The sequence below is a fragment of the Actinomadura sp. DC4 genome (assembly GCF_030406325.1).
Lineage (GTDB): Bacteria > Actinomycetota > Actinomycetes > Streptosporangiales > Streptosporangiaceae > Actinoallomurus.
Window position 1 is genome coordinate 1 of the sequence record NZ_JAUEQY010000001.1, and the last position, 57671, is coordinate 57671.

The following is a 57671-nucleotide window of genomic DNA, read 5'->3' on the forward strand; positions in this document are numbered from 1 at the left end:
CCGTCCGCGCACTCCCGGGGCGCGTCCGGGGGCGGGCCGCGGGGCCGCGACCAAGCCCCCGCCGCCCCGGCGCCAGCCGCCGCGGCCGAAGACCACTCCGGCGCGGCGTCCTCCGGCGCGCCCGCGCGGGGTGATGATCCGCCGTGACCCGGTCAAGCGGCTCAACGTCGGGCTGCTCCTGGTCGCCTTCGTGCTGTCGCTGTTCGCCGGGCGCCTGGTCCAGCTGCAGGGCATCGAGTCCAAGGGGTACGCCGACCTGGCCGTGCGCCAGCGGCTCAACCGCATCGACCTTCCGGCGATCCGCGGGCCGATCACGTTCGCGCAGGGGCAGCCGCTCGCGATGACCGCCGACGCACGGGTGATCTACGCCGACCCGGTGATGGTCGAGCCGGCCCAGCGTGCCCGCATCGCCTCCTCTCTGGCGACGATGCTGGGTCTCAACCAGGCCGACCTGCTCAAGAAGCTGGTCCCGTCCTCGAAGACGAACCGCTACGTCGAGCTCGCCCACCACATCGAGCCGGACCGGGCCCGCATGATCATGGCGATGGACTTCAAGGGCATCGGCACGCTGCAGGAGTACCGCCGCGTCTATCCGGACGGCAACCTCGCGGCCAACGTCGCCGGGTTCGTCAACCTCGACGACGAGGGCGGCGGCGGCCTGGAGTCGAGCCTGAACACCATGCTCAAGGGCAAGAGCGGCTGGCAGAAGGTCGAGCTCAGCGAGACCGGCCAGCGCATCCCGATGGGCGAGGACGAGCAGAGCAAGCCCACGCCGGGCAAGGGGGTGCGGCTGACCCTCGACCGCGACATCCAGTGGAAGGCGCAGGACGCGATCGCCAAGCAGGTCAAGGCCACCGGCGCGCAGAGCGGCAGCGTCGTGGTCATGGACCCGCGCAACGGGCAGGTCCTCGCCATGGCCACCGCGCCGACCTTCGACCCGGCGACCTACTACAAGGCGAGCGACGCGAACCGCGGCAACCGGGTGGTGCAGGAGGGCTTCGAGCCCGGGAGCACCAGCAAGGTCGTCACCGCGGCGGCGGCGATGGAGGCCGGCGGCGTCACGCCGAGCACGCCCTTCACCGTGCCCGACCACATCACGTTCTTCGACCGGACGTTCAACGACTCCGAGCGCCACGCGCCCGAGCACCTCACGTTCGGCGGCGTGCTCGCCAAGTCGAGCAACGTCGGGACGATCATGGCCAGCGAGAAGGTCACGCCGACTGAGCTGTACCAGTACATGCGCGCCTTCGGCTACGGCGAGACGACCGGTATCGGCCTGCCCGGCGAGAGCCCGGGGCTCCTCAAGCCGGTCAACCAGTGGTGGGGCACCGACCGCTACTCCATCGCGTTCGGCCAGACGGTGTCGGTCAACGCCCTGCAGACCGCGAGCGTGTACGCCACGATCGCCAACGGCGGCGTCCGCGTGACGCCGAACGTCATCGCGGGCACCCTCGACGACAAGGGCGTCCTGACCCCCGCGGCCCGCCCGGCCTCCCGCCGTGTGATCAAGCAGACCACGGCGAGCGAGCTGACCCGTATGCTCGAGGGCGTCACCACCAAGGACGGCACGGCCCCGCTGGCCCAGATTCCGGGCTACCGGGTGGCGGGCAAGACCGGCACCGCGCAGAAGGTCAACCCTCGCTGCAAGTGCTACACCGGCGGCGGTTACACCTCGACGTTCGTGGGCTTCGCGCCCGCCGACTCTCCCCAGCTCGTCGTCGAGGTCGTGCTGCAGAAACCACAGAAGGGCTACTACGGAGGCCAGGTCGCCGCGCCGGTCTTCAAGAACGTCATGAGCTTCGCGCTGCAGAGCCGCCGGATCCCGCCGACCGGCAGCAAGTCTCCGAAGATCCGAATCTACGCAGACCACCGGTGACCGGCGGTACTCTCTCCGCCGTGTCCAACAGACCCGACCCCATGCGTCCCAAGTCCGTGCCCGCCCGTTCGCTGTCCGGGCTCGTGTCCCTTCTCGGCTTGAGCGAGCAGGGACAGCCGATGCGCGGCATGGTCACCGGGGTGACGCACGACTCGCGGAAGGTCCGGAAAGGCGACCTGTACGCCGCGCTCCCGGGCAGCCGCTTCCACGGCGCCGTCTTCGCCGAGCAGGCCGCCGCCGCCGGGGCCGCCGGGATCCTCACCGACCACGAGGGCCGGATCCGCGCCGAGCGCGCCGGGGTCCCGGTGCTCGTCGTCGACGACCCGCGCGCGGTGCTCGGCGAGGTGGCCTCCTGGGTGTACGGCCGGCCGGCCCGCGACGTGGCCCTGCTCGGCGTCACCGGCACCAGCGGCAAGTCCACGACGACGTTCCTGCTGGAGGCGGGCCTCCGGGCGGCGGGCCACGAGACCGGCCTCGTCGGCGGCATCGAGATCAGGGTGGCCGGCGAGACGCTGCCGAGCGCGCTGACCACGCCTGAGGCCACCGACCTGCACGCGCTGTTCGCGCTGATGCGCGAGCGCGGAGTGACCGCGGCGGCCATGGAGGTCTCCAGTCACGCGCTCGATCTCGGCCGGATCGGCGGGGCCTTCTACGAGGTCGCGCTGTTCACCAACCTGTCCCAGGAACACCTCGACTACCACGGCACCATGGAGGACTACTTCGCCGTCAAGGCGACGCTGTTCACCCCCGAGCGCAGCCGGCTCGGCGTGGTCAACGTCGACGACTCCTGGGGCCGGCGGCTCACCCACGTCGCGAAGGTCCCGGTGACCACGTTCTCCGCCGACGGCGACCCCGGCGCGGACTGGCGGGCGGCCGACGTACGCCTGGCCTCCTCCGGGAGCACCTTCCGCGTCGTCGGGCCCGGCGGCGTCGAGGCCGCGGCGAGCGTGCCGCTGCCCGGCCCGTTCAACGTCGCCAACGCCCTCGGCGCGATCGTCGCACTGGTCGAGGCGGGCATCGCCCTGCAGACGGCCGTGGAGGGGATCGCGCGCCTGCCGGGAGTGCCGGGCCGCCTCGAGAACATCGACGAGGGCCAGCACTTCGCCGCCCTGGTCGACTATGCGCACAAACCGGGCGCGGTGGAGGCGGTCCTGGCCACGCTCCGCCCGCTGACCGAGGACCGGCTCACCATCGTGCTGGGCTGCGGCGGCGACCGTGACAAGGGCAAACGCCCGGTCATGGGAGAGATCGCGGCACGCCGCGCCGACGTCGCGGTGTTCACCAACGACAACCCGCGCTCTGAGGACCCGTGGGCCGTTCTCACCGCTATGGTCGGGGGAGTACTCACCGTGCCGGAGGACGAACGCGCCCACGTCATCGTGGAGCCCGACCGGGAGGCGGCGATCGCGCTCGCGATCGGCCGTGCCCGCCGGGGCGACGTCGTCCTCGTCGCGGGCAAGGGACACGAACAGGGGCAGTACATCGCCGGTGAGGTCCTCCCGTTCGACGATCGCGAGGTCGTACGGCGCGCGCTGCGCGAGTGCCGGAGCGGGACGGCCGGCGACGTGAAGAACACGGACACAGCGGCTGGCAACGCAGCCGACGAGGAGCAGTCTTGATCCCACTAGTCCTCGCGAGGATCGCGGAGATCACCCGCGGCAGGCTGGACGGGGCGGCCCCCGAGACCGTGGTCGATGGCCCCGTCGTCATCGACTCGCGGCAGGCCGCGCCCGGCACGCTGTTCGCCGCACTGCGGGGCGAGCGCTCCGACGGCCACGACTTCGCCGCCCAGGCGGTCGCGGCGGGCGCCGCGGCGGTGCTGGCCGAGCGTGAGGTCGGCGCACCGGCGGTCGTCGTGGACGACGTCCTGGCCGCGATGGGCGCGCTGGCACGCGCGGTCGTGGACGGCCTCCCCGACGTCACCGTGGTCGGCCTCACCGGGTCGGCGGGCAAGACCTCCACCAAGGACCTGCTCGCCCACGTGCTGTCCCGGCTGGGCCCGACGATCGCGCCGCCCGGGTCGTTCAACAACGAGATCGGCCACCCGCTCACCGTGCTGCGGGCCGACGAGAAGACGCGCTACCTCGTCCTGGAGATGGGCGCGCGCGGCCTGGGGCACATCACGCACCTGGCCCGCGTCGCGCCGCCCGACGTCGGCATCGTCCTCAACGTCGGCAGCGCGCACATCGGCGAGTTCGGCGGCCGCGACGTCATCGCCAAGGCCAAGGGCGAGCTCGTCGAGGCGCTGTCCGCGGAGGGCACCGCGATCCTCAACGCCGACGACCCCCTCGTGGCCGCGATGGCCGCCCGTACAGCCGCGGAGGTCGTGACGTTCGGCCGGGCGCCGGACGCGACCGTACACGCCGCCGACGAGTCGCTGGACGCCGCCGGGCGGTCCCGGTTCACTCTGGTCACGCCCGAGGGCACGGCCCCGGTGCGGCTGCGGCTGTACGGCGCGCACGCGGTCGCCAACGCGCTCGCCACCGCCGCCGCGGCCCGCCGGCTGGGCATGCCGGTCGCCGACGTCGCGGCGGCGCTGTCAGAGGCCGAACCGGCCAGCCGCTGGCGGATGGAGGTCACCGAACGCCCCGATGGCGTCACGGTGGTCAACGACGCCTACAACGCCAACCCCGAGTCCGTACGTGCCGCCCTCGACACCGTCGTCCACATGGCGCGGGAAGGCCGGGCGTACGCCGTTCTGGGGGAAATGGCGGAGCTGGGCGCGTCGACGGTCGGCGAGCACGAGAAGATCGGTGCCTACGCCGCGCGTGGCGGTGTCGCCGGCCTCATCGCGGTCGGTGAGATCGCCGCGGCCGTGCTGAAGGGGGCCGAGCAGGTGGGGACATGGACAGGAGAACGAGTGCAGGTCGAGGATGTCGGCGCGGCGGTCGCCGCGCTGGGCGAGCGGCTGCGGCCGGGTGACGTCGTGCTGATCAAGGGGTCGCGCGTCGCCGGGCTCGAACGGGTCGCCCAGGCCGTACTTTCCGAGAGGAGCACCGACGCGTGAGGACCATCCTGGTCGCCTCGGCCCTCTCCCTGATCATCGCGCTGCTCGGCACGCCGGTATGGATCCGTCTCGTCCGCCGCCTCGGGTACGGGCAGATGATCCGTGAGGAGGGCCCGCAGGCCCACCTCGGCAAGCGGGGCACGCCCACGATGGGCGGCACCGTGTTCATCGTGGCCGCGCTCGTGGGCTACGCCATCGCGCACCTGGCCACGACCACGCGGCCGACCGTCTCCGGCGTGCTCGTGCTGCTGCTGATGACCGGCCTCGGCGTCGTCGGGTTCGTCGACGACTACATCAAGGTCTTCAAGCAGCGCAGCCTCGGCCTCCGCAGCGGCGCGAAGATGATCGGCATCATCATCATCGGCGTGGTGTTCGCGCTGCTGTCGCTGCGGTTCCCCAACGGCTACGACATCACGCCGGCCACGACGCACCTGTCCTTCCTGCGCGACTTCGGGCCCTCCATCGGCCCGTACCTGTTCGTCGCCTGGGCGCTCATCATGATCGCCGGGACGTCCAACGCGGTGAACCTCACCGACGGCCTCGACGGCCTGGCCGCCGGCGCGGTCGGCTCGGTCCTGGGCGCGTACGTGCTGATCGGCAACTGGCAGCTGCGCAACAGCTGCACCGAGGTCGCCCTCGCGCCCAACTGCTACACCGTCCGCGACCCGCTCGACCTCGCCGTCGTCGCCGCGGCCGTGCTCGGCGCCCTCGTCGGCTTCCTGTGGTGGAACGCCCCGCCCGCGCGGATCTTCATGGGCGACACCGGCTCGCTGGGTCTCGGCGGCGTCATCGTCGGCCTCGCCGTGATGACCCGCACCCAGATGCTGTTCGTCGTCCTCGGCGGGCTGCCCGTGATCATCACGCTGTCGGTGATCATCCAGGTCGGTTCGTTCAAACTCACCGGTAAACGGGTGTTCAAGATGGCGCCGCTCCAGCACCACTTCGAGCTGTCCGGGTGGGCGGAGACGACGATCGTGGTGCGGTTCTGGCTGATCTCCGCGCTCTGCGTGGCGGCCGGCCTGGCCCTCTTCTACATCGAATGGATGCCGGGCCATTGACGGAGGCGCACCCCTCCCCGGAACAGCCAGGATGGAACGGCCGCAGCGTGTGCGTGGCGGGCGCGGGCATCTCGGGCCAGGCGGCCGCGAGGGTGCTCGCGGCCCGCGGCGCCGTCGTCACGCTCGTCGACGCGCGTGACGACGAGGCGCTGCGCGCCAAGATCGCGCTGCCTGGTGTCACGGTGCGCCTCGGCGACGGCGACACGCTCCCGGCCGGGACGGACCTGGTCGTCACCTCGCCCGGCTGGCGCCCTGACGCCCCGCTGCTCGCGGCGGCGGCCGAGGCCGGCGTAGAGATCGTCGGCGAGGTCGAGCTGGCCTGGCGCCTGCGCGGCCCGCACGCGGCCCCGTGGCTGGCGATCACCGGCACCGACGGCAAGACCACGGTCGTGCGCATGCTGGCCTGCATGCTCGCCGCGGCGGGTCACCGCACGATCGCGGTCGGCAACGTCGGCACGCCCATCGTCGAGGCCGTGGCGGGAGACGGCACCGGTTCCGGCGAGGGCTACGACGTGCTGGCCGTCGAGCTGTCCAGCTTCCAGCTGCACTGGTCCTCGTCCGTACGGCCCTACGCCGCCACCATCCTCAACGTCGCGCCCGACCACATCGACTGGCACGGCTCCCTGGAGGCGTACGCCGCCGACAAGGCCAAGATCTTCGCGCCGGGCACCCTCGCCGTCGTCAACGTCGACGACGAGTGGTCCGTCCGCCTCGGCGAGCGCGCCGAGCGTTCGGTCGGCTTCACCCTCGGCTCGCCGCGCGCCGGGCAGCTCGGCCTGGTGGAGGACCTCCTCGTCGACCGCGCGTTCACCGCCGACCCCGTACGCGAGGCGGCCGAGCTGGCCGAGCTCACCGACGTCCGGCCCTACGCCCCGCACAACGTGGCCAACGCCCTCGCCGCGGCGGCGCTGGCCCGCGCCTTCGGCGTCTCCACCGACGCCGTACGCGACGGCCTGCGCGCGTTCACACCCGACCCGCACCGCATCGAGCTGATCGCCACCCACCGCGACGTCGCCTACGTCAACGACTCCAAGGCCACCAACCCGCACGCCGCCGCCGCGTCGCTGGCCGCGTACCGCTCGATCGTCTGGATCGCCGGCGGTCTTCTCAAGGGCGCCGACGTCGAGGAGCTCGTACGCTCCTGCGCCGACCGGCTGCGCGGCGTGGTCCTCATGGGCCGCGATCGCGTGCAGCTTGCAACGGCACTTGCGCGACACGCGCCGAATGTCCCAGTGGTCGATGTCGCCGACACCGACACTGGGGCGATGGACCGCATCGTCGGTGCCGCGGCCGCCATGGCACGGCCCGGCGACACGGTGCTGCTGGCGCCGGTGGGAGCCTCTTTCGACATGTTCGCCGGCTACCCGGCGCGCGGCGAGGCCTTCGCCGCCGCGGTGAGGCGCCTCACCGGGTCCTGAGGGCACGTTGGGGCAGGAGTCGCGACGAAGGTGGGCCGATGGTTTCGCGGGTGAGTGAGCGGGTCACGAGCGCAGGGCACGGCGACGAGGAGGAGCGGTCCGGCCCGCGCGGCTGGCTGTCCGGGCCGGGGAGCCTGCTGGACCGGCCGCTGACCTCCTACTATCTGATTCTCGGCTGCTCGATGCTGCTGCTCGCGCTCGGCATGGTGATGGTCCTGTCGGCCTCCAGCATCCGGCAGTACCAGGACACCGGCTCGGCCTTCACGCTCTTCGAGAAGCAGGCGCTGTGGGTGGCCATCGGCCTGCCCCTGATGTGGCTGGCGGCGCGCATGCCGACGCGGATCTTCCGCGTGCTGGCCTACCCCCTGATGCTGCTGTCCGCGCTCGCCCTGGCGGTGGCGCTGGTCCCCGGCCTCGGCCAGAGCGTGAACGGCGCGCAGCGCTGGATCAGCTTCGGCGGCCCGTTCCAGCTCCAGCCCTCCGAGCCGGCCAAGCTCGCGCTCATCCTGTGGGGCGCCGACCTGCTGGCCCGCAAGGACAAGCTCCGCCAGCTCACCGAGTGGCGGCAGCTGCTGATCCCGCTGCTGCCCGGCGCCGGCGTGCTCGTCATGCTCGTCATGCTCGGCAGCGACCTCGGCACCACGCTCGTGCTGCTCACGATCTTCCTGGCCCTGCTGTGGGTGGTGGGCGCGCCCGGGCGGCTCTTCGTCGGCATGGCCGGCGTGACCGGCGTGCTGGTCGCGATCCTGATCGTCGTCGAGCCGTACCGCCTCCAGCGCCTGACCGGCTTCCTCGACCAGTCCGGCAACCAGCTCACCCTCAACTACCAGGGCCTCCAGGGCCTGTACGCCATCGCCTCGGGCGGCTGGTTCGGCACCGGCCTGGGCGAGGGCCGGGCCAAGTGGAACTACCTGCCCCACCCTGAGACCGACTTCATCTTCGCCATCATCGGCGAGGAGCTCGGCCTGATCGGGACTCTCGTCGTCCTCGGTCTGTTCGGGCTGCTCGCCTACGCCGGGCTGCGGATCGCCCGGCGCGTCAAGGACCCGTTCATGCAGCTCGCGGCGGCCGGGGCGACCGCCTGGCTGGCCGTACAGGCCATCGTCAACATCGGCGCGGTGATCGGCGTCCTGCCCATTACGGGTATCCCTCTGCCATTGGTGTCGTACGGTGGGTCAGCATTGATCCCCACGTTGATCGTTTTGGGCATGTTGCTGTCGTTCGCCAAGCGCGAGCCCGGCGCGCGGCAGGCCCTGGCGGCACGTGGTCCGGGTCCGGCCGTGCTGGCTCTAAGCTGGCTGGGCCTGGCTAAGCGCTGAGGAAACGGAAATGAGCGAACCCACCGCGGCGAGCGAGGTGGACGGCCGAGACTGGCAGACCGTCCGCGGAGCGCGTGAGCAGGGTGAGCGACCCAATGGACATGGAGCGACCCCGCCGGAACGAGCGGAGCGGACGACCGGGCCGAACCCCCGTCCGCGGAGCGAGTGAGGACGGTTGAGCGACCGATGAGCAGGAGCACGAGCATGAGGGTTGTCCTGGCCGGCGGCGGCACCGCAGGACACATCGAACCCGCGCTGGCCCTCGCCGACGCGTTGCGGCGGGAGGACCCGGGAGTCCAGGTGACGTGCCTGGGAACCGAACGCGGGCTGGAGAACAGACTCGTCCCCCAGCGCGGGTACGAACTCGCGCTGATCCCGCCGGTCCCGCTACCCCGGACGCTCACGCCGCGCCTGCTGACCGTGCCCGGCCGTCTCGCCGGCGCGATCAACGCGGCGGCGAGCGTCCTGGACCGGACCGAGGCCGACGTGATGGTCGGTTTCGGCGGATACGTCGCGACCCCCGGTTACCTCGCCGCGCGGCGCCGCAAGGTGCCGATCATCGTGCACGAGGCGAACCCGCGGCCCGGCCTGGCCAACCGCCTGGGCGCGCGGTTCACCGAGCACGTCGCGGTGGCCACGGCCGACACCCCGCTGCCGCACGCCGAGGTGGTGGGCATCCCGCTGCGCCGGGAGATCTCCACCCTCGACCGGCTCGGCATGGGCGACAAGGCGCGCGCGCACTTCGGGCTGCGCTCGGACCTGCCGACGCTGCTGGTCTTCGGCGGCTCGCAGGGCGCGCGCTCCCTCAACCGCGCACTCAGCGACGCGGTGCCCTCGCTGCGCGCCGCCGGCATCCAGATCCTGCACATCGTCGGCCCCAAGAACGCCAGCGAGCCCGAGGTCACCGCCGACGACCCGGCCTACGTCATGCTCCCGTACTGCGACCGGATGGACCTCGCGTACGCCGCGGCCGACTTCGCGATGTGCCGGGCGGGCGCGATCACCTGCGCCGAGCTGACCGCGGTGGGACTGCCCGCCGCGTACGTCCCGCTACCGATCGGCAACGGCGAGCAGCGGCTCAACGCCGAGCCGATCGTCGCCGGCCACGGCGGCCTGCTCGTGGAGGACGCCGAGCTGAGCGCCGACTGGATCCGCGGCAACGTGCTGCCGGTGCTGTCCGACGCCGAGCGGGTCGCCCAGATGTCGGAGGCCGCGGCGCGCATGGGCCGCCGTGACGCCGACGTCGCCCTGGCCAAGATGGTCGCCCGGGTCGTGGCGGCGGGCGCGTGAGCGTGCCGGGGGAGCGGTCATGAGCCTGGTGACGCCGGTCGAGGTCGTTCCGGCCGACCGCCTGGGGCGGGTGCACTTCGTCGGCATCGGCGGAGCCGGCATGTCGGGCATCGCCCGCATCATGCTGGAGCGCGGCATCCCCGTCTCCGGCAGCGACGCGAAGGACTCCGACCTGCTCGCCGAGCTGCGCGAGATGGGCGCGACGACGCATGTGGGCCACGCCGCCGAGCACCTCGGCGACGCGGCCACGGTCGTCGTCTCCACCGCGATCCGCGAGACCAACCCGGAGCTGGCCACCGCCCGCGAGCGCGGCCTGTTCGTGCTCCACCGCTCCGCCGCGCTCGCCTCCCTGATGGCGGGCCGCCGGTCCGTCGCGGTGGCCGGCACACACGGCAAGACGACGACCACCTCGATGCTGACGGTGGCGCTGCAGCACGCGGGCGCCGACCCGTCCTACTGCATCGGCGGCCAGCTCGTCACCACCGGTCTCGGCGCCGCGGACGGCTCCGGCGACCTGTTCGTCGCCGAGGCCGACGAGAGCGACGGCTCGTTCCTGAACTTCCGCCCGACGGCGGCCATCGTGACCAACGTGGAGGCCGACCACCTCGACAACTACGCCAGCTTCGAGAAGGTCACCGAGACCTTCGCCCGCTTCGTGGAGCGGATCGAGCCGGGCGGCCTGCTCGTGGTGTGCGCCGACGACCAGGCCGCGCGCGCACTGGGTGAGCAGGGTGCGGCGCGGGGCCTGACCGTCCGCACCTACGGCGAGGCCGAGGACGCCGGCTACCGTACGGAGGGCTTCGCGCCACGCGGGCTCGGCTCACGGTTCACCGTGGGCGGGCGGGCGATGGAGCTGTCGGTGCCCGGGCGCCACAACGCGCTCAACGCCACCGCCGTCTACGCCACCGCCGTCGAGCTCGGCGTGGCCGCCGGCGCGATCGCCGAGGGGCTGGCCGGGTTCACCGGGGCCCGGCGCCGCCTGGAGCCCAAGGGCGAGGTGGGCGGCGTCAGGGTCTTCGACAGCTACGCCCACCACCCCACGGAGCTGGCCGCCGACCTGCGGGCCACCCGCGACTACGTCGGTGAGCTGGGCGGGGGCCGCATCGTGGCGGTGTTCCAGCCGCACCTGTTCAGCCGGACCCAGTTCTTCGCGGCCGAGTTCGGCGCCGCGCTCGGCCTGGCCGACGAGGTCGTCGTCCTCGACGTCTTCCCGGCCCGCGAGGACCCGATCCCGGGGGTGACCGGCGAGCTCGTCGCCAAGGCCGTCCCGCACGGCCGGGTCGTCTACGAGGCGGACGGAAACGCGGTGGCCGGGCGTGTCGCGGCGATGGCCGCGCCCGGGGACGTCATCATCACCATGGGCGCCGGGGACGTGACAAGGCTCGGACCGAAGATCCTCGGGCTGCTCGGCGCCTGACCCGCCGCCTGGGCGGCCGGCCGTCAGGCGGGGAGGAGGCCCAGGTGAGCAGTGGTACGGACACTCCGGAACACGTGGAGGAAGCGGCGCCGCCACGGCGCCGGTCCAGCCGCTGGAAGGTGCTGTTCGTCACGCTGCTCGTCGTCGGGGTCCTGGGCACGGCCGCGTGGGTCCTGCTGGGCTCGCGGCTGCTCGTGGCCCGGCACATCGACGTCGTGGGGGAGCGGCTGGTGCCCCGCGACCGGGTGCTCGCCGTCGCCCGCGTACGCCTCGGGGAGCCCCTCATCAGGCTCGACACCGGTGCCGTACGCGACCGGGTCGAGGCGGTCCAGGAGGTCGAGACCGTCCGCGTCGAGCGCCGCTGGCCGGCCACGGTCCGCATCGTCATACGCGAGCGCACCCCGATCGCCGCCGTGCAGCGCGACAACCGGTTCCTCCAGGTCGACCGTTACGGGGTGACGGTCCTCACATCGGCGGCGCGCCCGCGCGGCCTGCCGTCGCTCAGCGTGGCCGATCCCACGCCGACCGACCCGGCGCTGCGGTCCGGTCTGGCGGTGATCCGGGCCCTGCCGCCGTGGATCTCCAACCGTGTCGCGAGCGTCGACGCGCGCTCGCCCGAGGCCGTCACACTGCGCCTCAAGGAGGGGGTCACGATCGTGTGGGGCGCACCGGAACGCACGCCCGACAAGCTACGGTTGCTACGCGGTCTGCTGAGCACGACTCCGCAGCGCGGCATCAAGTCCATTGACGTGAGTTCGCCCGAGGTCGTCACCACCGAGTAGCGGTGAACCCCCCGGGCACGCCACACTGGGTCGGCCGCGTGACGGGGCCGGTTCGGCGCGCGGCGGGGGCGAAGTCAGAATTAGTGGGATGTCGCGCGACACGCCGATCGGCTCGGGGCCGGGTTAGTTGACCCTGCAGTGGTGCGCCCCTACTGTCCGTATCAGCCTTAGGTTGACATAACTCTAAGTCTCAACTTGAGGGTGAGGGTTCCGGCCCGGCAAGAGAAACGTGACGGTCGTCCGTATGGGCGGCTGCGAATATAACGACAGAGCGAGCGGAAGGGCCCCTCGTTGTGGCAGCACCGCAGAATTACCTAGCGGTCATCAAGGTCGTCGGCATCGGCGGCGGCGGTGTCAATGCCGTCAACCGAATGATCGAAGAGGGACTCAAGGGCGTCGAGTTCATCGCGATCAACACCGACGCCCAGGCGCTGCTCATGAGTGACGCCGACGTCAAGCTCGACGTCGGCCGCGAGCTCACCCGCGGTCTCGGCGCGGGAGCCAACCCCGATGTCGGCCGCAAGGCCGCCGAGGACCACCGGGAAGAGATCGAAGAGGTGCTCAAGGGCGCCGACATGGTCTTCGTCACAGCGGGTGAGGGCGGCGGCACCGGCACCGGCGGAGCGCCCGTGGTGGCCAACATCGCCCGGTCGCTCGGCGCGCTCACGATCGGCGTGGTGACCCGCCCCTTCAGCTTCGAGGGCAAGCGGCGCGCGATGCAGGCCGAGGCCGGCATAGAGACACTGCGCGACGAGGTCGACACCCTCATCGTCATCCCGAACGACCGGCTGCTGTCGATCTCCGACCGCCAGGTCAGCGTGCTCGACGCCTTCAAGGCCGCCGACCAGGTGCTCCTCTCCGGTGTCCAGGGCATCACCGACCTGATCACCACGCCCGGCCTGATCAACCTCGACTTCGCCGATGTCAAGTCGGTCATGTCCGGAGCCGGCTCCGCCCTCATGGGCATCGGCTCCGCGCGCGGCGACGACCGCTCGGTGGCCGCAGCCGAGATGGCGATCTCCAGCCCGCTGCTGGAGGCCAGCATCGACGGCGCCCACGGCGTGCTGCTGTCCATCTCCGGCGGGTCCGACCTCGGTCTCTTCGAGATCAACGAGGCGGCGCAGCTCGTGTCCAACGCGGCGGCGCCCGACGCGAACATCATCTTCGGCGCGGTCATCGACGACGCCCTCGGCGACGAGGTCCGCGTGACGGTCATCGCGGCCGGCTTCGACGAGGTCCAGTCCGAGGGCAGATCGGGGCCCCTACCGGAGTCCAAGCGGGCCACCCCGCCCCGGCCGGCCGTCGCGACGCCGCCTGTGGCGACGCCTCCGGTGGCCGCTCCGCGCCCGGTGGTCCCGCCGCAGGCGCCGGCCCCGCCGCGGGTCACGCCGATGCCCGCCCCGCAGCGCGGTGCCGAGCCGGCCGAGGAGGAGCGCAAGCCCGCGCCGCCCAAGCCGGAGCAGTCCAAGCCGCAGGAGACCAAATCCGAGGCGTCGCGCACCGACAAGCCCGACTCCGGAGGAACGGCTCCGCCACGCCCGGCCTCGAGTGAGGCCGTCGCGGGCCCTAAGGTGCCGCGGCCGGCGACCGAGCCGACCGCGGCGCGCCTCAACTCCGACTCGGCACGCCGCCGTCCCGTCGTGTTCGACGAGGACGACGACCTCGACGTGCCCGACTTTCTCAAGTAGCCACGCGCCGGCCCCGTGACCGTGACCGGGACCGGCCGCCGTGGCGTCCCGCGGAATCGTGGGAGACTCTTCACGATCATCAGCCGACGCCACGCGCGTCCCGCGGGAGTGAAGAGGGCATGAGCCGCAAAGACGACCTGGCCGCCAACCTGAGGGCCGTGCGTGAGCGCATCGCCAAGGCGTGCGAGGCGGCCGGCCGCTCTCCCGGCGAGGTCACGCTCATCGCCGTCACCAAGACCTTCCCCGCCTCGGACGTACGGCTGCTCGCCGAACTCGGTGTGACGGATGTCGCGGAGAACCGCGACCAGGAGGCGGCGCCCAAGGCGGCCGAGTGCCACGATCTCGGCGTGACCTGGCACTTCGTCGGTCAGCTCCAGACCAACAAGGCCCGCTCGGTGGTCTCTTACAGTGACGTAATCCACTCCGTGGACCGGGCCCGGCTGGCGACGGCGCTCTCGCGCGCCGCCGTGGGCGCGGAGCGCCCGCTGCGCTGCCTGATCCAGGTCTCTCTCGACGAGGCGGAGGGGCGTGGCGGCGCCGACCCGGAAGAAGTGCGCCCGCTCGCCGACGCGATCTCCGCCGCGGACGGACTCGAACTCGGCGGTGTGATGGCGGTCGCTCCGCTCGGCGCGGATCCGGTGCCGGCATTCGAGCGGCTGGCGCAGATCTCCCATTCTCTGTGCGCCTCCTATCCCTCCGCCAAAACGGTCTCGGCGGGCATGAGCGCGGATATGGAACAGGCAATCGCGGCCGGCGCGACACACGTCCGTGTCGGTACGGCGTTGCTCGGAGGCCGACGGGCAATCGTCAGGTAATGTCCCCACAGTGGACCTTGGCGTCCGCGTCTAAACGCAGGCGATCGATCAGCGGAAGCTTCCCGCAAGGACCCAGTCGGCAGACGACGGAGGGGGCGTATGGCCAGCGCGATGCGCAAGATGGCGGTCTACCTCGGCCTTGTGGAGGACGATCGCTACGATGATGACTACGACGAGTACGACATCTACGACGACGAGGCCGCGGACCGTCGCCGGGGTGACCGTGCCGACGACGAGTCGTCCGCACCGGCCCTGAGCGCTCCGGAGCAGGCCGAAGGCGAGCAGAAGCCCTTCGTCGGCGAACGACGGACCTCACTTGCCGAGTCCACGGTGTCAGACCTTGCGCGAATCACTACGCTTCACCCCAGGACCTACAACGAGGCCCGTACGATCGGAGAGCACTTCCGGGAGGGGACCCCGGTGATCATGAATCTCACCGAGATGGTCGACAGTGACGCCAAGCGTCTCGTCGACTTTGCGGCTGGTCTCATATTCGGCCTGCACGGGAGCATCGAGCGTGTTACGAACAAGGTGTTCCTGTTGTCCCCCGCCAATGTCGAGGTGACGGCCGAAGACAAGGCCCGTATGGCAGAACGAGGGTTCTTCAATCAGAGCTGACAGCCACATGCGAGAGTGTTCGTGAACCTTGGAAACTACCTGAGCATCCCGCTCTACCTGTTCCTGCTGTTCCTCATCGGCAGACTGGTACTCGAGACGCTTCAGGCGTTCGCCCGGTCTTGGAGGCCTACGGGGGTGGTGCTGGTACTAGCGGAGACGACGTACACGATCACCGATCCACCCCTTAGACTGCTACGTCGTTTCATCCCTTCGGTTCGGCTGGGTAACGTTGCGTTCGACCTGAGCTTCACGGTCCTCTTCTTCGTGGTCTGGTTCTTGATCATCGTCGTCCAGCCGCTCTGATCGGGTACCGTCCGTTCGGGGACAGACTCCAAGCGCGCCAAGGAGACCAGATGCCGCTGACACCCGCGGATGTGCGTAACAAGCAGTTCAGTACCACCCGGCTTCGGCCGGGATACGACGAAGAGGAGGTCGACGCTTTCCTCGATGAGGTCGAGGCCGAGCTCGACCGGCTCATCCAGGAGAACGAGGAGCTGCGCGCCAAGCTCGCGGAGTGCCTCCGTGGCAAGGTGCCGGCGATGGCCGCCCCCATCGTCGAGCCCAAGCCCGAGATGACCCACATGCCTGAGCCGCCCAAGCCTCCGGAGCCCAAGGAGCCGGAGCCCGTGCTCGGCGGTCTCGGCATGCCCCAGCAGGCCCCCCCGCCGCCTCCCGTTCAGGTGAGCAGCCCGGGTGAGGACAACATGGACACGGCCGCCCGCGTGCTCGCGCTCGCGCAGCAGACGGCCGACCAGGCGATCGCCGACGCCCGCCGCGAGGCCGACGAGACCCTGGGCCGCGCACGCCGCGAGGCCGAGGAGATCCTCGGAAAGGCCCGCCGCCAGTCCGAGCAGATCGTCAGCGAGGCCCGCGCCCGCGCCGAGTCCCTCGAGCGCGACGCGCAGGACCGTCACCGCCAGGCGATGGGCTCCCTCGTGCAGCAGCGCGAAGAGCTCGAGCGCATGGTCGACGACCTCAACGCCTTCGAGCGTGAGTACCGCAGCCGCCTGAAGGCCTACCTCGAGGGCCAGCTGCGCGAGCTCGAGGCCGGCAGCCACGGCGGCCCGTTCGGCGGCCCCACCGGCACCGGTCCGCAACCTGCTCAGCAGCAGCAGCAGCCCGTGCCGCAGCACGCCGAGGTCCGCAACGGCCAGCCCGCGGTGGGTCCGGGTAACACCGGGCAGAACCCGTTCCCGCAGCAGCAGCCCGAGCCGGTCCAGCACGCCCAGCACGCGACCGGGGGTTTTCACACCGCCGACAACCCGCCGCACGACCGCCGGTGACCACGCCAGCGTCATGAGAGGGCGAATGTCTCTCTTAGAACAAAGTGGTAGCGGGTTGGAGGCGGCCGAATCGGTCGAAGTTGCGCTAGCGTTGCTGCGCATCTCCGTACGACGGTCGGTAGAGGGAGACCTTGCGTGATCATCCTGAGTGGTGTGCTCGTCGTGGTGGCGATCGCCCTTCTTGTCACGGGCATAGTCACCGGCAACACCGGGCACGAGGTAGCGGGGCTTGACGGGCTGAAGCTGATCTATGTCTCCATCGGAGTCAGCATCATCTCCGCCCTGTGCCTGGCCATCGGGGTGTTCCTGCGACGCAAGGAGCTCTTCGGCAGCGCCGAGTCCGCGAGCACCAAGCGGTCCGCGGCGAGCCGGTCCGGCAAGGCCGCCAGGCCGGCCAAGGCCAAGGCGCGCGTGGGAGCGGGAGACGACGCCCCGACGGTCCCCGCGACCTCCGCGACGGCGCTGGACGTGCCCGCCGAGACGAGCGTCTTCGTGGTCCCCGGCCGCAAGCGCTACCACCTGGAGACCTGCCGTCAGCTGGCGGGCCGCGACAAGGAGGAGCTCACCTTCGTCGAGGCGCGTGAGGAGGGCTTCACGGCGTGCACGGCATGCCTGCCCGACACGGCCCTGGCGGTACGAGCGGCCTTCACCGAGAACGACTCCGAGGAGTCGGATGACGCCCGGTCCACCGAGTCCCTGGACACCGCCGACCTCGGCGGCCGAGGCGACGACCCGGCACAGGTGACCCGGACCGACCTGCCGGTCACCCGGCTGGACGACGACGACATCCCCAGCACTACCACTTCCTCCTCCTCTGACTCGGGCACCGCAGAGATCGAGCCCGCCGCCGCGTCCCCAGCGGCCGCCGAGCTCCGCGACGAGCCCGAGACGAGCACCCGTCCCGAGAGGGAGGGTGCCGCCGAGACGACCCAGTTCGACCAGGTCGGCGACATCCCGGAGGCGGCACCCGAGCCGGCCGCGGAACGACCCTCAGCGGCGCGCAAGCGGTCGTTCTTCGAGCCCCTCGAACGCCCCGACGGCTCGGAGCAGGACTCGGCCGACGATGAGCCGGCCGAGGACACGAGCCCGCCGGAGACGACCGACGAGGGCCCGGCCGAGGAGACTGCGAGCCACGAGGACGCGTTGGTGGAGCCGGAGGCACCTGAGCCGCCGGAGGACGACGCCGAGGCCGAGGAGCCCGTGGTCGAGGAACCGGTGGTCGAGGAAGCTCAGGCCGAGGAGCCGCTCGCCGGGAGCACCGACGACCTGGTGGCGGACGAGCCGGAGCCGGAACCCGCCGTCGAGGAGCCGGAGCCGGCCCCCGAGCCCGAAGCGGCCGAGGAAACGCCCCCCGCCGAGGAGCAGGACGAGCCCGCGGCCCACTCGGACCTGCCGTTCGTCCGCATCCTGAGCGGCACGAAGCGCTACCACCGCCCGGACTGCGCCCTCATCGAGGACATCGCCGACGACGCGGACGACCTGGAGACCCTGTCCCCGGCGGCGGCAAAGGAGCGGGGCTGCACCCCGTGCCTGGTCTGCCAGCCGGACAAGGACCCGTCAGACGACTCGTTCTGACCTGAGGCGACGGGGTCGCTCGCCGAACGAGGCGCTAGAGGCGACGAGCAGCCCTCCGCCGAGGAAGTCGTGGGTGAACTCGCGATCGCCGCCCGAACCCGCCGAGGTCCGCGCGAAGCCCCCGAGTTTCGCTGCCGGACGCGGCACCCGTTCCCTTGGGTGGGCGGCTGGGGACGACATGGGTGGTGGGACAGTTGGCCGGGTGCGTGACTGCCCGCCTGAACAGCCTTTTGCCGAGGTGGTCGTGAGTGATCCTGCGGCGCCGATCCTGCGGTTCGTTCGCGTTCTGAGCGGCGCGAAGCCCCCGGGTTCCCTTGCCGGAGGCGGCACCCGGTCCTCCTTAGGCGGTAGTGAACAACCGGGCGTGGCCGCTCGCCCTGAGCCGACCTCTGCCGAGGAGGTCGTGGCGAGCCGGCCGACCGCCGGAACCCGCCGTTTGGTCCGCACCCCGAGTGGAGCTAAGCCTCGGTTCAGTGGGTGGCGACGGTATCTGGTCCGCGCCGTCCTTGTCCGTGCCGAAGGCCACGGTTACCTCAATTCCTTCGCCGCCAGCCGTGTCGCGACCGATCACGAGCCGGAGGCGGGCGAGCAGGAGCCGTTCTTCCGCCGTCAGCCCTGCGTCCGCCGCCGGTCAGCGCCGCCGCCGCGTCGACGTGCGTAAGGCGGGTTGCGGGGGATGGCACGGGTAGCGGACCAGTTGGCCGAGCGCGTGTTCAGGACGCGATCGGTGTCCGGGCAGCGGTGATCGGCCGGGACCGCGTGCGGTCGCTCACCAGGCCGGTCGCGCCTGCCGAACGCGCGCCGGATCCCGATGTGGTGAGTGGCGTCGTGGCTGCGACCGGCATCACTGCTGAGTGCGCGCTCGCGGTGCCGCCGACAGCGGCGCCGGCTGGCCCTGCTGGGCCGCTTGGATCCGGAGGCGGACGAGGAGCCGGAGGCGCGCCGGATTCCGGTGCGGGGAGCGGTGCTGTCGGTGCGGCCGGTGGCGAGCCGGTGCCGGTTTCCGGGGCAGGATCGCGGCCGGCGGGGATGGCTGCGGAGTCGCTGGACCGCCCGCCGTCTCGCCGAGTGCGAGTGGGGCCACCCCCCGACCGTCCCTCATCAAAGACATCGCCGGCCGGCCTGAGAACAACCCTTCCCGGCAGGGCCGCGGGCTGTTCGGGTGACGCCTGCCCGCAGGCCCCTCGCCATCTCCTCCGCGGCGGGCGGCGCGCGTCAGGGGTCAGCCGCGGTGGCGGCGGCGGAGTTCGCGTTGCTGGTCGCGGAACTCGCGCTGGACCTCGCGCTGCTTGTCACGGAACTCGCGGTGGATGCGCCGCTGCTCCTCGTGCAGCCGCCCGTGGCCACGAGCCCTCGAGGACTCGTCCGCGCCACGGCGTTCCACACTCACGCCGCCGAACAGCGCGAAGCCCGTCAGCCGGATCACCGGCGCCTCCGGGTCGAGCGTGTCGTCCGACGGCAACGACGTGCCGCCGAAGATGGCCGAGATCGAGTTGGTCACCCGTACGCCCGGGGGCAGGATCATGTTGACGCCGCCCATCACCGCGACGATGTTGATCGTGACCTCCCGTCGCGAGAGGACCGCCTGCCGGAGGTCGAGTTCGACCCCGCCGCACACGGCGACCACGTTGGTCTCCGGTTCGATCAGCCAGCGTCCGCGGCGTTCGGCGCCGCTGAAGACGGCCACGATGTTCGGCGCGCCGGACTCCGGCGGGGGCAGGTCGTCGCGTACGGGCGGCGCGGTGGCCGGTGCCGGGGTGCCGCCCGTCGCGGGCAGGTCGTGCACGATCGGGGCGAGTTCGGCGTACGTCTTCGCCTGGTAGGCGGCGTCGAGGCGCTCGGCGTGCTCGTCGGCGGTCAGCCGCCCCTCGGCCAGGGCCTCGCGTAGTTGGTCGGCCACCCGATCGCGGTCGGCGTCGGAGGCGCGCATACGCGCGGGGTCGGGCTCGGCCGGCCTCTCTGAAAGGTCCACACACGCATCATTCCGTACGGAACAGGCACAGCCAACGTTCCGTACGGACGATCCCGGCGAGGCGACGACGGCCCCGCCGGGATCGCGCGTTCACGACGACCGGCGCAGCCAGAAGGTCAGCCGCAGGTCCTCGTCGCGGTTGGCGGGCAGGTCCTCCTCCGGCTCCTCGTCGTGCCAGGTGTCGGCGAGCACCTCGCCCGCCACCTCGGCGCCGTGCTCGGCCAGCGCCTCGTCCAGGTCGGCGTCGGTGGTGTGCCACCACAGCTCGATCCGGTCGGTGATGTCCAGGCCGGTGTTCTTGCGGGCGTCCTGCACCAGGCGGATCACCTCGCGCACCAGCCCGGCGCGGCGCAACGACGGCGTCACGGTCAGGTCCAGCCCGACCGTCTCGCCTGCGGCGCTCTCCACCGCCCAGCCGCTGCGCGGCCGCTCGGTGACGATCACGTCACCCGGGGCCAGCTCGACCTTGCCGACCTCGGCCGCCTCGACCGTCGCCGTACCGCCGTCGCGCAGGGCGTGGGTGAGCGCGGACGGCTCGGCGGAGGTGATCGCCTGGGCGACCTTCGGGGTCTGCTTGCCGAAGCGCTTGCCGAGCTCGCGGAAGTTCGGCTTCACGACGTACTCGACGAGGTCTCCGCCGATCGAGGCGAGCGTGTCGAACCCCTGGACGTTCAGCTCGTCGGCGATCTGGTCGCGCAGCTCGTCAGGCAGCGACCCCCATCCGGCCGCGCCGACCAGGGCCCGGCCGAGCGGCTGCCGCGTGCGTACGCCCGAGGAGGCCCGCGCGGCGCGGCCCAGCTCGACCAGCCGCCGTACGAGCGCCATCTGCTCGGTGAGAGAAGGGTCGAGCAGCGCCTCGTCCACCGACGGCCACGCCGCGAGGTGCACCGAGTCCGGCGCGTCCGGGAGCCGCAGGACGTCCCACACGTAGTCGGTGAGGAACGGCGCGATCGGCGCCATGAGCCGGGTCAGCGTCTCCAGGCACTCGTACAGGGTCGCGAAGGCCGAGGCGTTCGCGGCCCCGCCCTCCGGGCCCTCCCAGAAGCGGCGGCGGGAGCGGCGGACGTACCAGTTGGACAGGTCGTCGATGAACTCGGCGAGCCGCCGCCCGGCGGCCGTCGTGTCGAAACCCTCCAGCGCGGTGTCCACCTCGCGTACGGTCCGGTGCAGCTCGGCGAGCACCCACCGGTCCAGCAGCGGCCGCTCCGCGGGAGCCGCCGTACCCGGCGTCCAGCCCGACGCGTTGGCGTACAGGACGAAGAACGACACGGTGTTCCAGTACGTCAGCAGGATCTTGCGGACGATCTCCTCCAGCGCCGCGTCGCCGACGCGGCGGGCCGCCCACGGCTGCCCGGCCGCCGCCATGTACCAGCGCAGCGCGTCGGCGCCGTGCTTGTCCATCAGCGGGATCGGCTCCAGGACGTTGCCGAGGTGCTTGCTCATCTTGCGGCCGTCCTCGGCGAGGAGCAGCCCGAGGCACAGGACGTTCTCGTACGAGGAGCGGTCGAAGACGAGCGTGCCCACGGCCATGAGGGAGTAGAACCAGCCGCGGGTCTGGTCGATCGCCTCGCAGATGTACTGCGCGGGGTAGGAGCTCTCGAACGTGTCGTTCCGCCGGTGCGGCGCGCCCCACTGGGCGAACGGCATCGAGCCGGAGTCGTACCAGGCGTCGATCACGTCGGGCACGCGCCGCGCCTCGCCCTCGCACTGCGGGCAGGGGAAGGTGACGTCGTCGACGAAGGGCCGGTGCGGGTCGAGCGCGCTCAGGTCCTGGCCGGCCAGCTCACCGAGCTCCTTGAGCGACCCGACGCAGGTGGCGTGATCCTCCTCGCACAGCCACAGCGGCAGGGGAGTGCCCCAGTAGCGGCTGCGCGACAGCGACCAGTCGACGTTGTTCCGCAGCCACTCGCCGTACCGGCCCTCCTTGATCGTCTCGGGGAACCAGCTGGTGCGGTCGTTCTCCGCGAGGAGCTGGTCCTTGATCGCGGTCGTCTTGATGTACCAGGCGGGCAGCGCGTAGTAGAGGAGCGGCGTGTGGCACCGCCAGCAGTGCGGGTAGCTGTGCTCGTACGCCTCGGAGCGGAACAGCAGGTCCCGCTCCTTCAGGTCGTCGATGAGCGGCGGGTTGGCGTCGCGGAAGAACATCCCGCCGACGAGCGGCACCGGCAGGTCGAACCGGCCGTCGGGCTTGATGGGGTTCACGACCGGCATCCCGGCGGCCCGGGTGGCGGCGAAGTCGTCGGCGCCGAACGCGGGCGCCAGGTGGACCAGGCCCGTGCCGTCCTCGGTGGTGACGAAGTCCGCGGTCAGCACGCGGTGGGCGTCCGGGATCTCCACGAGGTCGAACGGGCGCCGGTAGGCGGTGCCGGCCAGCTCGGACCCGGCGTGCCGGGAGACGATGTGCCAGCCCTCGCCGAGGACGCGGGCGAACAGCGGCTCGGCGACGACGACGCGGCCGGGCTCGCCCGAGCGCGCCGCGACGACGTACGTGACGTCGGGGTGCACCGCGATGGCGGTGTTGGAGACGAGGGTCCACGGGGTGGTGGTCCACACGAGCAGGTCGGTGCCCTCGAGCGGGCCCTCGGCGAGGGGGAACCGTACGGTCACCGACGGGTCCGTCACGGTCTCGTAGCCGCCCGGCTGGCCGAGCTCGTGGTCGGACAGCGGGGTGCCGCAGCGCGGGCAGTACGGGCTGATGCGGTGGTCGCGTACGAGCAGGCCCTTGTCGAAGATGACCTTGAGCGACCACCAGACGGACTCGACGTACTCCGGGTCCATGGTGCGGTACGCCTGGTCAAGGTCGACCCAGTAGCCCATGCGCTCGGTCATCGCCTCGAAGGCGTCGACGTGGCGGAGCACCGACTCGCGGCAGCGCCGGTTGAACTCCGCGACGCCGTACGCCTCGATGTCCTTCTTGCCGGACAGGCCGAGCTCCCGCTCGACGGCCACCTCGACGGGCAGGCCGTGGCAGTCCCAGCCGGCCTTGCGGCGGACGCTGAGGCCCTTCATGGTCTTGAACCGCGGGAAGAGGTCCTTGAACACGCGGGCCTCGACGTGGTGGACGCCGGGCATGCCGTTCGCGGTCGGCGGCCCCTCGTAGAACACCCACGGGTCGCCGTCGGCGGTCTGCTCGAGGGAGCGTTCGAAGACCTTGCCCTCATCCCAGCGGCGCAGCACCTCGCGTTCGAGGCCGGGCAGGTCGACCTGGGCGGGCAGGGCACGCATCCTGCGCGGCTGCGGCTCGGCGGGCATCTCGTCGGGCATACGGCACCTCCGGCGTCACGGAATTCGACGTGGACCGGAGGGACGAGGCGGTCAGCCCCGCGGTACCACCCTCCTTGGCCGTCCCCCAGGAGGAGACGACCCGCTCATTGCGCTCGGCTGCCGGGTCTACTGGGCCGTTACGGCCGTTCTGCCGGCGGCTATGGGGTGATCGGACCGCCGGGCACGCCCCCGGACTCACACCGTCTCCGGGTCGCTCAAGGCTGCGTACGGCGGCAGGTGTCCCCATCAACGCCTTGCCGATAGCGACGATAACGTACGGCGGCCCATGAGTTCTTCCCGATTCCGATGCCGGGTCACGACCGGAAGGGTCGGATGATCTGTCCGAAACCGGGGTGTTTCAACTTCGTTCGCGGTGGTTTGGGCGGCGGCCCAGGGTCAAGTTTGGGTAAGCCGGCGGCCACGGCCAGGTTGCTAACCAGGTGTATTAGGACATATGCGGCGTGTTACAAGACCTGGTCATTTGCCGTCTCGCGGAACCGCGACCTATGCTTCCCGCACTGCCAGAGATGATCGGCGCAAGGGGGGCCCGACTATGGACGGCACTGCCGGCCCGAAGGATAGGAATCCCACGGCTGAGGCGCCGCGTGCGACCCGCTCCGGAACACGGCGCGCGTCCACGACGGGGCGAAAGATCTCCCCGGCGACCGCGAAGCGGTTGCCGGTCCGCCAGGGGGAAGGTCACTGGACGGCCGGCGAGCTCGCCGACGTACGCGACCGGCTCGAACTCGAGATGGTCGACCTGCGAAACGAGATCGCGGCGGCGGAGTCCCAGATCGCCGAGAGGATGAACGACGCGGCCGAAGGCGCGGGAGACGACCAGGCCGACGCGGGGGCCAAGACGTTCGAGCGCGAGCAGGAGATGGCGCTCACCTACAACGCGCGTGACCTGCTCGCTCAGAACGAGCGCGCGGTCGACCGGATCGGCCAGGGCACATATGGTGTGTGCGAGTCGTGCGGTCAGCCGATCGGGAAGGCGCGCCTGCAGGCCTTTCCACGTGCGACCCTATGCGTGATATGCAAACAGAGAGAGGAGCGTCGCTAAGCGACGCCATGAACTCAGGGCAAGACGGCGGCCTACGCCCGCGGCGGATCGGCGTGCTCGTCGCGATCGCGACGGCGGCTCTGGCGCTCGACGTGGTCACCAAGATGATCGTGGTGGCCACGTTGCCGGACCGGACCGTCGATCTGCTCGGCGGCCTGCTCACACTGACGGAGCTCCGCAACAGCGGCGCCGCCTTCAACATCGGCACCGGCGCCGGCGTGACGCTGGTCTTCACGGTCATCGCGGCGGGCGTGGTGGTGGCGATCCTCCGCTACGCCCGTAAGCTGCGCAGCCTGCCATGGGCGGTCTCGCTCGGCCTGCTGCTCGGCGGCGCCTTGGGCAACCTCGCCGACCGGATGTTCCGCGCGCCCGGCGTGTTCCGCGGGCACGTGGTCGACTGGATCGAGCTGCCGCACTGGCCGGTGTTCAACCTGGCCGACGCCTCGATCGTCTGCGGCGGCATCCTGGCCGTCCTGCTGGCCTCACGCGGGCTGCAGGTGGACGGCACGGTGCAGCGCGACGGCGAGCAGCCTGAGCCTGCCGCCGACGAGGACCAGAGCGACGGCTCCAGGCCGGACGCCAAACGCTGATGGCCGAGCATCGCAGTCTGCCCGTACCCGACGGGCTCGAAGGCGAGCGCCTCGACGCCGCGCTCGCACGCCTTTTCGGTCTCTCGCGCACCCGCGCGGCCGAGGTCATCGCCGCCGGCGACGTGCTCGTCGACGGCCAGGCCGGCGCCAAGTCCGACCGCATGCAGGCGGGGTCCTGGCTCGAGGTGACCCTGCCCGCCCCGCCGTCGGCCCCGGTGGCCCGCCCGGAGCCGGTACCCGGCATGTCGATCCTGTACGAGGACGACGACATCGTCGTGATCGACAAACCGATCGGCGTCGCCGCCCACCCGACCCCCGGCTGGACCGGCCCCACCGTGCTGGAAGGGCTGCTCGGCGCCGGCCACACGCTCGCCACCAGCGGCGCCGCCGAGCGCCAGGGCATCGTCCACCGTCTCGACGCCAACACCACCGGCGCGATGGTCGTGGCCAAGAGCGAGGCCGCCTACTCCCTGCTCAAGCGCGCCTTCAAGGAACGCACCGTCGACAAGCGCTACCACGCCCTCGTCCAGGGCCTGCCGGACCCGCTGCGGGGCACGATCGACGCCCCGATCGACCGGCACCCCTCCGGCGACGGGCGCTGGGCGGTCGTCGCGGGCGGCCGTCCGTCGGTGACCCACTACGACGCCATCGAGGCGTTCCGCGCGGTCAGCCTGCTCGACATCAAGCTGGAGACCGGCCGTACGCACCAGATCCGGGTGCACATGTCCGCCGTGCACCATCCGTGCGCGGGCGACCTCGCGTACGGGGCCGACCCGACGCTTGCGGCACGGCTCGGGCTGAAGCGGCAGTGGCTGCACGCCGTACGTCTCGGGTTCGAGCATCCCGGCGACGGGCGATGGGTGGAGTTCGAGAGCCCGTACCCGGACGATCTGGCGCACGCTCTCGAGGTCGCGGCCGACGAGTCGTAGGCAGGCCGCCGGTTCGTCCGGCCTCGGCGCGGCGGGCGAGCGTACACCCACGCGGCGCAGGCCGGCTGACCGGCGCCATCCACCCATGACGCCGTCACCCGGACGGCGAGGCCGCTCAGGGGGCGCAGGACTCCGCGGGGCGCGCTCACCTCGTTCGCCGTGGACGGAGTACAGAGTGTGAGAGGTTCACTACGATCTGACGTGATGTCACCGAGAAGAGCGTCCGTCCTGCGCGGCGGCGACCTGAGTCTGCGTGATCATCTGATCGCCTCCGCCGAGGCCCTCATGGCGCGGCGGGGGACCGCCGGGCTCACCGTGTGCGACATCGCCCGTGAGGCGCGGGTCGCCGACGGGGTGCTCTACAACCACTTCGCGGACAAGGAGGACCTCCTCGCCCAGGCGCTGCACGCCCACGTACGCTCCGTCGAGCGCTCGCTGGGCGACCTGCCCGAACAGGCGGGCACGGGCGGCGTGGAGGACAACCTGCGCGCGTACATCGCCCACGGGCTGGCGCTGCACACCGGCATCCTGCCCGCCTCGCGGCCTACCTCCGCGCCGAACGCGACCTCGCCCCGCACGCCGACCCCGACATGGCCGCCACGTTGATCATCGGTGCCTGCCACGAGGTCGTCCTGCCGCCCCTGCTCCGCGGCGGCGCCGCGACCGGGATCGAGGTCCCGGACGGCTTCGCCGACGATCTCGTCGCCGCGGTCATGCCCGGCATCGGCCCTGAGACGCGACGCCCCTAGAACGTGCGGCCCGCGCTGGCCGGCGGGCGGCGGGGCCGGTATTCTCCCGGCAGGCGTTGATCCACCGCCCAACCTCCTTCGGCCCTCCCCGGCAGGGCCGCCCGGCGGAGGCAAAGGGGACTGGTCTTCCCGGATCGCTGGTCATCCGCCCGCCACGGGCTCCTCGCCGGGGGCCGAGTTCCGTGGTTTCCGAGGGCCTGATGACAGCGAACAGACACTTCAAGCGTCGCGTACGCGACCGCGCTCGCCGTACGGGCGAGTCCTACACCGCTGCCCTCAGGCACCTCAGGGAAGCGAAGGAGCAGCCCGTGAAGTGGCAGCGCATCGAGAAACCCGACTTCGGCTACGCCGTCCACGTCCCGCACGACTGGGACGAGCGGCCGCCGAACCTGAAGAACTCCCCCTGGGAGACGGCCCGGTTCGGTGACCAGGCCGACCGCCGGCGCAGCGTCGTCGTGTTCCGGGGGCCGACGAGGCCCGGGCGTACGGCCGAGGAGCTCATCGAGCAGGTGACCACCTCGCTCGGCAACGCCGGCTTCACGGACTTCGAGAGCACCGGCGTCCGGCTCGGCGGGCGGGCCGGGATGCGCCTGGACTGCGCCCGGCACGACGCCGGCCGGATGTGGGCCGTACGGGAGTACTTCGTCGCCGGGAACGGCGTGTACTTCTGCCTGGCCCTGGGCTCGGCCGTACCCGGGGAGGACGAGGCCCTCTTCGACGCGATGGCCGAGCGTTTTGAGATCTTCGAGGTGAGCTGACGGGGGAGGAGGGGCGGCCCCGGGGCCGCCCCTCCGAACCGGCCTCAGGCGCTCACGAGGAGCGTGGACTCCGTCGACCCTTCGACGAGCACCTCTTCGGGGAGGTAGTGCCGCGGCGCCACGGCGAAGACCGCTATGGCGACAGTCCCGTCGTACTCCGCCGTGTAGCAGAGCACGTCCTCGTCCCAGGTCTCCCGCAGCCCCGACCTCAGGGCGCCGCTGACCTGCCGGTACGCCGGGCTGACCAGAAGCTGCTGGAGGGTGGACTCCAGGGCGTCTCGAACGACCGGTCGGGGAGCGGGTGCGTTGGTGACGTAGAAGACGTGGCCGCAGGTCCGGCGGGAGAGGCTCTCGCCGCACTGGCCGGGCCGGGTTACGTTGAAGCGGTCGTCCGAGGTGTTCGGCTTCGGCCATGGTCGTGACCGGTTCTGTCAGGGGTCTCTCAGAGCCCGGACAGGCGGAGCCCGGCCGTCACGACCGCCGCGGCGAGCAGGATGACGAGAAAGGGTGCACGGAGAAGAAGCGCGATGACGGCTGCGGCCATTCCGGCGAGGCGGGGCGCGTCGAGTTCGAGGGCACGGCCGTTCGCCAGGGCCTGCACGGCGATGAGCGCGGTGAGGAGCGCGACCGGCACGAGTTCGCTGAACCGCCGGACCCGGGGGTCGCCGAGCACCCGCTGGGGCACGACGAGCCCGGCGAGCTTGAGCCCGTAACAGCCGATCCCGGTCGCGACGACGGCGATCCAGACGGTCATACGTCCCTGCCTCCTTGATCACGGATGGTCCGCGGGTCGGTCGTGCGGAAGCCGCGGCGAATCACGGCCGGTCCTCGGCGGACGGGCCGGCGCCCTTCCCGGGAGCCGGGCCGGGCGGCGCCCCGGGCGGTACGGCGGCCGTACGGGCGCGGCGGGTCATGGGTGAGGCGAGGCGGGTCCGGGCGCGGGTCGAGGCCGGCGCCTGGAGAGGCCGGGCCGGAGGATCCGGCCCGCGTGGGACCCGTCATGAGCGGTTCTCTGGGGCGGTGAGGGCGGGTTCGGGGGCCGGTTCGCCGGGGTCCTGCGGCGTATCGGCGGGGCGCCGGATGAGGCCGGCGAGCGCGGCCAGGGCGGTGAGCATCACGGGGAGGCCGGGCGGGAGCAGGGGCGTGGTCGCGATCGCCACGACGGCGGCGAGGACGGCGACCCGCCGCTCGGCGGCGCCCGCCAGCCGGGGCCACAGCAGGCCGAGGAACGCCGCCGGCCCGACCACGTCCAGCCCGTACGTCCGCGGGTCGCCCAGTCGTGAGGCGCCGATCGCGCCGCCGAGGGTCGAGAGGTTCCAGACGGTGAAGAGGCTGATCGCGGTGGCCCAGAACCCCGCCCGCGCCTGCGGAGGGCCGGGCTGGGCGGTCGCCACGGCCGTGGTCTCGTCGATGACGAGGTGCGCGGTGAGCAGCCGCCGCAGGCCGCGTACGCGCAGCGTCTCGGCCAGGCGCAGCCCGTACAGCCCGTTGCGCCCGCCGAGCAGGACCGCCCCGACGGCGCCGGCGATGAGGTCGCCCCCGCCCGCGACCACGCCGATCAGCGCGAACTGCGAGGCCCCGGAGAACGCCAGCAGGCTGAGCGCGCACGCCTGCGGCACCCCGAGCCCGGCCGCGACCGCGGCGGCCCCGAACGCCACCCCGGACAGCCCGACCGCGAACCCGACTCCCAGCCCGTCCCGCACCGCCGATCGTGTCAGCGTCGAATCCATACCCCGACCCTAGGAACGCCCGGCCAGGGGTGTCTTGCACGAAATTGCACCGAACGGCCCGCCTCCGCGGGGCTGCCGGAGGTCCTCTCAGGCGGTGCGGCCGAGGAGGTAGGCGCCCGGGGGTACGCCGACGACGCGTTTGAAATGGCGGGTCAGGTGCGGCTGGTCGGTGAAGCCGGTCCGGGCCGCGACCTCGGCCGGGCGCAGGCCCGCGTCCAGGAGCTCGCGGGCCCGCTGGACGCGGAGGTTCGTCAGGTACGCGTGCGGCGGCAGGCCGTACGCCGCGCGGAAGGCCCGCAGCAGTGCGAACGGGCCGGCGCCGACCGCCTCGGCGAGCTCCTCCAGCGACGGCGGCGCGGTCAGCCGCTCGTGCAGCAGGTCGCGGGCCGCGCGCACCGCCGGGGGAGCGATGCCGCCGGCCCCCGTACGGCCCGGCGGAGCACCGTGCCGGCCCAGGATCGCGGCCAGCGCCGTTCGCAGCGCCGACGACGACGCCAGGGCGTCGCCCCGCGCCACGCTCGCGTGCACCGTCCGCAGCAGCCGCGCCGCCGCGGGGTCGTCCACGATGGTGGAGGGGAAGTACGGCGTCCCGCGCGGCGCGCCCAGTTCGTCCGCGACCTCCCGTACGACGTCCACCGCCGGGTAGAGGACGCGGTACCGCCAGCCCTCCGGCACGCCCGCGTGCCCTGTGTGCACGACCTCCGGGTTCAGGATCACGACCTGGCCGCGCGCCGCCCGAAGCAGGCTCCCGGCGTGCTCGAACTCCTCGACGCCGGACTCGATCAGCCCGATCGTGTACGTCGCGTGCGCGTGCCGCGAGTAGCGGTGGGTGACGTAGCGGGCGCTCAGCAGGTCGACCCCGGGCTCCGTCGGATGCCTGCGGTAGTGCGCCACTTCCCCGTCCACCCCAGTGAGCCTATAACCCGCAAAACAGACATGCCGTCCGCGATGTGAGACGCCGCATTCCGGAAGTTGGCACGCCGCCCGTCGCGGCGGCTACCATCGAACGCATGGATCGTCGCTATTTCGCGTTTACGACGCCGGCTCCGGGCGAGCCGGTCGCCGCGCGCTGACGACGACCACCACCCGAGCCGGCAGAGGCAGAGCCCCCCACGGGCTCTGCCTTTCGCGTTCTCCACGAACGAATGTGGGCGGCTCCCGGAGGGCACCGCCCGGAGGGAGCACCCCGATGGACCTGACCGACCAGGACACCGCCGTGATCGTCGCCGGTCCCGGCGCGGCGCCCGACGTGGCCATGACGAGCCTGCGCCACCGGCACGGCCGCGTGGACGCCGCCACCGAGCTGACGAGGCTGCGCGCGGCGTACGACGGCCCGCTGCTGGTCGAGCCGTTCTCCGCCCTGGACCTGCCGGCCATCGCGGCGCACGCCGACGGCGTCGTGGTCGGCGCCGCCTGGATGCAGGACTACCAGCTCCTGCGCGCCGTCGCCCGTACGGGCCGGCCCGTCGTCGTCCAGCGCGCTCCGGCCGCGACCCTGGAGGAGTGGCTGTCGGCGGCGGAGTACTGCGTCGCGGAGGGCAACCACGAGGTCGTCCTGTGCGAGACCGGCAGCCGTACCCACCTGCCGCACCCCACGATCGACCTGTCCCTCGTACGGGAGGCCGGCCGCCGGTGGCCGGTCCTCGTGGACGTCTCGGCCGAGCCCGCGCTCGCCCTGGCCGCCCTCACCGCCGGCGCGCGCGGCCTGCTGCTGGGGGAGGACGCCGCACCGGAAGAGGTCGCCGAGGTACGCGCCAAGGCCGCCATGCTCGCGCCGCTCCTGCGCGACGAGACGCCCGAGACGATCGAGGACGCGCGGGCCGCGATCGACCGGGTCGACGCGGCGCTCGCCACCCTCCTCGAACGCCGGGCGGGCCTGGCCGGGGTCGTCCAGCGGCTGAAGCCGGTCGGCGGGTTCGCCGGGCGCGACCTCGGCCGCGAGCGCCGGATCGTCGAGGCGATGGCCGCCCGCGCGCCCCGGCTCGGCCCCGACCGCATCGCCCGCATCATGGGCGCCGTCATCGAGGCGGGCCTGCAGGCGTCGGAGGAGCACGACCTGTCACGCGCGTGAGGAAGGGCTCAGGCGAGCCGCCGCCGTACGGCCCGCCAGCCCGCGAACAGCACCACGAGCACCACGGGCAGGGACCAGAACGCGATCTGGTTGGCGTCGTCGGAGAAGGCCATCAGGCCGACGACGACGGCGAGGAAGCCGAGAGTGACCCAGTTCGTGACCGGGGCGCCGGGCATGCGGAAGGAGGGCCGGGTCATCTCGCCCCGGCGGGCGGCCGCGCGGAGCCGGAGCTGGCAGTAGACGAGCGTCGCCCACACCGCGACGACGCCGAGCGAGGAGACCGACGTGGCGATGTCGAAGGCCATCTTCGGCACCGCGTAGTTGAGCGCGACGCCCAGCATCAGCACGACCGCGGTGAACAGGATCCCGCCGTACGGGACGTGCCGGTCGTTCATCCGCCCGACGAACTCCGGCGCCTCGCGCCGCAGGGACAGGGCGCGCATCACGCGGCCGGTGGCGTACAGGCCGGAGTTGCAGGAGGAGAGGGCCGCGGTGAGCACGACGGCGTTCATGATGTCGCCGGCGCCGGGCACGCCGAGCCGGGAGAAGACCGTCACGAACGGGCTCTCCCCGCCGTTGTAGGCGGTCCACGGCAGCACCATGACCAGCAGCACCACCGAGCCGACGTAGAACACCCCGATCCGCCAGACCACGCCGTTGATCGCCCGGGGCAGCACGCGGCGCGGGTGCTGGGTCTCGCCGGCCGCGATGCCGACCATCTCGATGCCGGAGTAGGCGAAGACCACGGCCTGCAGGCTCATCAGCACCACCGGCAGCCCGTGCGGCAGCAGGCCGCCGTGGGAGGTCAGGTTGTGCGGTCCGGCGTGCGCGTGGCCGACGCCCGCGCCGGTCAGCACGAGGCCGATCCCGACGAACAGGAACGTCACGATGGCGAGCACCTTGATCACCGAGAACCAGAACTCCAGCTCACCGAAGAGCCGTACGGACAGGAGGTTCACGGCGAGCAGGACGACGAGCGCGGTCAGGGCGGTCACCCACTGCGGCACGCCGGGCAGCCAGCGGTGCACGTAGATGCCGATCGCGGTCGTCTCCGCCACGCCGGTCATGGCCCAGTTGAGCCAGTAGAGCCAGCCGCTGGTGAAGCCCGCCCAGGGGCCGATGAACTCCCGCGCGTACGAGACGAAGCTGCCCGCGGTGGGGCGGTGCAGTACGAGTTCGCCGAGCGCCCGCATCACGAAGAAGGCCGCGACGCCGCAGACGGCGTAGGAGAAGATCAGTCCGGGACCGTCCGCGGCGAGCTTTCCGCCGGCGCCGAGGAACAGGCCGACGCCGATGGCGCCGCCGATCGCGATCATCTTGACCTGGCGGCCGCTCAGGGACGTGGCGTAGCCCTCATCGCCCTCATCGCCCTCGCCCGCGAGCGTGCCCGGCGGATCCAACGTCCTCGACACGCCCGCCCTCCGGTCGCCTGCCTTCATCGGACTGTCTTGATGCCCGAGTACCGGCCTGACCATACAAGACGCCGGAGTGTGTACGGGTCGTCACACGTGCGATCATGCCTGGGAGCGGGGTCTTTCGGACATCTTGAGTGTCGGGCCCCGAACTGTCAGCAGGGACCCGTTAGGCTCATGGGGCCGCCGTGCGACCGGTAGCCAAAAGAGACGAAAAAACCTTCGACGCCGACGCGTGCCCCCGGCACGTGTGGGTGCCGCATGCCTGAAGGAGGCGCACGCGCATGGGTGACTCGTTCGTGCATCTACACGTGCACACCGAGTACTCGATGCTCGACGGGGCGGCCCGTCTCAAAGAGATGTTCGCCGAGGTCGGCAAACAGGGCATGCCCGCGGTGGCCATGACCGACCACGGCAACACGCACGGCGCGTACGACTTCTACCGGCAGGCGACCGCCGCCGAGGTCACCCCGATCATCGGCATCGAGGCCTACGTCGCGCCCACCTCGCGCTACGTCAAGCAGCCCGTCCGCTGGGGCGAGCCCAGCCAGAAGAGCGACGACGTCTCCGGTGGCGGCCACTACACCCACAAGACGATCTGGGCCCGCGACAAGGTCGGCCTGCACAACCTCTTCAAGCTGACCAGCCGCGCCTACACCGAGGGCTTCGTGCGCAAGTGGGCGCGCATGGACTTCGAGCTCCTCGAGGAGCACTCGGCCGGCCTGATGGCCACCACCGGCTGCCCGTCCGGTGAGGTGCAGACCCGGCTGCGGCTCGGCCAGTTCGACGAGGCGCTCAAGGCGGCCGCCAAATACCAGGACGTCTTCGGCAAGGAGAACTACTTCCTCGAGCTGATGTACCACGACCTCGACATCGAGCGCCGCGTACGCGACGGGCTCGTCGAGATCAGCAAGAAGCTCGCCATCCCCCCGGTCGTCACCAACGACTCGCACTACACGCGCGAGGCCGAGTCCGCCGCGCACGACGCGCTGCTGTGCATCCAGACCGGCAAGCAGCTCGCCGACCCCAACCGCTTCAAGTTCGGCGGCTCGGGCTACTACCTCAAGACCGCCGACGAGATGCGGGCGATCGACAGCTCCGACATCTGGGCCGAGGGCTGCCGCAACACGCTGCTGGTGGCCGAGAAGGTCGACCCGTCCGGCATGTTCGAGTTCCGCAACCTCATGCCGCGTTTCCCGGTCCCCGAGGGCGAGACCGAAGAGTCGTGGTTCCGCAAAGAGGTCTGGCTCGGCATGGACCGGCGCTTCCGTGACGGCTTCGACGACGAGCACCGCAAGCAGGCCGAGTACGAGATGGACGTCATCTGCCAGATGGGGTTCCCCTCCTACTTCCTCGTGGTCGCCGATTTCATCATGTGGGCCAAGAACAACGGCGTCGCGGTGGGCCCGGGCCGTGGCTCGGCGGCCGGCTCCCTCGTCGCGTACGCGATGGGCATCACCGACCTCGACCCGCTGCCCCACGGGCTGATCTTCGAGCGGTTCCTCAATCCCGACCGCGTGTCCATGCCCGACATCGACGTGGACTTCGACGAACGCGGGCGGGCCGACGCCATCCGCTACGTCACCGAGAAGTGGGGCGCCGACAAGGTCTCCATGATCGCCACCTTCGGCACCATCAAGGCGAAGGCCGCGATCAAGGACGCCGGTCGCGTCCTCGGCTTCCCGTACGCCCTCGGCGACAAGATCTCCAAGGCATTCCCGCCCGCGGTGATGGGCAAGGACATCCCGCTGTCGGGCATCTTCGACAGCAAGCACCCGCGCTACGGCGAGGCCGGTGAGCTGCGGAAACTGTACGACGAAGAGACCGACGTCAAGCAGATCATGGACCTGGCGCGGGGCCTGGAGGGCCTGATCCGCCAGACCGGCGTGCACGCCGCCGGCGTGATCATGTCCGCCGAGCCACTGACCGACCACATACCGATCATGCGCCGCGACAGCGACGGCGTGATCATCACGCAGTTCGACTACCCGACCTGCGAGACGCTCGGCCTGCTGAAGATGGACTTCCTGGGCCTGCGCAACCTCACGATCATGCAGGACTGCCTCAAGGCCATCAAGCTCAACAAGGGCGAGGACATCGACCTCCTCGAACTCCCGCTGGACAACCGCAAGGCGTACGAACTGCTGGCGCGCGGCGACACGCTCGGCATCTTCCAGCTCGACGGCGGCGGCATGCGCTCGCTGCTGCGGCTGATGCGCCCGGACAACTTCGAGGACATCTCCGCCGCCCTCGCGCTGTACCGGCCCGGCCCGATGGGCGCCAACTCCCACACCAACTACGCGCTGCGCAAGAACGGCCAGCAGCCGATCACGCCGATCCACAAGGAGCTCGAAGAGCCCCTCAAGGAGATCCTCGGCACGACCCACGGCCTGATCGTCTATCAGGAGCAGGTCATGGCGATCGCGCAGAAGGTCGCGGGCTACAGCCTCGGCCAGGCCGACCTGCTGCGCCGCGCGATGGGCAAGAAGAAGAAGTCGGAGCTGGACAAGCAGTACGCCACGTTCGAGTCCGGCATGCAGGAGAACGGCTATCCCGCCGACGCGATCAAGGCGCTGTGGGACATCCTGCTGCCCTTCTCCGACTACGCCTTCAACAAGGCGCACACCGCCGGATACGGCCTGGTCTCCTACTGGACCGCCTACCTCAAGTCCAACTACGCCGCCGAGTACATGGCGGCGCTGCTCACCTCGGTCAAGGACGACAAGGACAAGAGCGCGCTCTACCTCAACGAGTGCCGCCGCATGGGCATCAAGGTGCTGCCGCCGGACGTCAACGAGTCCGACGCGGACTTCACCCCGAAGGGCGACACCGAGATCCTGTTCGGCCTGACCGCGATCCGCAACGTCGGCGGCAACGTCGTCGAGGCGATCATCGCGGCGCGGCGCGAGAAGGAGCGCTTCACCGACTTCCAGGACTTCCTGCGCAAGGTGCCGCCCCAGGTCTGCAACAAGCGCGTGGTCGAGTCGCTGGTCAAGGCGGGCGCCTTCGACGACCTCGGCCACGAGCGCAAGAGCCTCGTGATGGTGCACGAGGCCGCCATCGACGCGATCATCGACATCAAGCGCAACGAGGCGATCGGGCAGGACTCCCTGTTCGGCGGCGCCGAGGACGTGGTCGACACGAGCTTCGACGTCGCCATCCCGGAGGGGGAGTGGGACAAGACGACCCTGCTGGCCTTCGAGCGCGAGATGCTCGGCCTGTACGTCTCGGACCACCCGCTGCTGGGCATCGAACACATCCTGTCGGCCAACGTCGACTGCTCCATCGCCGCCCTGACCGCCGACGAACGCCCGGACGGCCAGATCGTCACCGTCGGCGGCCTGGTCTCGGGCCTGCAGCGCAAGGTCACCAAGAAGGGCGACTCCTGGGCCCTCACCGTCCTGGAGGACCTCGAGGGCGCGATCGAGCTGATGATCTTCCCGTCGGCGTACCAGCTGTGCTCGACCCTGCTGGCCGAGGACGCGATCCTGGTCGTCAAGGCCCGCCTCGACAAGCGCGAGGACACCGCGAAACTGATCGCGATGGAGGTCACCCAGCCGGACCTGACGGTCGCCGACACCGGCCGCCCGCTGACGGTGTCCCTCCCGGTCACCCGCGTGACCCCGCCGATCGTCGAGCGGCTGAAGGAGGTCCTCGGCACCCACCCGGGCCAGACCGAGGTCCACCTGCAGTTGCAGAACGGCCCCCGCACGACGGTCGTCCGCCTGGACGACCGCCTCCGCGTGACCGCCTCCCCGGCACTGATGGGCGACCTGAAACAACTCCTCGGCCCCGCCTGCCTGGTCTGACCCACACGCGGCCCGCCGCCGGAGTCCGGCTTTTCACCCGGCGGCCATCGCGCCCCGGCCCAGCCGGGACGCGGGCCTGACGCGCCGGAGACGGCTCGACGCGGACGCGGGCGGGTAGTAAGTAGCCCCTCGGCCCGGGGCCGGCCGGCCCGGTGCCACGGACAGCCGTGCCGTGCGGCCTGGTCGGCGGCCCGGCCGAGGACGAGGCGGCCGATCCCGCGCCCACACGGCGGCGGGCGACGATCATCTCGTGGGCGTACAGCGCCGGTCCGTCCTCCCGGTGCCACAGGTCCTCGTCCGGGCGGCCGAGCGAGGCGGCGTCGGCCGTCTTCCCGCCCACCTCGGCGATCCAGGCGCGACCCTGGCGTACGCAACGCCGGCAAGCTTCCGTCGCCGGCCCTCTCCCACCTGCACGTCCACCGCTCGACTTCGCAGGCGGCGAGCCACGTCCCGATAAGGCGATCATGGCGCGCCTCGGTCGCGCGGTGGATGACGGGGTGCGCCATCCCCATGTCCGCGGCCGGGTCAGGCGGTGCGGCCGAAGGTTCGGCGGTAGGTCGTCGGGGAGACGCCCACGGCGGTGTGCAGGTGCTGTCGCATCGAGGTGGCCGTGCCGAAGCCCGCTCGCTCGGCCACGCGGTCGATCGGCAGGTCCGTCGTCTCCAGCAGGCGGCGGGCCTCCTCGATCCGCTGGCGCAGCAGCCACTGTGCCGGGCTGACCCCCGTCTCCTCCCGGAACCTTCGCGTGAACGTCCGTACGCTCATCCCCGCCTCCCTCGCCAGCCGCGGCAGGCCCAGGGGCTCGTGCAGGTTGGCCAGCACCCAGGCGCGCGTCGGCGCGGTCGAGGTGCCCGTCGGCTCGGGCAGGGGGCGTTCGATGAACTGCGACTGGCCCCCGTCGCGCCATGGCGGGACCACCGAGCGGCGTGCCGCGCGGTTGGCCACCTCGCTGCCGTGGTCGCGGCGGATCACGTGCAGGCACAGGTCGATCCCCGCGCCCACGCCCGCCGACGTCAGCACGTCGCCGTCGTCCACGAACAGCACGTCGGCGTCGAGCCGTACGCGAGGGTAGAGCGCGCGGAACCGGTCCGCGTGCAGCCAGTGCGTCGCCGCCCGGCGGCCCTCCAGCGCGCCCGCGGCGGCCAGGACGAACGCGCCCGTGCAGATCGACATCAGCCGCGCGTCCGGTCGCCGTGCGGCCAGGGCCGCGGCCACGGAGGGCTCCAGCGTGCCCGAGGTCATCGCCGCGCCGTCGTGGACGCCTGCCACGACCACCGTGTCGGCCTCGGCGAGTGCCGAGGGCCCGTAGCCGGGCATCGCCTGGAAGCCGCCCGACGTCCGTACGGGCCCGCCGTCCGGGGTGCACGTGCGCACCCGATAGAGCCGGCGGCCCTCCCCGTCGCGCGCCGCGCCGAAGATCTGCGCGGGTACGCCCAGGTCGAACGCCACGACGTCGTTCAGCGCGAGGACGACGATCTCATGAGCCATGGCCCGATTATTTCAGATGATGGCTTTCCGGCCACTCGTACCGTACGACGGGAATGTCCGAGGATCGGTGTTTGTGACAGCGACACTCCCCGACGCCCCGCGCAAGACCCCGGTGCGCCCGCACCGCGCCTGGATCGTGGCGGCCGTCGCCCTCGTGGCCCTGGTGGGCGCCGCCGGGTTCCGCGCCACCCCCGGCGTCCTGATCGACCCGCTCCGCGACGAGTTCGGCTGGCCGCGCGGCACGATCTCCTCCGCCGTCTCGGTCAACCTCGTCCTGTACGGCCTGACCTCGCCGTTCGCGGCGGCGCTCATGGACCGCTTCGGCATGCGGAAGGTCGTCGCCGGCGCGCTCGTCCTCGTGGCGATCGGCAGCGGGCTGACCGTCTTCATGACCGCGCCGTGGCAGCTCATCGCCTGCTGGGGCGTGCTGATCGGCCTGGGCACCGGGTCGATGGCGATGGTGTTCGTGGCCACGGTGACCAGCCGCTGGTTCGTCGCGCGCCGGGGGATCGTCACCGGCGTGCTGACCGCGGGGGGCGCCGCCGGCCAGCTCGTCTTCCTGCCGGTGCTGGCCGGCCTGACCGAGATGTACGGCTGGCGGTCCGCGGCGGTCACGGTCTGCGTCTCCGCGCTCGCCGTCGTCCCGCTCGTCGTGATCCTCCTGCGCGACCACCCCGAGGACGTCGGGCTCCTTCCGTACGGTGCCACCGAGCCGGTGCCCCGCGTCACGGGCACCGGCGCGGCCCGGCGGGCGGTCGGCTCGCTCGCCACGGCGGCCAGGACGCGCGTGTTCTGGCTGCTCGCCGGCGGCTTCGCGATCTGCGGGGCGTCGACGAACGGGCTGGTCGGCACGCACTTCATCCCCGCCGCGCACGACCACGGAATGCCCGAGACGACCGCGGCGAGCCTGCTGGCCCTCGTCGGTGTCTTCGACGTGGTCGGCACGATCTTCTCCGGCTGGCTCACCGACCGGATGGACTCTCGCGTCCTGCTCGGCGTCTACTACGCGCTGCGCGGCTGTTCGCTGCTCATCCTGCCGAGCCTGTTCGCGCGCACGGCCCACCCGAGCATGCTGGTGTTCATCATCTTCTACGGCCTGGACTGGGTGGCGACCGTGCCGCCGACGGTCACGCTCTGCCGGGAGAACTTCGGGATGTCCGGCCCGATCGTCTTCGGCTGGGTGTTCGCCTCGCACCAGATCGGCGCGGCGATCGCGGCCGTCGCCGCCGGAGTCGTACGCGACCATCTGGGCGACTACGCCGCCGCCTGGTACGGCGCGGGCGCGCTCTGCCTGGTCGCGGCCCTGCTCTCCGCGCGGATCCGCCGGGGGCCCGTCCCCGAGCCCGCCTGACGCACTTTGCCCTTTGTTCACCGACAGGACGTACGGCCCGTTTAGCGTCTCCAATGTGTCAGAGACGCTGGCGGAGGAGCTGCTGCTCCTCGCACACGACATCCGTGGCAAGTGCCGAATCGTCCCCACCGCGATGGACTGCGGTGTCACCGGAGCGTTGCTGTCCGAGCTCGGCCTGGCCGGCCATGTCACCGTGGAGGACTCCGTCCTGGTGGCGACCGGCGACCGGCCGGCCGGCGACCCGATCCTCGACGAACTGCTCGCCGGGATCGTGGCCTCCTCCCGTACACCGCGGGAGTGGGTCACGCGCCTGCGCGGGTCCGGCCTGACCGAACGCCTGCTCACCCGCATGGTGCAGGACGGCCGGGTCGAGGTCGACCATCACCGCAATTACGGCCTGTTCGCCGAGACCTGGTACCCCGTACGCGACATCGTCGCGCTCTGGGAGGCCCACCAGCGCGTGGTCGTCGCCGCGACGGCGCCCGTGGCCCCCGACGAGCGGACGCCGGCCCTCGGCGCGCTCGCCGAGGCGGCCGGGCTCGGCAAGGTGTTGTTCGCCACCTCGGGCGACTGGCGCGCGCTGTGCGAGCGGGTACGGGAGGCGACGGCGGGCGACTGGGCCGCCGAGGCCGTACGCCGCACCATCGGCGCCGAGCGCAGGAGCGCCTCGGTCTGACCGTACGCTTCGCGAGAACGAGGCCGCGTGATCCGCTCACGCGGCCTCCGGCGGGCTATCTTTCCGGGGAGGGACTGCTTCGGCCGGAGAGGCGCGGGTGATCATGGGCAGCGAGGACGGGCGGCGACCGCTCGACGCCGAGGCGGTGCTCGCCGAGGCGGTGAAGGCGTTCTGGGTGATGGTCGGCGTGCTGGCGGTCATCTGGATCGTGCAGGTGGTCAACTGGATGGACGACTACCGGCTCAGCGTGCACTACGGCATCCACTCGCGTGACCTCGCCGACGTCACCGGCATCATCACGGCGCCGTTCCTGCATCTGAGCTGGGGCCACATCGAGGGCAACTCGGGGCCGCTGTTCATCTTCGGTTTCCTCGCCGCGTTCCGCGGCGTCAAGCGCTTCCTGAGCCTGACCGCCCTGATCGTCGTGGTGAGCGGCGCGGGCGCGTGGCTGTTCTCCGGCCAGGGCACGGTGACGGCGGGAGCCAGCGGCGTGGTCTTCGGCTACTTCGGCTACGTCATCGTGCGCGGCTTCTTCGACCGGCACCGGCTCGACATCGCGGTCGGCCTGGTCATGGCCCTGTGCTTCGCGTACCAGTTCACGGTGCTGCTGCCGCACCGCGGCATCAGCTGGCAGGGCCACCTGTTCGGCTTCGCCGCCGGCATCGCGGGCGGCTGGCTCCTGCGCGACCGCCGCGCCGGCAAGGTCAAGGGCGGCGAGACCCGGCCCCTGCCCGCGCCGACGGGCGCCGCCGTACAGACCTCCTCCGCGGGCACCCGGGCCGACCTGCTGAAGCAGATCGACGAGATGGGCCTCTGACGAACGGCCCGCCGGGCGGCATGGCCCGGCGGACCGTACGTCTCAGTCGAGCAGGGCGGTGACGGTGCCCGCTCCGACGGTGCGGCGGCCCTCGCGGATGGCGAAGCCGAGGCCCTCGTCCAGCGCGATCGCGCGGCCCAGCGACACCGTCATCGTGACCGTGTCCCCGGGCAGCGCCATGCCGCCCTCGCCCATCGCGATCTCACCCGGCACGTCCGTCGTCCGGATGTGGAACTGCGGGCGGTACCCGGTGAAGAACGGCCGGCTGCGGCCGCCCTCCTCCGCGCCGAGCACGTACACCTCGGCGCGGAACACCGCGTGCGGCCGGGTCGCCCCCGGCGCGGCCACGACCTGGCCCCGGCGCACCTGCTCGCGGCGTACGCCGCGCAGCAGGAGGGCCGTGTCGTCCCCGGCCTCGGCGTGGTCCATGGTCTGGCCGAACGTCTCCAGGCCCGTGGCCACGCTCGCGACCGTCTCGCCCAGGCCGACGACCTCGACGCGCTCCCCGAGCCGGATCGAGCCCTGCTCCACCACCCCGGTCACGACCGTGCCGCGGCCGGTGATGGTGAGGACGTTCTCGATCGGCATGAGGAACGGCAGGTCCAGCATCCGCACCGGCACCGGCACGTACGCGTCGACCGCCGCGAGGAGGTCCTCGATCCGCCGGACCCAGTACGGGTCGCCCTCGAGCGCCCGCAGCCCGGACACCCGGACCACCGGGACCTCTTCCCCGGGAAAGCCGTACCGGGACAGCAGCTCGCGCACCTCCAGCTCGACCAGGTCCAGCAGTTCGTTGCCTTCACCCCCGTGACTAGGCCCCGCCGCCCCCCAGCCCGACGCCGTGTCCGCCTTGTTGAGGGCGACCACGATGTGCCGTACGCCGACCTGCCGGGCGAGCACGACGTGCTCACGGGTCTGCGGCATCGCGCCGTCCCGCGCGGACACGACCAGGATCGCCCCGTCGATCTGGGCCGCGCCGGTGACCATGTTCTTGACGTAGTCGGCGTGGCCGGGCATGTCGACGTGGGCGTAGTGCCGGGCCGGCGTCTCGTACTCGACGTGCGCGATGTTGATCGTGATGCCGCGGTCCCGCTCCTCGGGGGCACGGTCGATGCCGTCGAACGGCACGACCTCGGCCAGCCCCTGCCGGGCCAGCACCGAGGTGATCGCCGCGGTGAGCGTGGTCTTGCCGTGGTCGACGTGACCCATCGTGCCGATGTTGATGTGGGGCTTTCCGCGCGCGTACAGGCGCTTGGCCATGACGTGTCCTCAGACGTTCCGAAACGGGGAGAACCGGAGGCGGTGCACAGGGGACCGCCGCGCCACCCTCCTCCGCGGGTTCTCGAAGGACGGGGCGGAGGAGGGTCAGCGTCGCAGGCCGTCGGCGGGCATGACCGCGACGCCCGGCGATGCGGGTGACGGAAGGGCGGCCATGTGGAACATGACACGAACGGTAGGCCGACCGGCGCGTCGCGTCGAACGGTTTTCCGGCCTCAGCGCGCGGACAGCTCCATCGACATGGAGATGAAGCGGTCGTCGTCGTCGAACTCGGCCGTGCACGCGCCGCCCTCCGGCAGCGTCGCGATGATCGAGGTCTCCGTCTCGGTGTACGGGAGGTGGTGGTGGCTGAAGTAACGGGACACCGTCAGCCGGTGGTCGGCCGGGAACAGCGTCAGGCCACTGGTGATCATGCGGGGCGCGGTCAGGGAGTCCCAGCCGGGGATCGGCGCGGACGAGTCCTGGATGGCGAAGTAGGCGACGCCGCCCTCGTACGTGCCGGGGATCGCGCCCGCCGAGCCGATCAGACCGGTAGTGGCCATGGCGACGATGTCACCGCCGCTGCGCGCCGGCCCGTCGTACCACGCCAGGTCCAGCTCGGGCGAGGTCAGCTCCGGGATCGCGAGCCGTGCTCCGGCGGCGCTCGGGTTGACGACGGCGGGGTGCTCGGGGCCGAACTGAGGGTTCGCCCAGCCCCACAGCCAGCTGCGGTTCTCCTCGGCGAAACTGCCGAGCAGGGCGACCTTCAGCGTCACGTCGCCCTGGGTGTAGGTGCCGGTGGTCAGGTCGGCACTCCAGTCGGCGGCGGGCAGGAAGTCACCGAGGGACTCCTGCTGCTGGGCCGAGATCGCGGCGTACGCGGCTCCCAGCCGGTCGAACGCCGGGCTGAATCCAGACATGGCGGGCACACTATCTCAGACGGCTCGTGCCGCGGAGCGGCTCCGGGTCCGGATCGGTCAAGCGCTACGCTGCGATCATCAGCGAGAGGCGGGGGGAGTTCGGAATGGCCGGCCAGCTTCGGATCGGAGTGGCGGCGACTCTCGTGATCGCGGTGCTCGGCGCTCCCGCCGGGCTGCTGTGGACCACGGTGGCGCCGCGCACGACGTACGTGATCGCCGGAGGCAAGGCCCTCCTCGGCGATCCGGAGAGTCAGACTCTGATCGCCGCGGACGGCTGGTTCGCCGTGCTGACGGCCCTCGCGGGCCTCCTGTGCGGCGTCGTCGCCTACCTCGTGGCCGGCCGGCTCCGTGAGATCGGGCTGATCGCCGCCCTCGGCGCGGGAGGCACGGCCGCGGGCCTGGTCGCCTGGTGGGTGGGCAGCCTCATCGGCCGCTCCTCCTTCCAGCACCAGTTGCGTACGGCACGCGACGGGACGACCGTCAAGAACGCCCTGGACCTGCACGCCGTGGGCGTGGTCATCGCCTGGCCGCTGATCGCGCTCGTGGTCTTCGGGCTGCTGGAGGCGTTGGACGTGGCCCGCCGCGAGTCACGCGGACGAACGGCCGCGGGCTATGCCGGCGATGGCGGCGCCGGTCAGCCGGATCAGGTCGGCGGGGGCCAGTTCGACCTGGAGGCCGCGCCGCCCAGCGGAGACGTAGATCGTCGGGAACCCTGACGCGGAGGCGTCCACGACCGTCGGCAGCCGCTTGCGCTGGCCCAGCGGGCTGATGCCGCCCCGCACGTAGCCGGTGACGCGCTCGGCGTGCGCCGGGTCGGCCATGGCCGCCCGCTTGCCGCCCGCCGCGCCGGCGAGCGCCTTGAGGTCGAGCGTGGCCGAGACGGGCACGACGGCGACGGTGAGGTTCCCGTCGACCTCGGCCACGAGCGTCTTGAAGAGCCGCTCGTGCGGCACGCCGAGAGCGTCGGCGGCGGCCTCGCCGTAGGACTCCTCGCCGCCCGTCGTCTCGTACGGGTGGAGGGTGAAGCCGATGCCGGCGCTCGTCGCCGCCACGGTCGCGGGCGTGCCCTTGCCGCCGCTCTTCTTCGCTGCCAACAGGCACTCCTCAGTTCGGGCTGACGCCCCCGCCCAGGAACTCCGACGCCGGGACGGTCGGGAAGGTCTCGAGCAGGAGATTCTCGCGTCTCAGCAGCTCATACTCCAGCCTGAGCCGGGCGGCGGCGTGCTCCGCCTGCAGGAGGCGCTGCTTGTCGGACCGGTCCAGGACGAGCGAGGCGGCGACGAGGTAGGACAGGGACTGCGGCTCCTCCGGCAGGTCGGCCAGGTCGGTGACCTCGGCGCCGTGCGCCACGAGCCGCTCGCAGTAGCGCCGGAACTGGCCGGTCACCGGCTCGACGGCGTTCTGCGCGCCCGGCCCGTCCTCCTCCGGCAGCATCGTCACGTCGGCGCGCAGGTAGGCGAGGGAGTCGTCCACGTCCTCGACGCGGAAGCGCGTCCCGCCGGTCGTGACGATCTCGTACCGGCCGTCCTCGTGCTCCTGCACGTCGCGCACCTCGGCGGTGCAGCCGACGGCGGCGAGCCGCCGCGCGGCACCGGGGCCGACCTCGTGGCCGAGCTCGATCGAGACCACGCCGAACCGGTGCGGCTCCTCGCCGGCCAGCAGGTCGCTCATGAGAAGGCGGTAACGCTCCTCGAAGACGTGCAGCGGAAGCACCAGGCCCGGGAAGAGCACGGCCCCCAGCGGGAAGATCGGCAGCCGTTCGGTCACGGCACGAGCGTACGGCCTCGCGGCGATCTTCGCGCCCCCGTTCTCCTCAAGTTGATCTACAGTGTAAAGGCGGCGGCCCCGGCGCGCCGCCGGCTCCTGCCCCGGCGAGGCACTCCGCGGAGCACGGGCACCGGGACGACCGAACCGCCCTGGTCAGGCCGGTCATCTGGCTTTGGGGACAGGTCCGCGTGGCCAGGTGGTGTGACCGTAGTCACCTTGGACTAGATCGCGTCAACCAGCACACAGACGCCGATTCCCCGGGGTTAGCGTCGGACCATCCGCGCGGCAGTCGGCGCGCGGCGCGGCGGCCGCCCCGGAAAGGGGCCACCGCCGTCACTCCCGCGGGAGGCCCACAATGAACGTCGTCTTCTTGATCCTCGCGAGTCTGTGCGTCGGATTCATCCTCGGCTGGCTCGTCGGCCGGCCCCGGCGCTGGGGCGTCTTCGCCGCGGACGTCCCGGTCCCCGGCACCGAGCAGCCGGGCGTCGACACCTTCGCCCACGGCGGCTGATTCCGGCGTTCTAGGGTGAGGCATGCGGATCCATGTCGTCGACGCCTTCACCGATCGCCCGTTCGCCGGAAACCCCGCCGCGGTCTGTCTCCTGACCGGGCCCGCCGAGCCCTCCTGGATGCAGCGGGTCGCGATGGAGATGAACCTGTCCGAGACCGCCTTCCCCCGCCCGGTCGACGATGATCCGGACGCGGACTACGAGCTCCGCTGGTTCACGCCGGCGGTCGAGGTGGCCCTGTGCGGGCACGCCACACTCGGCGCGGCCCACGTGCTGTACGAGACCGGGGCGGTGCCGGAGGACCGGCCGATCCGCTTCCGGACCCTGCGCAGCGGCGTCCTGACCGTACGCCGCGACGGCGGCCGGCTCGCGATGGACTTCCCCGCCTGCCCGCCGGACGAGGCCGACCCGCCCGAGGGCCTGGCCGAGGCGCTCGGCACCGTGCCCACCTGGACCGGGCGCAACGTGCAGACCGACGTGCTCGCCGTGGTCGAGGACGCCGCGACCGTACGGTCCCTGGCCCCGGACCTGTCCGCGCTGGCCGCCATCGACGCTCGTGGCGTCTGCGTCACCGCCGCGGGCGGCGGCCACGACTTCGTCTCGCGGTTCTTCGCGCCCCGCTCCGGGGTCCCCGAGGACCCGGTGACCGGGTCGGCGCACTGCATGCTGGCCCCGTTCTGGGGCGAACGCCTCGGCCGTAGCCGGATGCGCGCCCACCAGGCGTCCGCGCGCGGGGGAGACGTGGACATCGAGGTACGGGGCGACCGGGTCATCCTCACGGGGGCCGCCGTCACGGTGATCGAGGGCACACTCCGCGCCGGGCCGTCCTGACCTCGCGGGGACGCCGATCGTCCGTCATCGGTGTCTCAAGAATCGAGACGCGGGCCCGGGCCGCCGAGCACTCTCCGTAGACTGATCAGGTGATTTCCCGTATCGACCTGCGCGGGTCCCTTCCGGACGACCTGCGCACCGTGCTGCCGCGAGCCGAGCTCGACGTCGAGGCCGCCCTGGAGAAGGTGCGGCCGATCTGCGACGACGTGCGACATCGCGGAGCCGCGGCGGTACGCGAATACAACGAGCGCTTCGACGGCGTCGCCCTGGCGTCCGCGCGGGTGCCGGCCGAGGCGATCCGGCAGGCCCTGGAGGACCTCGCCCCCGGCGTCCGCGACGCCCTCGAGGAGTGCGTGCGCCGCGCGCGCCTCGTCCACCGCGACCAGCGCCGTACGGACCTGACCACCGAGGTCGTGCCCGGCGGCACGGTCACCGAGCGGTTCGTGCCGGTCGAGCGGGTCGGGCTGTACGTCCCGGGCGGCCAGGCCGTCTACCCCTCCAGCGTGGTCATGAACGTCGTGCCCGCGCAGGAGGCGGGCGTCGAGTCGCTGGCGGTCACCTCGCCGGCGCAGCGGGAGTTCGGCGGGCTGCCGCACCCGGTCATCCTCGCGGCGTGCGCGCTGCTCGGCGTGGACGAGGTCTACGCCGCCGGCGGCGCGCAGGCGATCGCGATGTTCGCCTACGGCACCGAGGAGTGCCGCCCGGCCAACCTGGTCACCGGCCCCGGCAACATCTACGTCGCCGCGGCGAAACGCCTGCTCAAGGGCGTGATCGGCATCGATTCCGAGGCCGGGCCGACCGAGATCGCCATCCTCGCCGACGCCACTGCCGACCCGGTCTACGTCGCCGCCGACCTGATCAGCCAGGCCGAGCACGACACGCTCGCCGCGTCGGTGCTGGTCACGGACGCGCCCGAGCTGGCCGACGCGGTCGAGCGCGAGCTCGCCGAGCAGGTGGGCCGCACCAAGCACACCGAGCGCATCACCGAGGCCCTCGCCGGCCGCCAGTCCGGCATCGTGCTCGTCGACGACGTGGACGCGGGCCTGCGGGTCGTGGACGCCTACGCCGCCGAGCACCTGGAGATCCACACGGCCGGCGCCGCCGCCGTCGCGGCCCGGGTCCGCAACGCCGGCGCGATCTTCGTCGGCGCGCACGCGCCGGTCTCGCTCGGCGACTACCTCGCCGGCTCCAACCACGTGCTGCCGACCGGCGGCTGCGCCTGCCACTCCGGCGGCCTGTCCGTGCAGACGTTCCTGCGCGGCATCCACGTGATCGACTACAACGAGGCGGCGCTGGCCGAGGCGACCCGGCGCGTCGTCACGCTCGCCGAGGCCGAAGACCTGCCCGCGCACGGCGCCGCGCTCAAGGCGAGGTATGACTGGGGGATACCGGAGTGACCGACGAGACCACCTCGCTCAGCGACCTTCCGCTGCGCGACGACCTGCGCGGCCGTGAGCCGTACGGCGCGCCGCAGCTCGACGTGCCGGTCCGGCTCAACACCAACGAGAACCCCTACCCGCCCTCGCCGCGCCTCGTCGCGGCCCTGGGGCGGGCCGTCGCGGACATCGCGGGCGACCTCAACCGCTATCCCGACCGCGACGCCGTGGAGCTGCGCAAGGACCTCGCCGACTACCTCGGGCACGGCGTAACCGCGGCCCAGGTCTGGGCGGCGAACGGCTCCAACGAGATCATCCAGCAGATCCTGCAGGCGTTCGGCGGGCCGGGCCGTACGGCGATCGGCTTCGAGCCGTCCTACTCGATGCATCCGATCATCACCGAGGTCAGCGGCACGCGCTGGATCGACGCGCACCGCGACGCGGACTTCGGCCTGGAGGCCGGCCGCGCGGTCGCCGCGATCGAGGAGCACCGGCCCGACATCGTCTTCCTGACCTCGCCGAACAACCCCACCGGCACGTCGCTGCCGCTGGAGGCGATCGAGGCGGTCCTGAAGGTCGCGCCGGGCATGGTCGTGGTCGACGAGGCGTACGCGGAGTTCCGCCGCGAGGGCACGCCGAGCGCGCTGTCGCTGCTGCCCGGTAACCCCCGGCTGATCGTCACCCGGACCATGAGCAAGGCGTTCGCGATGGCCGGCACGCGTGTCGGCTACCTCGCCGCCGACCCGGCCGTGATCGACGCGCTGCTGCTGGTCCGCCTGCCGTACCACCTGTCGGCGGTCACCCAGGCGGTGGCGCGCACGGCGCTCGCCCACCAGGACGAGCTCCTGAGCGCGGTCGAGACCCTGCGCGCCGAGCGTGACGCCCTGGTCGGGTGGCTGCGCGGAGAGGGCCACACGGTGGCCGACTCCGACGCCAACTTCGTCCTGTTCGGCCGGTTCGCCGACCGGCGCCGGGTCTGGCAGGGCATTCTTGATCGCGGCGTGCTGATCCGCGAGGTCGGCCCGCCCGAGTGGCTGCGCGTGAGCGTGGGCACCCCTGACGAGATGGCGGCCTTCCGTGCCGCCCTGGAGGCCAGTAAATGAGCGGTCTTGCCGGAGGCGAGACGGGTAAGCGCACCGGGCGCGTCGAGCGCGGCACGAAGGAGACCTCGGTCTTCGTCGAGGTCGGGCTGGACGGCACCGGTCAGGTCGACGTCGCCACCGGCGTCGGGTTCTTCGACCACATGCTGACCCAGCTCGGCAAGCACGGCTCCTTCGACCTCACCGTCAAGACCACCGGCGACCTGCACATCGACAGCCACCACACGATCGAGGACACCGCGATCGCCCTCGGCCAGGCGTTCCGGGAGGCGCTGGGCGACAAGTCCGGCGTCCGGCGGTTCGCCAACGCCAGCGTGCCGCTGGACGAGACGCTCGCGCAGGTCACCGTCGACCTGTCCGGCCGCCCCTACCTCGTGCACAGCGAGCCGGAGGGCATCGCGCCCATGATCGGCCCGGACTACGACACGACCATGACCCGGCACATCTTCGAGGCGTTCGTCTTCAACGCCGCGATCTGCCTGCACGTCCACGTGCCGTACGGCCGCAACGCCCACCACATCGTCGAGGCCCAGTTCAAGGCCCTCGCCCGCGCCCTGCGCGACGCGTGCGAGCACGACCCCCGCGCGCAGGGGATCCCCTCCACCAAGGGCGCGCTGTGACGCGGATCGTGGTGCTCGACTACGGCTCGGGAAACCTCCGGTCCGCCGAGCGCGCGATCGCCCGCCTCGGCGCGGACGTCACCGTCACCGCCGACTTCGACACGGCGGTGGAGGCCGACGGCCTGGTCGTGCCGGGCGTCGGCGCGTTCGCCGCCTGCATGAACGGCCTGCGCGAGGTCCGCGGCCACCAGATCGTCGGCCGCCGGCTCTCGGGCGGCCGCCCGGTGCTCGGCATCTGCGTCGGCATGCAGATCCTGTTCGAGAAGGGCGTCGAGCACGGCATCACCACCGACGGCTGCGCGGAGTGGCCCGGCGCGGTCGAGCGGCTGAACGCCCCGATCCTGCCGCACATGGGCTGGAACACCGTCGAGGCGCCGGCCGAGTCGGTGCTGTTCGCCGGCCTGCCCGCCGAGACGCGCTTCTACTTCGTGCACTCCTACGCCGCGCGCTCCTGGGAGCTGGGGCCGGGCCGGTTCACGGCGCCGCTGGTGACGTGGGCCGAGCACGGCGAGCGTTTCGTGGCGGCGGTGGAGAACGGCTCGCTCTGCGCCACGCAGTTCCACCCGGAGAAGTCCGGCGACGCCGGGGCCGAGGTTCTGAAGAACTGGCTGTCGACGCTTTCATGAGCAAGGAACGCCAGCGGCGGAGGGCCGAACGTGAGGCCGCCCGCGAGCGCGCGGCGGCCGAGAGCGCCCGCCGCGACGCGCGCGCCGCGCGCCGCAGGACGCGGGTCGCCCGGGTGACCCGGTTCGTGCCGCGCCGTTCCGGGCGGCCCGGCGGGCTCCTCGCGCGCAAGCGCCGTGAGCAGAACGCCATCGTCGCGGTGGCGTTCCTGCTGGTCCAGGTGCTGGCCTGGATGTACTTCCCGTCCTGGACCGGACGGATCGCCGTGCTGGTGCTGTCGGCGTTCCTGGTCCCGGTCTTCATCACGCTCGCCTTCGACCGGAGGTCGTAGATATGTCCCTTGTCCTGTTGCCCGCCGTCGACGTCGCCGACGGCCAGGCGGTGCGTCTCGTGCAGGGGGAGGCCGGCACCGAGACCTCCTACGGCGAGCCGCTCGACGCCGCGCTGGCCTGGCAGAGCGCGGGCGCGGAGTGGATCCACCTGGTCGACCTGGACGCCGCGTTCGGCCGCGGGTCCAACCACGCGCTGCTCGCCGGGGTGACCGGCAAGCTGGACGTGAAGGTGGAGCTGTCCGGCGGCATCCGCGACGACGACTCGCTCGCCGCGGCGCTCGCCACCGGCTGCGCGCGCGTCAACATCGGCACCGCCGCCCTGGAGAACCCCGAGTGGTGCCGCAAGATCATCGCCGAGCACGGCGACCGGATCGCGGTCGGCCTGGACGTGCGCGGGACGACGCTCGCCGCCCGCGGCTGGACCCGCGAGGGCGGCGACCTGTGGGAGGTCCTCGACCGCCTGGAGGCCGACGGCTGCCCCCGCTACGTCGTCACCGACGTCACCAAGGACGGCACGCTCCGCGGCCCCAACACCGACCTGCTCCGCGAGGTCTGCGGCCGTACGGACCGGCCCGTGGTCGCCTCCGGCGGGGTCTCGTCGCTGGACGACCTGCGCGCCCTGGCCGGCCTGACGGGTCACGGGGTGGAGGGAGCGATCGTCGGCAAGGCCCTGTACGCGGGCGCGTTCACGCTCGAAGAGGCCCTCGCGGCGGTCGCCACATGATCCGCAGGATCTCCTCCGGAGGGCCGTGGGAGGACGTCGTCGGCTACTCCCGCGCGGTCGTGGCGGGCCCGTGGGTGCTCGTCGCGGGCTGTACGGCGACCGTCGACGGCGAGGTACGGCACGCGGGCGACGCCTACAACCAGGCCCGTACGGCCCTGGAGGTCGCCGTGACGGCGCTGGGGGAGGCGGGCGCCTCGGCCGCCGACGTCGTCCGCACCCGCATGTACGTCAGGGACATCGCCGACAGTGAGGCCGTGGGGCGCGCGCACGCGGAGTTCTTCAAGGACGTGCGCCCGGCCGCGACGATGGTCGAGGTCTCAGGTCTCATCGACGACCGGATGCTGGTCGAGATCGAGGTGGACGCCTACGCGGCGCGCGGGGAGGTCGCATGACCGTCGCCGTACGCGTGATCCCCTGCCTCGACGTGGACGCGGGACGGGTCGTCAAGGGCGTCAACTTCGAGAACCTCCGCGACGCCGGCGACCCGGTCGAGCTGGCCCGGCGCTATGACGCCGAGGGCGCCGACGAGCTGACCTTCCTCGACATCACCGCCTCCAGCGGCGAGCGCTCGACCACCTACGACGTCGTCCGCCGTACCGCCGAGCAGGTGTTCATCCCCCTGACGGTCGGCGGCGGCATCCGGTCGGTCGACGACGTGGACCGGCTGCTGCGGGCCGGCGCGGACAAGGTGTCGGTCAACACCGCCGCGATCGCCCGGCCGGCGTTCCTGCGCGAGGCCGCGCACCGGTTCGGCTCCCAGTGCATCGTGCTGTCCGTGGACGCCCGCCGCACCGGCGACGGCTTCGAGGTCACCACGCACGGCGGCCGGCGCGGCACCGGCATCGACGCCGTCGAGTGGGCGCGGCGCGGCGAGGAGCTCGGCGTCGGCGAGATCCTGCTCAACTCGATGGACGCCGACGGCACGAAGAACGGCTTCGACCTGGAGATGCTCCGGGCCGTACGCGCGGTCGTGAGCGTGCCGGTGATCGCCAGCGGTGGAGCGGGTGTGATCGCCCACTTCGCGCCCGCGATCGAGGCGGGCGCGGACGCCGTGCTCGCCGCGAGCGTCTTCCACTTCGGCGAGCTGAAGATCTCCGAGGTCAAGGACTCCCTGCGGCAGGCCGGCCACCCCGTCCGCTGAGGCGTGTCGAGAACCCCGTCCGGGCTCCGACTCTCCGGTGAGAGCGCCCACCCGGGGCGCCGGCGAGAGGAGTCCCGTGATGGAGACGAGAGCCGGAAGGCGTGAGTGGGTCGGGCTGGCGGTGCTGGCCCTGCCCACGCTGCTCGTGTCGATCGACGTGTTCGTGCTGCTGCTCGCGCTGCCGCGCCTCAGCACCGACCTGGACGCGTCGAGCACCGAGCAGCTTTGGATCATGGACGTCTACGGCTTCATGGTGGCCGGTTTCCTCATCACCATGGGCACCCTCGGCGACCGGATCGGGCGGCGGAGGCTGCTGCTGATCGGCGCGGCCGGGTTCGGCGCCGCATCGGTCCTCGCCGCGTACTCCACGAGCGCCCCGATGCTGATCGCCGCCCGCGCGCTGCTGGGGATCGCCGGGGCGACGCTGGCGCCCTCGACGCTGGGCCTGATCAGCAACATGTTCACCGTCCCGCGCCAGCGGGCGACGGCGATCGGCGTGTGGATGGCCTGCTTCATGGGCGGCGCGGCGCTCGGCCCGCTGGTCGCCGGGGTGATGCTGAACCACTTCTGGTGGGGTTCGGTGTTCCTGCTCGGCGTCCCGGCGATGGTGCTGCTGCTCGCGGTCGGCCCGGTCCTGCTGCCGGAGTACCGCGACGCCGCGGCCGGCCGGATCGACCTGCCCAGCGTGGCGCTGTCCCTGGCTGCGATCCTGCCGGTCGTGTACGGCCTGAAGGAGCTGGCCCGCGGCGGCTGGGCGCCGCTGCCGCTCGCGGCGGTCGTGGCCGGCGCGGTGTTCGGCCGGATCTTCGTACGGAGGCAGCGCCGGCTCGCCGATCCCTTGCTGGACCTGCGACTGTTCGCCCGCCGGGAGTTCAGCGCCGCGCTGGGCAGCATGATGTTCGGCACCATGCTGATGGGCGCGATCATGATGTTCATCGCGCAGTACTTCCAGCTCGTGCACGGCCTGTCGCCGCTGCGCTCGGGCCTGTGCATGCTGCCGGGAATGGGCGGGTCGCTGGTCAGCTTCCTCGCCTCGCCGCACCTGACCCGCTGGGTCCGGCCCGCGTACCTCATCGGCGGCGGCATGATCGTCTCTGTCGGGGGCCTTCTCCTCATCGCCCAGGCCGGCCCGGTCTCCGGCCTGGCCGCGGTGATGACGGGCTTCGCGGTCACCAACCTCGGCGCCGGCCCCATGGTCACCCTGGGCACCGACCTGGTGGTGGGGTCCGCCCCGAAGGCGCGGGCGAGCTCGGCGGGGGCGCTGAACGAGACCAGCGGCGAGTTCGGCTTCGCGCTCGGCATCGCCGCGCTGGGCAGCGCCGGGACCGCGGTGTACCGCGACAGGATCGTCGTGCCGGGCGGCGTCCCCGCCGGTGAGGCCCGCGACTCTCTCGCCGGCGCGGTGGCCGTGGCCGGCCGGGTGCCCGCCCGGCTCGGCGCGCCGCTGCTCGACTCGGCCCGCGCGGCCTTCATGAGCGGCATGCAGGCGGCCGCCGTGATCAGCGCGGTTCTCCTGGTCGTGGTGGCGGTCGTCGTGGCGACGCTGCTGCGGCACACGGGAGCCGCCCAGGCGCATCCGGAGGCGGCCGACGAGCCCGAGCCGGCCCGCGCCTGAGGATCTGGCGGTGAGAACCCCCACGTCACGAATGTCCCAAGAGCGGCGTCATGGCAGTCCTTTGACGCTACGTTGCGAACGGTCCGGGAAGATTCCGGCGGAGGGGGATGATCATGCGCGCGCTGACAGTGCTGCCGCTGAACGCGGGTTCGCTCGAGGTGTCGGAGTTCGCCGACCCGGTGGCCGGGGAGGGCGAACTCCTCGTCGAGGGCCTCGCCCTGGGGGTGTGCGGCACCGACCGGGAGATCGCCTCGGGCCACTACGGCTGGGCGCCGCCGGGGGCGGAACGGCTGATCCTCGGCCACGAGTCACTCGGCCGCGTACGCGAGGCGCCGCCGGGCAGCGGATTCAGCCCCGGCGACCTGGTCGTCGGCATCGTACGGCGGCCCGACCCGGTGCCGTGCGGCGCGTGCGCGCACGGGGAGTTCGACATGTGCCGCAACGGCCGCTACACCGAGCACGGCATCAAGGAGATCCACGGGTACGGCTCGCAGCTCTGGACGGTCGAGGCCGACTACGCCGTACGGCTCGACCCGTCCATGGAAGACGTCGGCATGCTCCTGGAGCCGACCACGGTCGTCGCCAAGGCGTGGGACCACATCGAGCGCATCGGCAAGCGCGCCTGGTTCGAGCCGCGCTGCGTGCTCATCGCCGGCGCGGGCCCGATCGGGCTGCTGGCCGCGCTGCTCGGCGTGCAGCGCGGCCTCGACGTGCACGTCCTGGACCGGGTCACGAGCGGCCCCAAGCCCGAGCTCGTGGCCGCGCTCGGCGCGACGTACCACACCGCCTCGATCCCCGAGGTGGCCGCGAAGGCCGAGCCGGACATCGTCATCGAGGCCACCGGCGTGCCCCGGCTCGTCCTCGACGCGATGGCCAACAACGCCGCCGCGGGTGTGGTCTGCCTGACCGGCGTGTCCCCGACGGGCCGCCCCCTCGAGATCGACGCCGGGGCGATCAACCGGGAGATCGTGCTGCAGAACGACGTCGTCTTCGGGACGGTCAACGCCAACCGCAGCCATTACGACCAGGCCGTACGAGCCCTCGGCCTCGCGGACCACTCCTGGCTGGCCGGTCTGGTCACGCGCCGGCTGCCGCTGGAACGGGCCCACGAGGCCTTCGAGCAGGGCGAGGAAGAGGTCAAGGTCGTCATCGACCTCCAGTCCTGAGACCTCAGGCGGCGACGGTCTCCTGCTCGGGCAGCGGCCGTGCGGTCTCGCGCGGCCGCCGGACCAGGGCCAGGACGAGGATCCCGCCGACGATGCCGAGGCACGCCGACACCGCGTAGACCGCGTTCAGGCCCGAGGCGACCGCGGACCGGACGATCGGCAGGTGCGGCGCGCGCCCGCCGCTCGCCGCGCCGGCCAGGGCGTGCGGGTCGGGCACGTGGCCGGTCAGCACGTGCTCGATGCGGGCGCGCAGGACCACGCCGAGGACCGCGATGCCGAGCGCGTAGCCGAGCTGGCGGAACGTGTTGAGCGCCCCGCCGGCCATGCCTCCGCGTTCGTGCGGCGCCGCCGCCATCGACGCCGACGCCAGGTTCGGGATGGAGATGCCCACGCCCACGCCGCCGACCACGAGGCCGGGCATGATCGCGGTCCAGGTCGAACCCGCGTCGAGCACGCCCTGCAGGCCCGATCCGATGCCGATCAGCAGTAGCCCGATCCCGATCGTCAGCCGTGGTGAGACGCGGTGCGAGAGCCGCGCGCTCGCGGCCGAGGCCACGAACGAGGTCGCGGCCAGCGGCAGGACCGCCAGGCCGGCGTCGACCGGGCCCAGGCCCAGCACGGTCTGCAGCCACACCGAGGTGAACGCCAGGCAGGCGAACGCCGAGGCCATGAGCAGCATGCCTCCGAGCATGAGCGCGGTGAACGACGCGCTGCGGAACAATCCCAGGTCCAGCAGCGGCTGCCGGACGCGCCGCTCGACGAGGACGAAGACGACGAGCGCGACGGCCGCGAGCGCGAACATGCCGAGCGGGACCGCCGCCCCGAAGCCGTCGTCGCCGGCCCGGATCAGGCCGTACGTCAGCGCGCCCGCGCAGACCGTGAACGCGCAGGTCCCGGCCACGTCCGGCCGGGTGCCCCCGGCCGGCCGCGAGGTCGTGACGCAGGCCAGCGTCAGCGCGACCGCGACCGCGGTCACCGGTAGGTTGACCAGGAAGATCGCCCGCCAGCTCACGTGCTCGGTGAGCAGGCCGCCGATGACCGGCCCGCCCGCCGCCGCGACGCCGTTGACCGCGCCCCAGACGCCGAACGCGACGCCGCGGTCCTTGCCGTGGTAGGTGCTGTTGATCAGGGCCAGCGTGGTGGTGAACATCGCCGCTCCGCCGACGCCCTGGACCCCGCGCGCGGCGATCAGGACGCCGGCGTTCGGCGCGAGACCGCAGGCGAGCGAGGCGGCGGCGAAGAGCACCAGGCCGGCGACGTACACCCTCCGCCGTCCGAACAGGTCGCCCAGCGCGCCCGCTCCGAGCAGCAGCGCCGCCAGGGACAGCGCGTAGATGTCCAGCACCCACTGCAGGCCGGCGAACGAGGTCCGCAGACTCCGGGCCATGCCGGGCAGCGCGACCGTCACGATGGTGACGTCCACGAGCAGCATGAACGCCCCCAGGCAGACCGCCACGAGGGGCCACCATTTGCGCATCGAACTTTCCTTCCTCCGTCGGGGTTCCGACGATCGCGGTCGGCGGCGATCTGGCACAGCCATCGCGCTATAAACGGATGATTCCGACATGGGATAGCGTGCAGTGGTGGAATCCATCACGCTTGACGACCTCGACCGGTGTCTCGTCCACGCCCTCCAGGTCGACGGGCGCGCGCCGTTCGGGCGGATCGCGGCCGTGCTGGGCGTGTCGGACCAGACCGTCGCGCGCCGCTACCGCCGCATGCGCTCGGCCGGAGTGCTGCGGGTGATCGGCGCCGTCGACGGGATGCGGATGGGGTACACCTCGTGGGCGATCCGGCTGCAGTGCGCGCCGGACGCCACCGGCGCGATCGCCGCCGCGCTCGCCCGGCGACCCGACACCTTCTGGGTGCACCTGCTGTCCGGCGGCACCGAGATCGCCTGTGGCACGCGGTCGCGCACCGGCGAGGAACGCGACGCGCTGCTGCTGCAGCACCTGCCCCGTACGGGCCGGGTGGTGTCCGTCTCCGCACACTCGCTGCTGCATCTCTTCATGGGCGGCCCGGCGAGCTGGCCGGGCGTGACGGCGCTGTCGGCCGGTCAGATCGAGCGGCTGCGGCCCGGCCCTCCGGTCCACGACGGCGAGCCGGTGGTCCTCGACGACGGCGACCAGGCCCTGCTGGACGCCCTGTCCGTGGACGGCCGGACCGGCCACGCGGAGCTCGCCGCCGTCACCGGCTGGTCGGAGTCGACCGTACGGCGGCGCATGGACCGGCTGGAGGCCTCGGGCGCGCTGTACTACGACATCGACATCCTGCCCGAGAGCCTGGGGTTCAAGGTCGAGGCGCGGTTGTGGATGTCCGTACGGGCCGCCGATCTGGCCGCAACGGGCGCGGCGCTCGCACGCCACGAAGAGGTCTCGTTCGCCGCCGCGACCACCGGCGCGACCAACCTCATGGCCGCCCTGGTCTGCCGGGACGACCAGGACCTCTACCGCTATCTGACCGAGCGGGTCGGCACGCTGGAGGGGGTCGGGCACCTGGAGACCGCGCCGGTGATCCGGACCATCAAACGGGCCGGCGCTGTCCTGAAGCCGTAATTTACTTGCCCGTTTTGTAATCGGGCGCGCATCCTGCAGCCGTGACAGACATCGTCCTTCATTCAGCGGAATCGCTGCACGGCCGCCTGCAGCGCGGGCGGGGCTGCGCCGCGCGCCGTGCGGCCGGCAGCCCCGGTTCGGGCGACCTCGTCTATGACTGCGTGCGCCACGACCCACGGTGGGACACGCTCGAAGACCGCGGCCTGTACTACGCGCGGCTGATATGCGACCTGGAGCTGGGCCTCGGGCCCGTCATCGCCCACCTGTTCGATCCGGTGGACCACGCCGACTCCGACGAGGACCGTACGA

General features: G+C 72.1%; 53 protein-coding genes (1 of these 53 running past the window's edge). 40 read left to right on the forward strand and 13 right to left on the reverse strand.

Annotated elements, in window-relative coordinates; genetic code table 11:
* From QWU11_RS00005 to QWU11_RS00075, 15 genes are all read left to right on the forward strand, one after another.
* On the forward strand, nt 1-1876 hold a 1876-nt coding region (locus QWU11_RS00005), incomplete at its 5' end, for a penicillin-binding protein 2 (protein ID WP_354670789.1).
* Between the two features lie 41 nt (nt 1877-1917).
* Nucleotides 1918-3495, forward strand: a complete 1578-nt coding sequence (locus QWU11_RS00010) for a UDP-N-acetylmuramoyl-L-alanyl-D-glutamate--2,6-diaminopimelate ligase (RefSeq protein WP_290103313.1) — start codon at nt 1918-1920, stop codon at nt 3493-3495.
* A complete protein-coding gene (gene murF, locus QWU11_RS00015) occupies nt 3492-4883 on the forward strand; it encodes a UDP-N-acetylmuramoyl-tripeptide--D-alanyl-D-alanine ligase (RefSeq protein ID WP_290102834.1) in 1392 nt (463 codons plus the stop codon). Before QWU11_RS00010 ends, murF begins: the two co-directional genes overlap by 4 nt.
* Nucleotides 4880-5941 (forward strand): phospho-N-acetylmuramoyl-pentapeptide-transferase, encoded by a 1062-nt coding sequence (gene mraY / locus QWU11_RS00020; RefSeq protein WP_290102835.1) that lies wholly within the window; start codon nt 4880-4882, stop codon nt 5939-5941. The genes murF and mraY overlap by 4 nt, the downstream gene beginning before the upstream one ends.
* Nucleotides 5938-7359 (forward strand): UDP-N-acetylmuramoyl-L-alanine--D-glutamate ligase, encoded by a 1422-nt coding sequence (gene murD / locus QWU11_RS00025; RefSeq protein WP_290102836.1) that lies wholly within the window; start codon nt 5938-5940, stop codon nt 7357-7359. The genes mraY and murD overlap by 4 nt, the downstream gene beginning before the upstream one ends.
* Nucleotides 7360-7475: 116 nt before the next feature.
* The gene (gene ftsW / locus QWU11_RS00030; protein ID WP_290103314.1) at nt 7476-8678 is read left to right on the forward strand and encodes a putative lipid II flippase FtsW; all 1203 of its coding nucleotides are present in this window, start codon (nt 7476-7478) and stop codon (nt 8676-8678) included.
* 204 nt (nt 8679-8882) lie between these two features.
* On the forward strand, nt 8883-9968 hold the full coding sequence (murG, locus tag QWU11_RS00035) for an undecaprenyldiphospho-muramoylpentapeptide beta-N-acetylglucosaminyltransferase (RefSeq protein ID WP_290102837.1): 1086 nt from the start codon (nt 8883-8885) through the stop codon (nt 9966-9968).
* 19 nt (nt 9969-9987) lie between these two features.
* Nucleotides 9988-11385: a UDP-N-acetylmuramate--L-alanine ligase gene (gene murC, locus QWU11_RS00040; RefSeq protein ID WP_290102838.1), complete on the forward strand. Its 1398-nt coding sequence runs from the start codon at nt 9988-9990 to the stop codon at nt 11383-11385.
* A 44-nt stretch (nt 11386-11429) separates the two neighbouring features.
* Nucleotides 11430-12167: an FtsQ-type POTRA domain-containing protein gene (locus tag QWU11_RS00045; protein ID WP_290102839.1), complete on the forward strand. Its 738-nt coding sequence runs from the start codon at nt 11430-11432 to the stop codon at nt 12165-12167.
* Nucleotides 12168-12460: 293 nt separating this feature from the next.
* Nucleotides 12461-13855 carry a cell division protein FtsZ gene (ftsZ, locus tag QWU11_RS00050; RefSeq protein WP_290102840.1) on the forward strand — a complete coding sequence of 465 codons (1395 nt, stop codon included), beginning with the start codon at nt 12461-12463 and terminating at the stop codon, nt 13853-13855.
* A 119-nt stretch (nt 13856-13974) separates the two neighbouring features.
* The gene (locus tag QWU11_RS00055; RefSeq protein ID WP_290102841.1) at nt 13975-14670 is read left to right on the forward strand and encodes a YggS family pyridoxal phosphate-dependent enzyme; all 696 of its coding nucleotides are present in this window, start codon (nt 13975-13977) and stop codon (nt 14668-14670) included.
* A 99-nt stretch (nt 14671-14769) separates the two neighbouring features.
* Complete coding sequence (gene sepF / locus QWU11_RS00060; protein WP_290102842.1) at nt 14770-15288, forward strand: cell division protein SepF; 519 nt, start codon at nt 14770-14772, stop codon at nt 15286-15288.
* A gap of 21 nt (nt 15289-15309) precedes the next feature.
* Nucleotides 15310-15591, forward strand: coding sequence for a YggT family protein (locus tag QWU11_RS00065; RefSeq protein WP_290102843.1), 282 nt, complete (start codon nt 15310-15312; stop codon nt 15589-15591).
* Between the two features lie 50 nt (nt 15592-15641).
* Nucleotides 15642-16571: a DivIVA domain-containing protein gene (locus QWU11_RS00070; protein WP_290102844.1), complete on the forward strand. Its 930-nt coding sequence runs from the start codon at nt 15642-15644 to the stop codon at nt 16569-16571.
* Nucleotides 16572-16706: 135 nt separating this feature from the next.
* On the forward strand, nt 16707-18146 hold the full coding sequence (locus QWU11_RS00075; protein ID WP_290102845.1) for a hypothetical protein: 1440 nt from the start codon (nt 16707-16709) through the stop codon (nt 18144-18146).
* 1222 nt (nt 18147-19368) lie between these two features.
* Here QWU11_RS00075 and QWU11_RS00080 read toward each other — a convergent pair.
* Nucleotides 19369-20118 (reverse strand): DUF1707 domain-containing protein, encoded by a 750-nt coding sequence (locus tag QWU11_RS00080; protein ID WP_354670790.1) that lies wholly within the window; start codon nt 20116-20118, stop codon nt 19369-19371.
* A gap of 90 nt (nt 20119-20208) precedes the next feature.
* The gene (ileS, locus tag QWU11_RS00085; protein WP_290102846.1) at nt 20209-23382 is read right to left on the reverse strand and encodes an isoleucine--tRNA ligase; all 3174 of its coding nucleotides are present in this window, start codon (nt 23380-23382) and stop codon (nt 20209-20211) included.
* Nucleotides 23383-24058: 676 nt separating this feature from the next.
* On the opposite strand from ileS, the gene QWU11_RS00090 reads away from it, so the two are divergent.
* From QWU11_RS00090 to QWU11_RS00115, 6 genes are all read left to right on the forward strand, one after another.
* The gene (locus QWU11_RS00090; RefSeq protein ID WP_354670791.1) at nt 24059-24445 is read left to right on the forward strand and encodes a TraR/DksA family transcriptional regulator; all 387 of its coding nucleotides are present in this window, start codon (nt 24059-24061) and stop codon (nt 24443-24445) included.
* Nucleotides 24446-24453: 8 nt separating this feature from the next.
* A complete protein-coding gene (lspA, locus tag QWU11_RS00095; RefSeq protein WP_290102847.1) occupies nt 24454-25035 on the forward strand; it encodes a signal peptidase II in 582 nt (193 codons plus the stop codon).
* A complete protein-coding gene (locus QWU11_RS00100; RefSeq protein WP_290102848.1) occupies nt 25035-25964 on the forward strand; it encodes an RluA family pseudouridine synthase in 930 nt (309 codons plus the stop codon). Before lspA ends, QWU11_RS00100 begins: the two co-directional genes overlap by 1 nt.
* Nucleotides 25965-26168: 204 nt before the next feature.
* On the forward strand, nt 26169-26570 hold the full coding sequence (locus QWU11_RS00105) for a helix-turn-helix domain-containing protein (protein WP_290102849.1): 402 nt from the start codon (nt 26169-26171) through the stop codon (nt 26568-26570).
* Nucleotides 26555-26713, forward strand: a complete 159-nt coding sequence (locus QWU11_RS00110; RefSeq protein ID WP_290102851.1) for a hypothetical protein — start codon at nt 26555-26557, stop codon at nt 26711-26713. Before QWU11_RS00105 ends, QWU11_RS00110 begins: the two co-directional genes overlap by 16 nt.
* Nucleotides 26714-27021: 308 nt before the next feature.
* On the forward strand, nt 27022-27471 hold the full coding sequence (locus QWU11_RS00115; RefSeq protein ID WP_290102853.1) for a hypothetical protein: 450 nt from the start codon (nt 27022-27024) through the stop codon (nt 27469-27471).
* Nucleotides 27472-27515: 44 nt separating this feature from the next.
* Here the strand turns inward: QWU11_RS00115 and QWU11_RS00120 are convergent, their stop codons facing one another.
* The 4 genes from QWU11_RS00120 to QWU11_RS00135 all read right to left on the reverse strand — a co-directional run bounded on the left by QWU11_RS00120 (nt 27516) and on the right by QWU11_RS00135 (nt 30107).
* On the reverse strand, nt 27516-27647 hold the full coding sequence (locus QWU11_RS00120) for a hypothetical protein (RefSeq protein WP_290102855.1): 132 nt from the start codon (nt 27645-27647) through the stop codon (nt 27516-27518).
* Between the two features lie 266 nt (nt 27648-27913).
* Nucleotides 27914-28225: an AzlD domain-containing protein gene (locus tag QWU11_RS00125; protein ID WP_290102856.1), complete on the reverse strand. Its 312-nt coding sequence runs from the start codon at nt 28223-28225 to the stop codon at nt 27914-27916.
* A gap of 244 nt (nt 28226-28469) precedes the next feature.
* Complete coding sequence (locus tag QWU11_RS00130; RefSeq protein WP_290102857.1) at nt 28470-29201, reverse strand: AzlC family ABC transporter permease; 732 nt, start codon at nt 29199-29201, stop codon at nt 28470-28472.
* 87 nt (nt 29202-29288) lie between these two features.
* Nucleotides 29289-30107: an AraC family transcriptional regulator gene (locus QWU11_RS00135; protein ID WP_290102858.1), complete on the reverse strand. Its 819-nt coding sequence runs from the start codon at nt 30105-30107 to the stop codon at nt 29289-29291.
* Nucleotides 30108-30390: 283 nt separating this feature from the next.
* Here QWU11_RS00135 and QWU11_RS47150 point away from each other — a divergent pair, with 283 nt between their 5' ends.
* Nucleotides 30391-31272: a chorismate mutase gene (locus tag QWU11_RS47150; protein WP_354670792.1), complete on the forward strand. Its 882-nt coding sequence runs from the start codon at nt 30391-30393 to the stop codon at nt 31270-31272.
* A gap of 8 nt (nt 31273-31280) precedes the next feature.
* Here the strand turns inward: QWU11_RS47150 and QWU11_RS00150 are convergent, their stop codons facing one another.
* Entirely contained in the window at nt 31281-32684 is a 1404-nt protein-coding gene (locus QWU11_RS00150; RefSeq protein WP_290102859.1) for an amino acid permease, read from the reverse strand.
* A gap of 284 nt (nt 32685-32968) precedes the next feature.
* On the opposite strand from QWU11_RS00150, the gene dnaE reads away from it, so the two are divergent.
* Complete coding sequence (dnaE, locus tag QWU11_RS00155) at nt 32969-36493, forward strand: DNA polymerase III subunit alpha (protein WP_290102861.1); 3525 nt, start codon at nt 32969-32971, stop codon at nt 36491-36493.
* A 525-nt stretch (nt 36494-37018) separates the two neighbouring features.
* On the opposite strand, the gene QWU11_RS00160 is transcribed toward dnaE, so the two are convergent.
* Nucleotides 37019-37981, reverse strand: coding sequence for a helix-turn-helix domain-containing protein (locus QWU11_RS00160; protein ID WP_290102862.1), 963 nt, complete (start codon nt 37979-37981; stop codon nt 37019-37021).
* A gap of 73 nt (nt 37982-38054) precedes the next feature.
* Here QWU11_RS00160 and QWU11_RS00165 point away from each other — a divergent pair, with 73 nt between their 5' ends.
* From QWU11_RS00165 to QWU11_RS00175, 3 genes are all read left to right on the forward strand, one after another.
* Nucleotides 38055-39332 carry an MFS transporter gene (locus tag QWU11_RS00165; RefSeq protein ID WP_290102863.1) on the forward strand — a complete coding sequence of 426 codons (1278 nt, stop codon included), beginning with the start codon at nt 38055-38057 and terminating at the stop codon, nt 39330-39332.
* A 55-nt stretch (nt 39333-39387) separates the two neighbouring features.
* Nucleotides 39388-40008, forward strand: coding sequence for a GPP34 family phosphoprotein (locus QWU11_RS00170; RefSeq protein WP_290102864.1), 621 nt, complete (start codon nt 39388-39390; stop codon nt 40006-40008).
* A gap of 103 nt (nt 40009-40111) precedes the next feature.
* Complete coding sequence (locus QWU11_RS00175) at nt 40112-40825, forward strand: rhomboid family intramembrane serine protease (RefSeq protein WP_290102865.1); 714 nt, start codon at nt 40112-40114, stop codon at nt 40823-40825.
* 42 nt (nt 40826-40867) lie between these two features.
* Here QWU11_RS00175 and tuf read toward each other — a convergent pair whose 3' ends face one another.
* The 4 genes from tuf to QWU11_RS00195 form a co-directional block, all read right to left on the reverse strand.
* Nucleotides 40868-42085: an elongation factor Tu gene (gene tuf / locus QWU11_RS00180; protein WP_290102866.1), complete on the reverse strand. Its 1218-nt coding sequence runs from the start codon at nt 42083-42085 to the stop codon at nt 40868-40870.
* Between the two features lie 233 nt (nt 42086-42318).
* Nucleotides 42319-43002, reverse strand: a complete 684-nt coding sequence (locus QWU11_RS00185; RefSeq protein WP_290102867.1) for a DUF6882 domain-containing protein — start codon at nt 43000-43002, stop codon at nt 42319-42321.
* Between the two features lie 587 nt (nt 43003-43589).
* Nucleotides 43590-44096: a Cys-tRNA(Pro) deacylase gene (gene ybaK, locus QWU11_RS00190; protein ID WP_290102868.1), complete on the reverse strand. Its 507-nt coding sequence runs from the start codon at nt 44094-44096 to the stop codon at nt 43590-43592.
* A 10-nt stretch (nt 44097-44106) separates the two neighbouring features.
* Nucleotides 44107-44769: an LON peptidase substrate-binding domain-containing protein gene (locus QWU11_RS00195; protein ID WP_290102869.1), complete on the reverse strand. Its 663-nt coding sequence runs from the start codon at nt 44767-44769 to the stop codon at nt 44107-44109.
* Nucleotides 44770-45124: 355 nt separating this feature from the next.
* On the opposite strand from QWU11_RS00195, the gene QWU11_RS00200 reads away from it, so the two are divergent.
* The 12 genes from QWU11_RS00200 (at nt 45125) to QWU11_RS00255 (ending at nt 54807) form a co-directional block, all read left to right on the forward strand.
* Nucleotides 45125-45280 (forward strand): LapA family protein, encoded by a 156-nt coding sequence (locus QWU11_RS00200; protein ID WP_290102870.1) that lies wholly within the window; start codon nt 45125-45127, stop codon nt 45278-45280.
* A gap of 22 nt (nt 45281-45302) precedes the next feature.
* Nucleotides 45303-46109, forward strand: a complete 807-nt coding sequence (locus tag QWU11_RS00205) for a PhzF family phenazine biosynthesis protein (protein WP_290102871.1) — start codon at nt 45303-45305, stop codon at nt 46107-46109.
* Between the two features lie 89 nt (nt 46110-46198).
* Nucleotides 46199-47506, forward strand: coding sequence for a histidinol dehydrogenase (gene hisD, locus QWU11_RS00210; RefSeq protein WP_290102872.1), 1308 nt, complete (start codon nt 46199-46201; stop codon nt 47504-47506).
* Nucleotides 47503-48588, forward strand: coding sequence for a histidinol-phosphate transaminase (locus QWU11_RS00215; protein WP_290102873.1), 1086 nt, complete (start codon nt 47503-47505; stop codon nt 48586-48588). The genes hisD and QWU11_RS00215 overlap by 4 nt, the downstream gene beginning before the upstream one ends.
* Complete coding sequence (gene hisB / locus QWU11_RS00220; protein ID WP_290102874.1) at nt 48585-49205, forward strand: imidazoleglycerol-phosphate dehydratase HisB; 621 nt, start codon at nt 48585-48587, stop codon at nt 49203-49205. The genes QWU11_RS00215 and hisB overlap by 4 nt, the downstream gene beginning before the upstream one ends.
* Nucleotides 49202-49831 carry an imidazole glycerol phosphate synthase subunit HisH gene (gene hisH, locus QWU11_RS00225; RefSeq protein WP_290102875.1) on the forward strand — a complete coding sequence of 210 codons (630 nt, stop codon included), beginning with the start codon at nt 49202-49204 and terminating at the stop codon, nt 49829-49831. Before hisB ends, hisH begins: the two co-directional genes overlap by 4 nt.
* A complete protein-coding gene (locus QWU11_RS00230; RefSeq protein ID WP_290102877.1) occupies nt 49828-50160 on the forward strand; it encodes a hypothetical protein in 333 nt (110 codons plus the stop codon). Before hisH ends, QWU11_RS00230 begins: the two co-directional genes overlap by 4 nt.
* 2 nt (nt 50161-50162) lie before the next feature.
* Nucleotides 50163-50885, forward strand: a complete 723-nt coding sequence (priA, locus tag QWU11_RS00235; RefSeq protein WP_290102878.1) for a bifunctional 1-(5-phosphoribosyl)-5-((5-phosphoribosylamino)methylideneamino)imidazole-4-carboxamide isomerase/phosphoribosylanthranilate isomerase PriA — start codon at nt 50163-50165, stop codon at nt 50883-50885.
* On the forward strand, nt 50882-51277 hold the full coding sequence (locus QWU11_RS00240; RefSeq protein ID WP_290102879.1) for a RidA family protein: 396 nt from the start codon (nt 50882-50884) through the stop codon (nt 51275-51277). The genes priA and QWU11_RS00240 overlap by 4 nt, the downstream gene beginning before the upstream one ends.
* On the forward strand, nt 51274-52026 hold the full coding sequence (hisF, locus tag QWU11_RS00245) for an imidazole glycerol phosphate synthase subunit HisF (RefSeq protein ID WP_290102880.1): 753 nt from the start codon (nt 51274-51276) through the stop codon (nt 52024-52026). Before QWU11_RS00240 ends, hisF begins: the two co-directional genes overlap by 4 nt.
* A 79-nt stretch (nt 52027-52105) precedes the next feature.
* Complete coding sequence (locus QWU11_RS00250) at nt 52106-53641, forward strand: MFS transporter (RefSeq protein ID WP_290102881.1); 1536 nt, start codon at nt 52106-52108, stop codon at nt 53639-53641.
* Between the two features lie 113 nt (nt 53642-53754).
* Complete coding sequence (locus tag QWU11_RS00255; RefSeq protein WP_290102882.1) at nt 53755-54807, forward strand: glucose 1-dehydrogenase; 1053 nt, start codon at nt 53755-53757, stop codon at nt 54805-54807.
* Nucleotides 54808-54811: 4 nt separating this feature from the next.
* Here QWU11_RS00255 and QWU11_RS00260 read toward each other — a convergent pair whose 3' ends face one another.
* Nucleotides 54812-56284, reverse strand: coding sequence for an MFS transporter (locus QWU11_RS00260; protein ID WP_290102883.1), 1473 nt, complete (start codon nt 56282-56284; stop codon nt 54812-54814).
* 106 nt (nt 56285-56390) lie between these two features.
* On the opposite strand from QWU11_RS00260, the gene QWU11_RS00265 reads away from it, so the two are divergent.
* Both QWU11_RS00265 and QWU11_RS00270 read left to right on the forward strand, forming a co-directional pair.
* Entirely contained in the window at nt 56391-57362 is a 972-nt protein-coding gene (locus QWU11_RS00265; protein WP_290102884.1) for an Lrp/AsnC family transcriptional regulator, read from the forward strand.
* 41 nt (nt 57363-57403) lie between these two features.
* Nucleotides 57404-57671: the 5' end (the start) of a hypothetical protein gene (locus tag QWU11_RS00270; protein ID WP_290102885.1), read on the forward strand. It continues 962 nt past the right edge of the window; the window shows 268 of its 1230 coding nt (coding positions 1-268); the start codon lies at nt 57404-57406; its stop codon lies beyond the right edge, outside the window.

Bases quoted from the DNA above. Each gene is read 5' to 3' on its own strand.
- QWU11_RS00010 (WP_290103313.1), top strand. From the start codon at position 1,918: ATGCGTCCCAAGTCCGTGCCCGCCCGTTCGCTGTCCGGGCTCGTGTCC.
- murG (WP_290102837.1), top strand. From the start codon at position 8,883: ATGAGGGTTGTCCTGGCCGGCGGCGGCACCGCAGGACACATCGAACCC.
- murC (WP_290102838.1), top strand. From the start codon at position 9,988: ATGAGCCTGGTGACGCCGGTCGAGGTCGTTCCGGCCGACCGCCTGGGG.
- QWU11_RS00055 (WP_290102841.1), top strand. From the start codon at position 13,975: ATGAGCCGCAAAGACGACCTGGCCGCCAACCTGAGGGCCGTGCGTGAG.
- sepF (WP_290102842.1), top strand. From the start codon at position 14,770: ATGGCCAGCGCGATGCGCAAGATGGCGGTCTACCTCGGCCTTGTGGAG.
- QWU11_RS00070 (WP_290102844.1), top strand. From the start codon at position 15,642: ATGCCGCTGACACCCGCGGATGTGCGTAACAAGCAGTTCAGTACCACC.
- ileS (WP_290102846.1), bottom strand. From the start codon at position 23,382: ATGCCCGACGAGATGCCCGCCGAGCCGCAGCCGCGCAGGATGCGTGCC.
- lspA (WP_290102847.1), top strand. From the start codon at position 24,454: ATGAACTCAGGGCAAGACGGCGGCCTACGCCCGCGGCGGATCGGCGTG.
- QWU11_RS00100 (WP_290102848.1), top strand. From the start codon at position 25,035: ATGGCCGAGCATCGCAGTCTGCCCGTACCCGACGGGCTCGAAGGCGAG.
- QWU11_RS00105 (WP_290102849.1), top strand. From the start codon at position 26,169: ATGTCACCGAGAAGAGCGTCCGTCCTGCGCGGCGGCGACCTGAGTCTG.
- QWU11_RS00110 (WP_290102851.1), top strand. From the start codon at position 26,555: ATGGCCGCCACGTTGATCATCGGTGCCTGCCACGAGGTCGTCCTGCCG.
- QWU11_RS00125 (WP_290102856.1), bottom strand. From the start codon at position 28,225: ATGACCGTCTGGATCGCCGTCGTCGCGACCGGGATCGGCTGTTACGGG.
- QWU11_RS00130 (WP_290102857.1), bottom strand. From the start codon at position 29,201: ATGGATTCGACGCTGACACGATCGGCGGTGCGGGACGGGCTGGGAGTC.
- QWU11_RS47150 (WP_354670792.1), top strand. From the start codon at position 30,391: ATGGACCTGACCGACCAGGACACCGCCGTGATCGTCGCCGGTCCCGGC.
- dnaE (WP_290102861.1), top strand. From the start codon at position 32,969: ATGGGTGACTCGTTCGTGCATCTACACGTGCACACCGAGTACTCGATG.
- QWU11_RS00160 (WP_290102862.1), bottom strand. From the start codon at position 37,981: ATGGCTCATGAGATCGTCGTCCTCGCGCTGAACGACGTCGTGGCGTTC.
- QWU11_RS00175 (WP_290102865.1), top strand. From the start codon at position 40,112: ATGGGCAGCGAGGACGGGCGGCGACCGCTCGACGCCGAGGCGGTGCTC.
- tuf (WP_290102866.1), bottom strand. From the start codon at position 42,085: ATGGCCAAGCGCCTGTACGCGCGCGGAAAGCCCCACATCAACATCGGC.
- QWU11_RS00185 (WP_290102867.1), bottom strand. From the start codon at position 43,002: ATGTCTGGATTCAGCCCGGCGTTCGACCGGCTGGGAGCCGCGTACGCC.
- QWU11_RS00200 (WP_290102870.1), top strand. From the start codon at position 45,125: ATGAACGTCGTCTTCTTGATCCTCGCGAGTCTGTGCGTCGGATTCATC.
- QWU11_RS00205 (WP_290102871.1), top strand. From the start codon at position 45,303: ATGCGGATCCATGTCGTCGACGCCTTCACCGATCGCCCGTTCGCCGGA.
- hisB (WP_290102874.1), top strand. From the start codon at position 48,585: ATGAGCGGTCTTGCCGGAGGCGAGACGGGTAAGCGCACCGGGCGCGTC.
- QWU11_RS00230 (WP_290102877.1), top strand. From the start codon at position 49,828: ATGAGCAAGGAACGCCAGCGGCGGAGGGCCGAACGTGAGGCCGCCCGC.
- priA (WP_290102878.1), top strand. From the start codon at position 50,163: ATGTCCCTTGTCCTGTTGCCCGCCGTCGACGTCGCCGACGGCCAGGCG.
- QWU11_RS00240 (WP_290102879.1), top strand. From the start codon at position 50,882: ATGATCCGCAGGATCTCCTCCGGAGGGCCGTGGGAGGACGTCGTCGGC.
- hisF (WP_290102880.1), top strand. From the start codon at position 51,274: ATGACCGTCGCCGTACGCGTGATCCCCTGCCTCGACGTGGACGCGGGA.
- QWU11_RS00250 (WP_290102881.1), top strand. From the start codon at position 52,106: ATGGAGACGAGAGCCGGAAGGCGTGAGTGGGTCGGGCTGGCGGTGCTG.
- QWU11_RS00255 (WP_290102882.1), top strand. From the start codon at position 53,755: ATGCGCGCGCTGACAGTGCTGCCGCTGAACGCGGGTTCGCTCGAGGTG.
- QWU11_RS00260 (WP_290102883.1), bottom strand. From the start codon at position 56,284: ATGCGCAAATGGTGGCCCCTCGTGGCGGTCTGCCTGGGGGCGTTCATG.